Annotated in this window: 37 protein-coding genes and 1 pseudogene; 19 read left to right on the forward strand and 19 right to left on the reverse strand. The window is 73.4% G+C overall.

Going from position 1 to position 44,688, the window contains the following annotated elements:
• Nucleotides 1–441 precede the first annotated feature (441 nt).
• From AB0O19_RS35950 to AB0O19_RS35965, 4 genes are all read left to right on the forward strand, one after another.
• Nucleotides 442–846 (forward strand): RidA family protein, encoded by a 405-nt coding sequence (locus AB0O19_RS35950; RefSeq protein ID WP_363625714.1) that lies wholly within the window; start codon nt 442–444, stop codon nt 844–846.
• 252 nt (nt 847–1,098) lie between these two features.
• Nucleotides 1,099–1,833, forward strand: coding sequence for a ScbR family autoregulator-binding transcription factor (locus AB0O19_RS35955; RefSeq protein WP_363625716.1), 735 nt, complete (start codon nt 1,099–1,101; stop codon nt 1,831–1,833).
• A gap of 436 nt (nt 1,834–2,269) precedes the next feature.
• On the forward strand, nt 2,270–3,136 hold the full coding sequence (locus tag AB0O19_RS35960; RefSeq protein WP_363625718.1) for an AfsR/SARP family transcriptional regulator: 867 nt from the start codon (nt 2,270–2,272) through the stop codon (nt 3,134–3,136).
• A gap of 84 nt (nt 3,137–3,220) precedes the next feature.
• Nucleotides 3,221–3,898, forward strand: a complete 678-nt coding sequence (locus AB0O19_RS35965; RefSeq protein WP_363625720.1) for a ScbR family autoregulator-binding transcription factor — start codon at nt 3,221–3,223, stop codon at nt 3,896–3,898.
• Between the two features lie 62 nt (nt 3,899–3,960).
• On the opposite strand, the gene AB0O19_RS35970 is transcribed toward AB0O19_RS35965, so the two are convergent.
• Nucleotides 3,961–4,743, reverse strand: coding sequence for an MBL fold metallo-hydrolase (locus AB0O19_RS35970; protein WP_363625722.1), 783 nt, complete (start codon nt 4,741–4,743; stop codon nt 3,961–3,963).
• Between the two features lie 90 nt (nt 4,744–4,833).
• On the opposite strand from AB0O19_RS35970, the gene AB0O19_RS35975 reads away from it, so the two are divergent.
• The 3 genes from AB0O19_RS35975 (at nt 4,834) to AB0O19_RS35985 (ending at nt 8,720) form a co-directional block, all read left to right on the forward strand.
• The gene (locus AB0O19_RS35975; RefSeq protein WP_363625724.1) at nt 4,834–5,442 is read left to right on the forward strand and encodes an ABATE domain-containing protein; all 609 of its coding nucleotides are present in this window, start codon (nt 4,834–4,836) and stop codon (nt 5,440–5,442) included.
• 144 nt (nt 5,443–5,586) lie between these two features.
• Nucleotides 5,587–7,653, forward strand: coding sequence for an NAD-dependent DNA ligase LigA (ligA, locus tag AB0O19_RS35980; RefSeq protein WP_363625726.1), 2,067 nt, complete (start codon nt 5,587–5,589; stop codon nt 7,651–7,653).
• A 272-nt stretch (nt 7,654–7,925) separates the two neighbouring features.
• Nucleotides 7,926–8,720 (forward strand): putative protein N(5)-glutamine methyltransferase, encoded by a 795-nt coding sequence (locus AB0O19_RS35985; protein WP_363625774.1) that lies wholly within the window; start codon nt 7,926–7,928, stop codon nt 8,718–8,720.
• A 63-nt stretch (nt 8,721–8,783) separates the two neighbouring features.
• On the opposite strand, the gene AB0O19_RS35990 is transcribed toward AB0O19_RS35985, so the two are convergent.
• The 6 genes from AB0O19_RS35990 to AB0O19_RS36015 all read right to left on the reverse strand — a co-directional run bounded on the left by AB0O19_RS35990 (nt 8,784) and on the right by AB0O19_RS36015 (nt 16,228).
• On the reverse strand, nt 8,784–10,001 hold the full coding sequence (locus AB0O19_RS35990; protein WP_363625728.1) for an MFS transporter: 1,218 nt from the start codon (nt 9,999–10,001) through the stop codon (nt 8,784–8,786).
• A 166-nt stretch (nt 10,002–10,167) separates the two neighbouring features.
• The gene (locus AB0O19_RS35995; RefSeq protein WP_363625730.1) at nt 10,168–11,367 is read right to left on the reverse strand and encodes a cytochrome P450; all 1,200 of its coding nucleotides are present in this window, start codon (nt 11,365–11,367) and stop codon (nt 10,168–10,170) included.
• 30 nt (nt 11,368–11,397) lie between these two features.
• Nucleotides 11,398–12,057, reverse strand: a complete 660-nt coding sequence (locus tag AB0O19_RS36000; RefSeq protein WP_363625732.1) for a DUF5825 family protein — start codon at nt 12,055–12,057, stop codon at nt 11,398–11,400.
• Between the two features lie 85 nt (nt 12,058–12,142).
• Entirely contained in the window at nt 12,143–14,080 is a 1,938-nt protein-coding gene (locus AB0O19_RS36005; RefSeq protein ID WP_363625734.1) for a RiPP maturation radical SAM C-methyltransferase, read from the reverse strand.
• A gap of 79 nt (nt 14,081–14,159) precedes the next feature.
• Nucleotides 14,160–14,321, reverse strand: coding sequence for a hypothetical protein (locus AB0O19_RS36010; RefSeq protein ID WP_363586260.1), 162 nt, complete (start codon nt 14,319–14,321; stop codon nt 14,160–14,162).
• Nucleotides 14,318–16,228 carry a prolyl oligopeptidase family serine peptidase gene (locus tag AB0O19_RS36015; RefSeq protein ID WP_363625736.1) on the reverse strand — a complete coding sequence of 637 codons (1,911 nt, stop codon included), beginning with the start codon at nt 16,226–16,228 and terminating at the stop codon, nt 14,318–14,320. Before AB0O19_RS36015 ends, AB0O19_RS36010 begins: the two co-directional genes overlap by 4 nt.
• A gap of 295 nt (nt 16,229–16,523) precedes the next feature.
• Here AB0O19_RS36015 and AB0O19_RS36020 point away from each other — a divergent pair, with 295 nt between their 5' ends.
• The 3 genes from AB0O19_RS36020 (at nt 16,524) to AB0O19_RS36030 (ending at nt 19,293) form a co-directional block, all read left to right on the forward strand.
• Nucleotides 16,524–16,649, forward strand: a complete 126-nt coding sequence (locus AB0O19_RS36020; RefSeq protein ID WP_363625738.1) for a hypothetical protein — start codon at nt 16,524–16,526, stop codon at nt 16,647–16,649.
• Between the two features lie 3 nt (nt 16,650–16,652).
• Nucleotides 16,653–17,240: a cysteine dioxygenase family protein gene (locus AB0O19_RS36025; protein WP_363625740.1), complete on the forward strand. Its 588-nt coding sequence runs from the start codon at nt 16,653–16,655 to the stop codon at nt 17,238–17,240.
• Between the two features lie 433 nt (nt 17,241–17,673).
• Nucleotides 17,674–19,293 carry a glycosyl hydrolase family 18 protein gene (locus tag AB0O19_RS36030; RefSeq protein WP_363625742.1) on the forward strand — a complete coding sequence of 540 codons (1,620 nt, stop codon included), beginning with the start codon at nt 17,674–17,676 and terminating at the stop codon, nt 19,291–19,293.
• A gap of 122 nt (nt 19,294–19,415) precedes the next feature.
• Here AB0O19_RS36030 and AB0O19_RS36035 read toward each other — a convergent pair whose 3' ends face one another.
• Entirely contained in the window at nt 19,416–20,054 is a 639-nt protein-coding gene (locus AB0O19_RS36035; protein ID WP_363586265.1) for a hypothetical protein, read from the reverse strand.
• Between the two features lie 464 nt (nt 20,055–20,518).
• Between AB0O19_RS36035 and AB0O19_RS36040 the strand changes: the two genes are divergently transcribed.
• The gene (locus AB0O19_RS36040; RefSeq protein ID WP_363625744.1) at nt 20,519–20,908 is read left to right on the forward strand and encodes a hypothetical protein; all 390 of its coding nucleotides are present in this window, start codon (nt 20,519–20,521) and stop codon (nt 20,906–20,908) included.
• A 133-nt stretch (nt 20,909–21,041) separates the two neighbouring features.
• Here the strand turns inward: AB0O19_RS36040 and AB0O19_RS36045 are convergent, their stop codons facing one another.
• The 10 genes and pseudogenes from AB0O19_RS36045 to AB0O19_RS36090 all read right to left on the reverse strand — a co-directional run bounded on the left by AB0O19_RS36045 (nt 21,042) and on the right by AB0O19_RS36090 (nt 34,056).
• On the reverse strand, nt 21,042–22,247 hold the full coding sequence (locus AB0O19_RS36045) for a hypothetical protein (RefSeq protein WP_363625746.1): 1,206 nt from the start codon (nt 22,245–22,247) through the stop codon (nt 21,042–21,044).
• A gap of 123 nt (nt 22,248–22,370) precedes the next feature.
• Nucleotides 22,371–23,735, reverse strand: a complete 1,365-nt coding sequence (locus AB0O19_RS36050) for a sugar porter family MFS transporter (RefSeq protein WP_363625748.1) — start codon at nt 23,733–23,735, stop codon at nt 22,371–22,373.
• 260 nt (nt 23,736–23,995) lie between these two features.
• A complete protein-coding gene (locus AB0O19_RS36055) occupies nt 23,996–25,348 on the reverse strand; it encodes a phosphomannomutase/phosphoglucomutase (RefSeq protein WP_363625750.1) in 1,353 nt (450 codons plus the stop codon).
• Nucleotides 25,349–25,358: 10 nt separating this feature from the next.
• Nucleotides 25,359–26,549, reverse strand: a complete 1,191-nt coding sequence (locus AB0O19_RS36060) for a glycosyltransferase family 4 protein (protein ID WP_363586272.1) — start codon at nt 26,547–26,549, stop codon at nt 25,359–25,361.
• 8 nt (nt 26,550–26,557) lie between these two features.
• Complete coding sequence (locus tag AB0O19_RS36065; RefSeq protein ID WP_363625752.1) at nt 26,558–27,289, reverse strand: nucleotidyltransferase family protein; 732 nt, start codon at nt 27,287–27,289, stop codon at nt 26,558–26,560.
• An 11-nt stretch (nt 27,290–27,300) separates the two neighbouring features.
• Nucleotides 27,301–28,284 carry an NAD-dependent epimerase/dehydratase family protein gene (locus AB0O19_RS36070; protein ID WP_363625754.1) on the reverse strand — a complete coding sequence of 328 codons (984 nt, stop codon included), beginning with the start codon at nt 28,282–28,284 and terminating at the stop codon, nt 27,301–27,303.
• Between the two features lie 283 nt (nt 28,285–28,567).
• Entirely contained in the window at nt 28,568–29,623 is a 1,056-nt protein-coding gene (locus AB0O19_RS36075; protein WP_363625756.1) for a hypothetical protein, read from the reverse strand.
• 356 nt (nt 29,624–29,979) lie between these two features.
• A pseudogene (locus AB0O19_RS36080) lies at nt 29,980–30,118 on the reverse strand (IS256 family transposase); the annotation flags it as partial.
• 8 nt (nt 30,119–30,126) lie between these two features.
• Nucleotides 30,127–31,548: a hypothetical protein gene (locus AB0O19_RS36085; RefSeq protein WP_363625758.1), complete on the reverse strand. Its 1,422-nt coding sequence runs from the start codon at nt 31,546–31,548 to the stop codon at nt 30,127–30,129.
• Nucleotides 31,549–31,800: 252 nt separating this feature from the next.
• Complete coding sequence (locus AB0O19_RS36090; RefSeq protein WP_363625760.1) at nt 31,801–34,056, reverse strand: RICIN domain-containing protein; 2,256 nt, start codon at nt 34,054–34,056, stop codon at nt 31,801–31,803.
• Nucleotides 34,057–34,297: 241 nt separating this feature from the next.
• Here AB0O19_RS36090 and AB0O19_RS36095 point away from each other — a divergent pair, with 241 nt between their 5' ends.
• From AB0O19_RS36095 to AB0O19_RS36130, 8 genes are all read left to right on the forward strand, one after another.
• Complete coding sequence (locus AB0O19_RS36095) at nt 34,298–35,185, forward strand: SIS domain-containing protein (protein ID WP_363586278.1); 888 nt, start codon at nt 34,298–34,300, stop codon at nt 35,183–35,185.
• Nucleotides 35,182–36,174, forward strand: coding sequence for an ROK family protein (locus AB0O19_RS36100; protein WP_363586279.1), 993 nt, complete (start codon nt 35,182–35,184; stop codon nt 36,172–36,174). Before AB0O19_RS36095 ends, AB0O19_RS36100 begins: the two co-directional genes overlap by 4 nt.
• Nucleotides 36,171–37,121, forward strand: coding sequence for a hexose kinase (locus AB0O19_RS36105; protein WP_363625762.1), 951 nt, complete (start codon nt 36,171–36,173; stop codon nt 37,119–37,121). Before AB0O19_RS36100 ends, AB0O19_RS36105 begins: the two co-directional genes overlap by 4 nt.
• Nucleotides 37,122–37,146: 25 nt before the next feature.
• Complete coding sequence (locus AB0O19_RS36110; protein WP_363625764.1) at nt 37,147–38,007, forward strand: class II fructose-bisphosphate aldolase; 861 nt, start codon at nt 37,147–37,149, stop codon at nt 38,005–38,007.
• A gap of 50 nt (nt 38,008–38,057) precedes the next feature.
• Complete coding sequence (locus AB0O19_RS36115; RefSeq protein ID WP_363625766.1) at nt 38,058–39,839, forward strand: beta-galactosidase family protein; 1,782 nt, start codon at nt 38,058–38,060, stop codon at nt 39,837–39,839.
• Between the two features lie 447 nt (nt 39,840–40,286).
• A complete protein-coding gene (locus AB0O19_RS36120) occupies nt 40,287–41,600 on the forward strand; it encodes an extracellular solute-binding protein (protein WP_363625768.1) in 1,314 nt (437 codons plus the stop codon).
• Nucleotides 41,601–41,712: 112 nt separating this feature from the next.
• Entirely contained in the window at nt 41,713–42,669 is a 957-nt protein-coding gene (locus AB0O19_RS36125) for a sugar ABC transporter permease (protein WP_363625770.1), read from the forward strand.
• Entirely contained in the window at nt 42,666–43,586 is a 921-nt protein-coding gene (locus AB0O19_RS36130; protein ID WP_363625772.1) for a carbohydrate ABC transporter permease, read from the forward strand. The genes AB0O19_RS36125 and AB0O19_RS36130 overlap by 4 nt, the downstream gene beginning before the upstream one ends.
• 55 nt (nt 43,587–43,641) lie before the next feature.
• Here AB0O19_RS36130 and AB0O19_RS36135 read toward each other — a convergent pair whose 3' ends face one another.
• Complete coding sequence (locus tag AB0O19_RS36135) at nt 43,642–44,400, reverse strand: DeoR/GlpR family DNA-binding transcription regulator (protein ID WP_363586284.1); 759 nt, start codon at nt 44,398–44,400, stop codon at nt 43,642–43,644.
• Between the last annotated feature and the right edge of the window lie 288 nt (nt 44,401–44,688).

Here is a 44,688-nt window from a genome sequence, read left to right on the forward strand (position 1 = left end):
GGGGCCGGGCGTGGGGGGGGGGCCCCCCCGCGCCGCCCGGGGGCCCCGGGGCGGCGCGGGGGGGGGGGGGGGGGCGGCGGGGGGGGGGGGGGGGGGGGGGGGGGGGGCGGCCCCCCCCCGCGACCGGAGCGAGGGTCGGGACGAGCCCCGCCCCGAGCGCCAGGCCCAGCATCCGGCGCCGGCGGACCCCGGAGGCCTCGTCGCGGTACGGCGGTCGGGATTCCATGGGTGACCTCCTGGTGTCGGCGCGGCGTCGGCGCGTGCGGGTGGCGGCCACCAGGATTCCGGCCGGGCGGGTCGGCCCGCCATCACCCGCAACGGTGAATCGTGGACGCAACGGGCCCGTGGCGGACGGGAAAGCGCTGGTAAATGGTTTGACGGTCGTTCAGGAGAGACCAACGATGGGCGCGAACGTTCGGCCGCGACCCTTCGGAGTGCCCCTTGAACAGTGCAGTCAAGCTGATCCGCAGCTCCCGCCTCACCCCGGCCGTCGACTACGCCTACGCGGCCCTGGTCGACGCCCCGGCCCGTTCGCTCTGGCTCGCCGGCGCCTGCCCGCTCGACACGGAGGGGCGGACGGTCGCCGTCGGCGACTACGCGGGCCAGGCGCACCAGGTGATGCGGAACCTGATAACCGCGCTGGAGGACGCCGGTGCCGGGCTGACCGACGTCGCCCGCACGACGGTGTACGTGGCCTCCGCCGACCAGGCCGACCTGGTCGCGGTGTGGGACGTGTACCGCGCCTACATGGGGGAGCACGACGCCCCCAGCACGCTGCTGGGGGTGTCGGTGCTCGGCTACGACGACCAGCTGGTGGAGGTGGAGGCGGTGGCCGTCCTGCCGTGACGCCTTCCAGCCTCCCGGTGTCCCGATTAGGAAACCGATCGTTCGGTTTTTCCCCGGAGAGGTGAGGTGTGGGGGCGGTGCCGCTTTCGGTCGTCCGGCGAAGGAACGGCGGCCCGTAGGCGAAATGCGGAGGATGCGGGCGGGAGGGGAGAAGCGTTTGAGGCGATTCCCCGACATCATCTTGTCGTCCGTAGGCCACCGGTAGCTAAGATACGGGGTGTTTGGTTTTGTTTTCCGGGAGCTCTGGGTGGGGTGGTTGCGGTGGTTCGGCAGGAGCGGGCGGTCCGGACGCGTCGGCTGATCCTGGAGGCGGCGGCGTCGGTCTTCGACGAGTTCGGCTACGAGGGCGCCACCATCGGCGAGGTGGTCGCGCGGGCCGGTGTGACGCGTGGTGCGGTGTATTTCCATTTCGCCTCCAAGCGGGATCTGGCCCAGGGCGTCGTCGAGGAGCAGTTCGTCCAGGACGGTGTGCCCGAACGGGTCTGCAAACTCCAGGAGTTCGTGGACACCGGGATGGTGGTGGCGTATCTGATGCCACGTGATCCGCTGCTGAGCGCGGGGGCCCGGCTCTCGCTGGGCCAGGACGTCTTCGACGACCTCGGCGGCGGCGCGATCCCCGGCTGGATCAGCCGGCTGGAGGCGCTGCTGGTCGCGGCCGGCGAGCGGGGTGAACTGCTGCCGCACGTCGTCCCGGCCGACACCGCGTGGCTGGTCACGGCGGCGTGGACGGGTGTGCAGATCCAGTCGCAGAAGCTGTCCGGGCGCGCGGACTTGGAGCGGCGGGCCGCCGGGCTGTTCCAGCACCTGATGCCGAGCATCACGGTGCCGGGTGTGCTCGGCTCGCTGCAGATGGGCCCGGACCGCGGTGCCCAGGTGGTCGCCGAGGTGGCGGCCGCCCGCGCGGCGGCGGAGGGCGCCGGGGTGCAGGGCGGGGCGCGGTCGGCCGCCCGGCCGGTCGCGGTCGCGGACGAGGTCGGTGTGGGCTGACGGTCCGGCACCGGCCGGAAATCGCTTCGGCTGGTGCGGAGTTGACCAGGACTCGGTGGCCCCCTGCGCGCGGGGGCGTCCGGGCGGTGGTCGGCCCGATGGTCGGTCCGGTGGTCGGTCCGACGGTCGGCCGACCGGCGGTGCGCGCGGAGTGCGGGCGAATTGGTGGCGGCGCGGGATCCACGGGGGTCCGACGCCGCCTTCGGTTTGCCCGCACTCCGCTGCGCGTGGTGGCCGGTTCGTGGCGCAGGGTGGCCGCCGCGCCCGTCTGTCCGAGGCGGGCCGCCCATCCCAAGAAACAAACAGCACGTTCGGTTTTGTATTGACAAACCGCGCGTCCTGTTTTTGACTGGTGACAGTCGCCCTAGGGGTGTCGACCCGGGTGCCGGCCGCGGCGGATCGGCCTGCGGCGTTCCGTGTGATTGGGGTGGTCATCGTGGAAATTCGGGTGCTCGGGGCGTTGGACGTCCGGGTGTGCGGGGTGTCGGTGGTGCCATCGGCGCCGAAACCGCGGCAGGTGCTGGGGCTGCTGGCCCTGCGGGCCGACCAGGTGGTGTCGGCCGGGGTGCTGGCCGAGGAGCTGTGGTCGGGCCGCCCGCCGCGCAGCGCGCGCACGACGGTGCAGACGTACGTGCTGCAACTGCGCGACATGATCGACCGGGCGCTCGGGCAGGTCGCCCCGGCGGCAGGGGTCTCCTGCGCCAAGGACGTGCTGGTGACCTCACCGGGCGGCTACATGCTGAACAGCGGCGGCGGGTTGACGGACGTCCGGGAGTTCGAGCGCCTGGCCGGCATGGGCTACCGGGCCATGGACGGCGACGACCACCCGCTGGCCGCCCGGATGCTCGGCGAGGCGCTCGGCCTGTGGCGCGGTCCGGCCTTCGCCGACGTCCCGGCGGGCGGCCAACTCGCTGTCGAGGCCAAGCGGTTGGAGGAGACGCGGCTCTGCGCGCTGGACCAGCGGATCGAGGCCGACCTGCGGCTGGGCCGCCACCGCGTCCTGCTCGCCGAACTCACCGTCCTGGTCGACCGCTACCGCACCCACGAGAGCCTGCACGGCCAGTACATGATCGCCCTGCACCGCTCCGGCCGACGAGGCGAGGCCCTGGAGGCCTACCAGCGCCTGCGCAACACCCTGGTACGGGAGTTGGGCATGGAGCCGTCCACCGGACTGCGACGGCTCCAGCGCTCCATCCTGCTCGCCGGCCCGGAGCGGCCCGAGCGCCCCGAGCGCCCGGAGCGCGAGGCGGCCGCGACCGCTTCGCCGGAGGGGTCCGCGGCCCGGTTCACCCGGGTCGGCTGAGGACGCGCGGCAGGCGCCGTCGCTGCCGGGGCGCTGCTCGTGTGTGGTCGGAACGTGCTCGTCGTTGTGAGGGGTGTGGGTCGGGTGGTGCAGGAGAGGTCGGAACGGACACGCGGACGGCTGGTCGAGGCGGGGGCGGTGCTGTTCGACCGCTGCGGCTATGCGGGGGCCACGCTCGGCGAGATCGCCGGCGCCGCGGGAGTGACGAAGGGTGCGCTCTACTTCCACTTCGCGTCCAAGGAGGAGCTGGCGCAGGCGGTGTTCCAGCGGGCCGAGCGCTCGCTGCGGGGCGCCTGCGGCGGTCTGCGGGCCACCTCCTCCCCCCTGCAGACGCTGATCGACGTGGGCTACTGGCTGGTCGACGCCCTGGGGTCGGACGCGGTGGTCCGGGCGGCGTTCCGCCTCGGCCGGGAGGGCGGCTGGCAGTCACGGACCGCCGCGTTCGCTCCCGCCACGCCCGCCCCCGGCGCGCCGGTCGCGGGCGTGCGGGGCTTCCACGGCGTCTGGGCCGGTGTCGTCCGGGAGTTGCTGACCGGCGCCCGGCGTGCCGGCGAGCTGCGCGACCGCTCGGGCGATCCCGGCCCGGAGACCCTGGTGGTGGCGGCGGCCTGCGGGCTGGAGGTCGTCTTCGGCGACGGCTGCCCGGGCGAGGAGCGCGCCCGCCGGGTCGGCGCCCTGTGGGAGTGGCTGCTGCCCTGCCTCGTCCCCCCGGGCTCCTCAAGCGCCTACCGGACCAGGCCGCTGACGTCGCTGCCAGGCTGAGCAGGCGGTTCAGGGGCGGACAGGCGGGGCGCCTGGTGCGGCGCGCCCCGCCCCGGGCCCGGTCACGCCGTGTGGAGGCGCTCCGCCAGGCCGGCGGCTGTGAAGGCGGCCACCAGGTCGTCGCGGTCCTCGGTGAAGTGGGCCCAGCTGTCGTGGTGGACGAGGACGACCCGGCGGGCGTCGAGGATCGCGGCGGCCTCGGCGGCCTGGGCGCTGTCCAGGACGATGGGCGCGCCGTCGAAGAGGGCGGCGAAGCGGGGAGCCCCGGCGAAGAGGATCGCGGTGTCCACGGGGGCGAAGCGTTCGGCGATCTCCCCGACGGCGGGGAGGGAGGCGTTGTCCCCGCTGACGTAGACGGTGGGCAGCCCGTCCCCGGTCAGGACGAAGCCGACGACCTGGCCGGTGGCGGCCTCCACCTCCTCGCGGGCCCCGGGCCCGTGGAGGGCGGGCACGCCGGTCACGGTGAGGGTGCCGCCGCCGGGGCGGTCCAGCGTGACCGACTCCCAGTCGGCCAGTCCCCGGGCCGTGCCGCCGAGGCGCAGGCCGCCGCCGGGGGTGGTGAGGGTGAGCGGGACGTCGGCGAGCAGGGCCCGGCCGGAGTGGTCGAGGTTGTCGGGGTGCTCGTCGTGGGAGAGCAGGACGACGTCGACGCGGCCGGCGTCGGCGGGGCTCCCGGAGGAGGGCGCGGTCTTGGTGAGGAGCGGGCCGCCCGGCCGCTGGTAGTCGCCCGGGCCGTCGAAGGTCGGGTCGGTGAGGAAGCGCAGGCCTCCGTACTCGAAGAGGGCGGTCGGGCCGCCGAAGAGGCGGACGGGGAACTGCTCGGCGGTCGTGTCGGAAGAAGCCATGGTGAAGCACACCTCACGGTTGAGAGTGGTTTATCCGTGAGGAAAGCTAGCCGGTTCTCACGGATGAGTGCAAGCGCTACCATGAGACTCATGACGGACGCCGCGGACACCGCCACTGACGAGACCGCCGTGCCACCCGCGCCGGGCGAGCAGCTGTACCCCTCGCTCGCTCTGGTCAACAGCGCCGTCACGCTGCCCGGCGGACACGTCGTCGACAGCCTCGGCACGCCGGCCGCCGCCGGCCGGTGGCTCCTGGAGCACGGCCTCGCCCCGGCCGACGCGGGCCTTCAGGAGATGTGCACGGCGCAGGTGCGCTCGATGCGCGAACAGGTCAGGACGCTGTTCGCCGCCCGCGTCGCGGAGCTGCCCGCACCCTCCTCGGCCCTGGCCGCCGTCAACGACGCCCTGACCCGCCTGCCCACGGCCCGGCTGCTGCGGTGGGACGACGGCAGCGGCCCCTACCGCGCGGCCCCCCACCCCACCACCGAGATCGTCGACCACGCCCTGGCCGCCCTCGCCGCCGATGCCGCCGACCTGCTCACCGGGCCCGAAGCGGCCCGTCTCACCGCCTGCGGCTCCACCCCGTGCACCCGGTACCTCCTCCGGCACGGCCGGCGCCACTGGTGCTCCACCCGCTGCGGCGACCGCGCCCGCGCGGCCCGCGCCTACGCCCGGCGCACCCGGCCCCAGCCCGACTGACCGGGCCGGCGCCCTCGCCCGGCGCCCTCGCCGACGGCCCTGGTCGACACCCCTGGCCGGTGCGGGCCGCACCCCCCCGGGCCCGGTCCGTGCGAGCCGCGTTCGAACGGGCCGAATGTCAGTGCGGCTCGCCATGATGGCGGTATGAAGGACGCAGCCACCCTGGCCCCTCCCGCTGCCCTGGCCTCCCCTCAGGCCTACGCCGACGCCGTCGCCGCCGCCGTACGGGCCGCCGCCGCGTACTACGCCGACGGCTCCGCCCCGCTCGGCGACGACGAGTACGACGCCCTGGTGCGGGCGATCGAGGCCTACGAGCACGAGCACCCGGACGAGGCGCTGCCCGAGTCGCCCACCGGCAAGGTGGCCGGCGGCGCGGCGGTCGGCGACGTCCCGCACAGCGCGCCGATGCTCTCCCTCGACAACGTCTTCTCGGCCGAGGAGCTGGAGTCCTGGGCGGCCGGCCTGGAGCGCCGGCTCGGCCGGCCGGTCGCCGGCTGGTGCGTCGAACCGAAACTGGACGGCCTCGCCGTCGCCGCCCGCTACCGGGCCGGCCGGCTCACCCAGGTGCTGACCAGGGGCGACGGTCTGGCGGGGGAGGACATCACCGCCGCCGCCGACGCCGTGCTCGGCCTGCCCGCCCGGCTCGCCGAACCGGTCGACGTCGAGCTGCGCGGCGAGGTGCTGCTCACTCACGAGCAGTTCGAGCAGGCCAACGCCGTCCGCACCGCGCACGGCGCCACCCCGTTCGCCCACCCGCGCAGCGGCGCGGCCGGCACCCTGCGCGCCAAGGACCGCGCCTACCGCGTCGAACTCACCTTCTTCGCCTACGACGCCCTCGGCCTGCCCGGCCTCGACCACGCCGCCCTGCTCGCCCGGCTGGCCGTCCTCGGCGCCAACACCGCCGCCAGCACCGACGCCGCGCCGCGCCGCTGCGCGACCCTCGCCGAGGCACAGCAGCGGATCGACGAGATCGCGGGCCTGCGCGCCGCGCTGCCCTTCGGGATCGACGGCGTGGTGGTGAAGGCGGACGCGGTGGCCGACCAGGAGGCGGCCGGGTCCGGCTCCCGCGCGCCGCGCTGGGCGGTGGCCCGCAAGCTGGCGGCGCAGCACAAGGTCACCCGGCTGCTCGGCGTCGAGTGGAACGTCGGTCGCACCGGGATCATCGCGCCCCGGGCCGTCCTCGAACCGGTGGTGATCGACGGCGTCACCGTCACCTACGCGACCCTGCACAACCCGGCCGACATCGGGCGCCGCGGGCTGATGATCGGCGACCAGGTGTTCGTCTACCGGGCCGGCGACGTGATCCCGCGGGTCGAGGCGCCCCTGGCCGACCAGCGCACCGGCGCCGAGCAGCCGATCGCCTTCCCCGAGGTCTGCCCGCGCTGCGGCGACGCCATCGACACCTCCGAGCAGCGTTGGCGCTGCGTGCGCGGCCGGGCCTGCCAGACGGTCGCCTCGGTGATCTACGCGGCCGGGCGCGACCAGCTCGACATCGAGGGCCTCGGCGGCACCCGCGCCGTCCAGCTGGTCGAGGCCGGGCTGGTCGGCGACCTCGCCGACCTGTTCACCCTCACCCGGGAGCAGCTGCTCACCCTGGAGCGGATGGGCGACACCAGCGCCGACAACCTGCTCGCCGCGATCGAGACCGCCCGCAGCCGCCCGCTGAACCGGGTGTTCTGCGCCCTCGGCATCCGCGGCACCGGCCGGACGATGTCCCGCCGACTCGCCGCGCACTTCGGCAGCATGGCCGCGATCCGCGCCGCCGACGCCGCGGCGCTGGCCGGCGTGGACGGCATCGGCGTCGAGAAGGCCGCCGTGATCGTCGCCGAACTCGCCGATGTGGCACCGCTGTTGGAGCGGCTCTTGGCGCAGGGCGTCGGCACGGCGGTGACCGAGCCGACGGCTCCCGCCGACCGGGCCGCGGACGGCGGCGCGGCGTCCGCGGGCGACACCGCGGCGGGCCCGCTGGCCGGCCAGAGCGTGGTCGTCACCGGCAGCATGACCGGAGCCCTCGCCGAGCTCTCCCGCAACGCGATGAACGAGCTGATCGAACGCGCCGGCGGCAAGGCCTCCTCGTCGGTGTCCAAGCGCACCACCCTCCTCGTCGCGGGCGAGAAGGCCGGCTCCAAGCGTGCCAAGGCGGAGGAGCTCGGAGTGCCCGTCATGACCCCGGAGGAGTTCGCCGCCCTGGTCGCCGAGCAGCTCGGCTAGGCCAGCCGGGCGGACAGCCGGACAGCCGGACAGGACCTGGGCCCGGAAGACCAGTTGATCGCCCGCGCCAAGGGTGCGGTAGGGTGGCCGACGCCGTGTACGACCGCGACTCAAGGAGGTGAGCCCCATTACCGGTATGTCCGAGCGGGTGCTCCCGGAGCGCGGCCGTGCGGGCGCGTCGCGCGCGTAGCGCGGACGCGTCGGCGCGGTGCCGGCCCTTGCGGGAGCCCTGACGGAGTCGTTCGTCCTGCTCCCGATTCCCCCAAGGGGTCATCTTGTCGGTTTTTGCCTCCGCAGCTCTCCGTTCCTCGGTCGTCGCCCGGCTGCGTGCCGCCGGTTGCGTGTTCGCCGAGGACGAGGCGCGGGTCCTGCTCGCCGCCGCCGCGACACCGGCAGACCTGGCCGTGATGGTCCGGGCCCGGGCCGAGGGCCGGCCGCTGGAACACGTCGTCGGCTGGGCCGAGTTCGCCGGGCTGCGGATCGCCGTCGACCCGGGCGTGTTCGTGCCGCGCCGCCGCAGCGAGTTCCTGGCCGCCACGGCCACCGAGCTCACCGGCCCGGGCGCCGTGGTCGTCGACCTCTGCTGCGGCAGCGGCGCCCTCGGCGCCGCCGTGGCGGCCGCCGCCGCGCACCCGGTCGAGCTCTACGCGGCGGACGTCGACCCGGTCGCCGTCCGCTGCGCCCGCCGCAACCTCACCGGGCCCGGGGCCCCGGTCTTCGAGGGCGACCTGTTCGTCGCGCTGCCCGCCGCCCTGCGCGGCCGGATCGACGTCCTGCTCGCCAACGTCCCGTACGTCCCCAGCGCCGACATCGCGCTGCTGCCGACGGAGGCCCGGCTGCACGAGGCCCGGCCGGCGCTGGACGGCGGCGCCGACGGTCTGGACGTGCTGCGCCGGGTGGCCGCCGAGGCGCCGCACTGGCTGGCCCCGGGCGGGTCGCTGCTGTTCGAGACCAGCGAACGGCAGACCCCGACGGCCCTGGCCGTCGCCCGCGCGGCCGGCCTCGACGCCGTCGACGCCTGGTGCGAGGACCTGGACGCGACGGTCGTCACCGCGACCCTGCGCTGACGGGGCCGCAGCCCGCCTCCCGCCTCCCGGTGGCAGGGGCGGGCCCGGCGGCCGGCTGGGCGCTCACAGCTCGCGGATCTCACGCCTGGTCAGCGCGTACCCGAACGCGCCCGTCAAACAGAGCCCGGTCGTCGCGAACACCCCCCGGCTCCCGAAGGCGTCCACCGCCGCGCCGGCCGCGATCACCGAGATCGGGAAGACTCCCAGCGCGCAGAAGGTGACGGCCGCCATGACCCGGGCCAGCAAGGCGGGCGGGGTGCTCTTCTGCACGCCGGTGACGATCAGGACGTTGGTCACCGTGCTGGCGCCGCCGGCCAGGCAGAGCAGCAGCACGGCGCCGACAAGGCCGGTGAACGGCACCAGCCCGATCGCCGCACCCATCACCAGACCGGAGAGCATCGCCGTGCGGCCCCGCGAGCGCACCTCGGTGAGGCCGGCCGCGAACAGGCCGCCGACCAGCGCACCGCCGGTGAACGCGGCCAGCAGCAGGCCCAGCCCGACGGCACCGGCGCCGAAGCCGTGGGTGGCCAGGGTCGGCAGGGCGACACGGGTGGCGCCGCCCACCGTCAGGTTCGCGATCACCGTCACCGTCAGCACCGCGCGCAGCAACGGCGACTCCCGCAGCAGGCCACGGAAGTTCTTCGGTACGGAGGCACGTTCGGAGATCGGGCTGGCGGGTGCGACGAGGTTGCCGCGACCGATCAGCAACAGCGTGGCCGCCGACACGGCGAAGGTGGCCGCGTCCAGGCCCAGTGCGGCGGCCGGGCTGAGCCAGGCGACCAGCGGGCCGGCCAGCGCCGGACCGAGCAGACCGGCTCCGAAGGTGACCGTACTGTTCAGTGCGTTGCCCGCGTGCAGGTCCTCGGAGGGCAGCAGGGTCGGGGTGATCGCCCAGGCGGCCGGCAGGAACACCCCTGCTCCGAGGCCGACCAGCAGCGCGAGCCCGCCGATCAGCCAGAAGTTCGCCGCCCCGCCGGCGGCGATCGCGCACAGCCCGGCGGTGGCGAGCAGCCGGCCGAGGTCGGCGGCCAGCATCACCCGGCGGGCGCCGAACCGGTCGGCGAGCATCCCGCCGAGCGGGGTGGCGGCCAGCCGTCCCGCGCCGTAGGCGGCGACCACCAGACTCAGCTGGCGGGCGCCTCCGGCGAGGGAGTAGACCAGCAGCGGCAGGGCGACCACCTGGAACGCGTTGCCGAACTCCGAGGTGCCCTGCCCGATCACCAGCAGCCGGAAGCCCCGCGCACGCAGGGGTGCGACGCTGATCCGGGGGCGGAACCGCAACAGCCCCGCCGCGCCGCCTGCTCGCGCGCCGCCCGTCCCCGCGCCGCCCGTCCCCGTACTGCCCGTCCCCGTACTGCCCGTCCCCGTGCTGCCTGTCCCCGTGCCGCCCGTCCCTGTGCTGCCTGTCCCCGCGCTGTCCGTCCCCGTATCGCTTGCTCCCGCGCCGCTAGCCATCGAGCGAGACCGGCAGCGACTCCAGGCCGCGCAGCATGATCGTGTTGCGCCAGGGCAGGGTCTCCTCCGCGGCGGCCAGCTCGATCCGCGTGAAGCGCTCCAGCAGGCCGGTCAGCGCGACCTCGCTCTCCAGCTTGCCGAGGAAGGAGCCGAGGCACCGGTGCAGGCCCTGCCCGAAGGCCAGGTGGCCCGGATCGCCCCGGTCCAGGATCAGCCGGTCGGGATCGGTGAATCGGGCCGGGTCCCGGTTGGCCGCGCCGAGCGAGAGCAGCACCAGCTCGTCCGCCGGGATCTCCACGTCGCCGACCATCACGTCGGCGTTCGTGAACCGCAGCGTGGCCATGCTCACCGGAGACTCGTAGCGGAGGAACTCGTCGATCGCGACCGGCATCGCCGCCGGGTTGGCGCGCAACCAGGCGAGCTGGTCGGGGTGGTGGAGCAGCGCCAGGGTGGCGGTGCCGAGCAGGTTGACGGTGGTCTCGTGGCCGCCGATCAGCAGCAGGAAGACCATCGAGAACACCTCCCGCTCGGTGAGTTCACCGGCGTCACAGGCCTGGACCAGGTCGGTCAGGATGTCCGCGCTCGGCGACGCCCGCCGGGCCGTCATCAACTCGCGCAGGTAGTCGTTCAGTTCGGCGGTGGCCTGGTCGAAGGTCATGTCGCCGCCCTGGGTCAGGATCGCCGTCGACCAGGTGCGGAAGGCCTGCATGTCCTCCGGTGGGAAGCCCAGCAGCTCACAGATGATCATGATCGGCAGCGGGAAGGCGAAGTCCGTCACCAGGTCGGCGGTCTCCCGCCCGCGCAGCCCGTCCAGCAGGCCGCCGGCGATGCGCTCGACCAGCGGTCGCATCAGATCGACCCGCCGGCGGGTGAAGACGCCCTGGATCAGCCGGCGCAGCCGGGTGTGGTCCGGCGGGTCGCTGTTGAGCATGTGGACCACCTCCGAACCGAGCGTCAGGCCGGAGCCCCGCCCGCTCGCGATGGCCTGGCTGCGGCGGACGTCCTGCCCGAAGCGCGGGTCCATCAGCGCGGCCCGGACGTCCTGGTGGCGCGTCACCAGATAGACGGGCAGGCCCTCGCCGAACTCCACGACGGAGACCGCGCCGGCCTCGCGGATCCGGGCGAGCGTGGGGTAGGGGTCGCGGATGAAGGCGGACATCCGCGCGGCGGCGTCGTCGACCGCGGTGGTCATGGATCACTCCTCGGGCTCGAACTCCGGCAACTACACGGTCAGCGACGGGAAGGGCCAGCGGCGCACCCGCATGGGCAGGAACCAGGCGCGGCCGGCCTGTTCGGCGATCAGGCCGGCCGCGGCGAAGTCCCGGTGGACGGCGTCCGGCAGCCGGCCGACCTCGACGCCGTCGGCCAGCGCCTCGACCTGCGCCAGGTGGCCCGGCTCGTCGATGGTGAACAGCTCCAGCGTCCCGAACCGGCGGTCGCGCACCTCGACGAAGCCGGGGCCGCGCCGGAAGACGCACTTGCTCGGGTAGTACGTGGCGCGCCAGTCGGCGACGACGTCCTCGGGGCCGCCGGTCAACTGCTCGGGCGGGTACAGGTGGTGGAACCGGCGCTGTGCCGCGCAGCCGTCCGTGCAGTCGGCCTGCCAGAGCACGGCCAGCCCCTGCCCGGTCGCCTCGCGCAGCAGCATCAGCGCCCGCGCGGAGGCCGCCGGCGCGTCCGCGCAGAGCCGCACCGGCTCGGTGAGCCGCAGGCAGCGGACCCCGGCGCGGTGCAGTTCGGTGACCTCCGCCTCCGCCGGGCCGGACAGGGTGCGGTGGCCGAGCGCGAAGCCCGGCAACTCCCGGGCGTCGGGGTCGTAGTCGAGCCAGAGCTCGACCTCCGGGCCGGCCGCGCGCCAGGAGGCGGCATCGGTCCTTCCCACAACAGCCTTTCCCGCAACAGTCCTTCCCACAACGGTCCTTTCCGCAACGGTCCTTCCGGGGTCGGCCCTTCCGGTATCGGTCCGTTCAGCCGATCGTGACGGCATCGAGCACCTCCTCGGCGTGGGGGCGGGCGGCGGCGGGGCCGTGCCGGTGCTGCATCCGCATCAGCACCTGGTTGTCGGACTCGACGGCGACCTGGAGGAAACCGTCCCCGTCGTGGAACAGCAGGCCCAGCGCGGTGAAGCGCTCCAGCACCGGCTCGACCGCCGCCGCGCCGCCGGGCAGCTTGGCGGCCAGCGCGGTGGTCGAGCGGGGCTGGTTCAGCAGCCGGAAGGCGGCGAGCTCCACCGGATCGGTCAGCTCGACCACCCGCCAGTCGTACCCGGGGCGGGTGTTGACGAGCGCGATCCGCCCGCCCGCGTCCCGGTAGCTGAGCCGGCTGTCGGGGAACCGCGCGATCCAGGTGCCCACCGCCGTGCTCAACCGTTCCGCCAGGTCGCCGCCGATCCCGCGCGGCGGTGCGCTGAACACGTAGGCCAGTTCGGCCAGTTCGCTCTCCGGCAGGCGGTAGGTCGCGCCGTACTGGAAGGCCGGTCGGGTGATCGCGAAGCCCAGCTCGGGGCGGTCGAAGTACGGGCTGAACCGCTCGATCGCGATCCGGCCCGCTCCGGTCGGCGGGTCCAGGTGGTGCAGTACGGGCAGTTGGCGGATCACCGACTCGTAGTCGGCCGGCTGCTCGCCCGGGAAGCCGTAGAGGTAGTTCCAGCTCACCGACACTCCGGCGCTCTGCGCGTCCCGCAGCGCGCGGACGTTCTGGCAGCCCGTCACCCCCTTGTCCATGATCCGCAGGACCCGGGTGCTCAGGCTCTCGATGCCGGGCTGCACCTGGGCCGCGCCCGAGTCGCCGAGGAGTTGGAACTGGTGGCGGCGCAGGTTGGCCTTGATCTCGAAGTGCAGCCGCAGATCCACCGGGAGCTCGGCGAGCGACTTCAGGACGGTGTCGAAGTAGCCCATGTCCAGGATGTTGTCGACCACGTAGACGTCCAGCAGCTGGTGGCGTTCGGCGAGCGCGAGCACCTCGGCGAGGAAGTCGGCCGGCGGCTTGGAGCGGAACTCCATCGAGGAGCCGTTGAGCCCGCAGAAGGTGCAGTGGTGCTTCTCGCCCCACCAGCAGCCCCGGGAGCCTTCGACGACCAGCTTGGGATCGACCCAGCCGGCCGCGACGGAGGCGTCGAGCCGCTCGTAGAAGCCGTCGTAGCGGGGCGCCAGGATCGCCGCGGGCGGCAGCGGGCGCCTCGTCATCTCGTTGGCCGTCGACTTCCCGGAGCCGTCCCGCCAGCACAGCCCGGGGACGGCGGAGAGGTCGCCGCCTTCCAGGAGTGCCGGGAAGGCGGCCTCGCCCTCACCGCGCACCACGTAGTCCAGGAAGGGGAAGTTGCGGTGCAGCGCGGCGCCCTGCGGACCGTCGCAGTTCGCGCCGCCGAACACCGTGCGCACCTGCGGGCACCGCTGCTTGAGCAGCCTCGCGGCGGCGAGGCTCGCCGTGTTCTGCTGGAAGGTGGTGGTGAAGCCGACCAGGTCCGGTGGGTCGGCGGCGAGTTCGTCGACCAGTCGGGCGATGAACGCGGGGGCGATCGCGCGGGTGGCCCGGGTCAGCGCGATCTCCTGCTCGCTCGCACCGCTGGTGGCCAGGTACTCGAAGTAGGCCGCGAACTCGCCGTCGCTGTCGTCGACTTCGCCGTCGATGCGGGCGTCGATGCCGGGGGCCGGGCCGTCGTCGCCGTACAGTGCACCGGCGAACGCCCAGTCGCCCGCGCCCTGGAAGTAGGACTTCTCGGAGAAGTACTGGTAGTCGTCCACGCCGAAACCCGCGGTCTCGGCGGCCCAGTCCACGAAGTCCAGGTTGGCGTACCGCACTTCGACCTGGTGGTCGGCGCGTGCGGCGGCGGTGTGCATGATCCCGAGCGCCAGCGACGGCACGTCGATCGCGCCCCAGGGCATGTGCAGCAGGACGATACGCATGGTGGCCACTTCTGTTGATCGCCGGCGGTCGATGAGGTGTCGCTCCGGGGCACCGCAGGCGCCCCGGAGCGACGGAGAATCACTTGCCCTTGGTCTCCGGCTTCGGCTTCGGCTGCCCCTTGAGGGCAGGCGCGACCACCGCGGCCTTGGTGATGTCGAGTGCGAAGGCCTGGACCACCACGGCGCCCCGGTCACGCTCCGGGGTGCTGATCGGGTCGTTCTGAATGCTGCGTCGCTTCATGGATGTTCACCTCCTTCCACCAGTTCGGCGGGTACCCCGGGGCGGTCGCCCCGGGGTGGCAGGGGGAGCGGTGTCGGCCAGGCGTGCTCGGCGAACCGGACCATCGTGGCCAGCACCGATCGGTGGTCGGCGGTCCGGCGGCTGTAGTGGCCGCCGTCCACCCAGAGCAGCTCGTGCGGCACCGCCAGCCGGCGCAGGTCCGCGGCGTACCGGGCGACCTGGTCGGGTGGGCACCGCTCGTCGGTCCGCGAGGCGACCAGCAGGACGGGCGAGCGGACCTGGTGCACGTACGACCGCGGGTCGGCCGCGCGGTAGCGCTCGGGAACCTCGTCCGGGGTCCCGCCGAAGAGCTGCCGATCGAGCGCGCGCAGTGCGGGGGTGGTGGTGCGGTAGGCGGCGGGGTAGTCCGCGATCGGCTGGGCGGCCATGCCGAGTGACCACAACTCCGGCTGCGCGCCCATCGCCAGCAGGGTCAGGTAGCCGCCCCACGAGAATCCGCACAGGCCGGTGCGCTCCGCGAGCGCCGTACCGTCGGCGACCAGCTCCGCGCGGACGGCGGCCAGGTCCTCGATCTGCGCCAGCCCGACCCGGTGGCCGTACTCGTGCTGCCAGCGGGCGCCGTAGCCGGTGGAGCCGCGGTAGTTGGTGCGCACCACCGCGTAGCCACGGCCGACCAGGGCGTTCACCCGCGGGTCGTAGGAGTCGCGGTCGTGGGTGGCGGGGCCGCCGTGGACCAGGAAGAGGGTCGGCCACGGGCCCTCGCCGACCGGGGTGCTGACGAAGCTGTGGATCCGTCCGTACGGCCGGGGCGTCCAGCGCCGGCTGCGGGAGGTGTCGCCCCGGTCCGGGTCGAGGCCCTGTCCGGGGTGGTGCGCAGCCTCCGTGCCGGGGCGCAGTACCAGCGGGCGGGGCGGTGTCGACTCCCGGCTCCAGACGCAGTGCAAGGTGCCGTCCGGAGCGCAGGACAGGTCGTGGATCGTGCCGCCCGGCGTGCTGATCTCCCGGACGGGCGGGGCCTGTTCGGCCGGTCTTTGCTGTGCGGCCCCCTGCGGCGTCACCCGCTGCCGCGTCGCCCCCTGCCCCTCCGGTGGGTCGAGGTCGGTGAGGAGCAGCCGGCTCCGCCCGGCCCGCTCGTGCTGGATCAGCACCTCGCGCGGCCCCCGGTACCAGCCGGCCGATATCTGCGAGTCGAACGACAGCCCCGGGTACCGGCGCAGTCCGGTGCCGGCCCGCCAGGTCGCGACGGTGTACCGCTCGTCCTCCTCGACCACCAGCAGCAGCTCCGGTTCGAGTCCCGCGAGCGGGTTGAACTCGATCGGCCAGAGCCGTAGTCGGCGGTTTCCGGCGATCCGCAGCGGACCGTCCGCCTGCGCGTCCGCCTGCGCGCCAGCCGGGGCGCCTGTCGGCCACAGGACCACTGAGTCGTCCCCGTCGGGCCGCCCGCCGAGGGCGAGGAGCCGACCGTCCGGCGACAGGTCGGCCAGGCTCAGGTACCCTGGCGCCGAACCGATCAGCCGGGCCTCGCCCGCGGGCGGTCCGACGTAGCAGTGCGAGGCGCCGTCGACACCGACGACCACCGCGGCGAGCGAGCCCGTCCGGTCGAAGGCGACGCCGTACGCCCGCCCGCGCGGCACGTCGTGCAGCGCCTCGCCGCCCGCGCCGCCGGCGAACGGCTCGCGCCACCACCGGCCCTCCCCGGCGTTGTCGGCGTCGAACCACCAGATGGCGTCGCCGTCCGGCTCGATCTCGCTCAGATGGACGCCCCCCGGCCGGTCGGTGACCACCCGGCGCCGGCCCGTCCCCAGGTCCCAGGCCACCGCCTGCCAGCGCTCGTCGACGAGCCGCGTCTCGACCGCGCGGTCGGCCGCCAGCGCGGCGAAGCCGGGGGACTGGAACGCCTGCGTCACGGACCCGGCCCTTTCGGCTCGATGGTGGGAACAGACTGCGCTGAACGTCCCGAGGCCGGTGCACTGATGTGAAGATCCAGTGAACTGGCGTGAAGAAAAGGCCACTTGTGGAGGATCGCCGCCACTCTAGGGGGGTGCCGTGGTTGCGAACAGACCTTTCGCACAGTTGGCCGAAATGCAGCTGAGGTGAATGCGGGCCGGCGCCGACGCCGCCGACCGCGCGTTGATCACTTGTCTGCCATGGATTCCTACGGTCGGGCCTTCGGCAAGTTCCGCACCGCTCAGAAGGATTCCCATGATCGACCAAGCCGCGTCGTCGCGCGGTGCCACAACCATCGGCCTGTTCGTCGCCCTGGTGGCGGTGACCCGCGTCATCGCCGCACCGGTGCCGCTGCGCGCGCTCACCGGGGTGGGGCGGTAGACCGTGGAACCGCGCTCCAACCTCGACGAGTTCCTCTCCGACCTCGCGCGCTACGCCGCCGCGGACGTGCTGACCGCGCAGCTCACCGCGGACACCCTGCGCAAGTACCTGCGGTCCGGGCTGATCGTGCCCGACGACCTGTGCGCCGGTGACACCGACGGCTACTCGCAGCGGTTGCTGCACGCCGGACGGACGCACTCCGTGGTGGCCCTGACCTGGCTGCCCGGGCAGTCCACCCCGATCCACGACCATGTCGCCTGGTGCGTGTCAGGTGTGGTGGAGGGCGTCGAGGTGGACGAGGCGTTCCGGCTGTGGCGGCCCTCCAGGACCGGCCGCCGGGTGCTGGTGCCGTCCGGCCGGACCACCTGCTCTCCCGGCCGGGTGCAGCTCCTGGTGCCGCCCGACGAGGACATCCACCGGGTGTCGAACGGTGGCACCGGTCGCGCGGTCTCCCTGCACGTCTACGGCGCCGACATCGCGCTGAACGGGGGCAGCTCGATCAACCGGGTCTTCGGGAACGAGGTCGTGGACCTCCCGCCGGACGGCGCCCGCCTGGTGAGCTGGCGGAGCCCGGAGAGCCTGGCCCGGTGACCGCCCCGTAGCGAACCGGCGGGCCGTCCGATCCGGACGGCCCGCCGGCCGCGCCCGGGCCCCGGCCCGGTCGACCGGGCCGGGCCGTACGGCCTGACGTCGGCTTCTGTTGCGGCCGACCGGGCCGTACCTCGCGAATGGTCCAGACCTATTGACGAGCTGCGCCGCCCCTCCTACGATCCGGTCCGGCACAGCCCCACATGTCCCCACCTCACCCACAGCCGGGCGTCGCGCCCCCACGCGTCGGTCATGTCCATGGCGTTCGGCGGGAAGGGAGCGCAGCATGTTCCGTCGAAGGTCGCGTACTCCACGTCCGTCGGGCGATGTCCGCCCCTGTCCGGACCCCGGCCGCCCCGAAGGCGACCGGGCCGGGAGCGAGCCGCTCCGGACCCCTCGCCCGCAGCCGCGGGCGGGCGTGGAACGCGCAGCGCAGGTGAACCGGACCAGCCGTGCCCAGCACGGGCCGAGCGTCCTGCGGCGCTCCCTCGCCGGGGTGAGCGCCGTCGCCGTCATCGGTGCCGGCATCGCCGCGGCCGGCTCCGTCACGGCCGGGGCCGCCACCCCCAACCTGGTGGCCAACCCCGGCTTCGAGAGCGGACTCTCCGGCTGGACCTGCTCCGGCGGCTCCGGCGCGGTCGTCAGCAGTCCGGTCCACTCCGGCGCCGCCGCGCTCAAGGCCACGCCGACCGGCCCGGACAGCGCCCAGTGCAGCCAGACCGTCAGCGTGCAGCCCAACTCCCAGTACACGCTGAGCGCCTACGTCCAGGGCAGCTACGTCTACCTGGGCGCCACCGGCACCGGCGCCGGCAGCGACCCGTCCACCTGGACGCCGAGCAGCGCGGCGTACAGCCAGCTCAGCGTCGGCTTCACCACGGGGCCGAACACCACCTCGGTGACCGTCTACCTGCACGGCTGGTACGGGCAGCCCGCGTACTACGCGGACGACGTGTCGCTCACCGGCCCCGGCGGCAGCAGCCCCACGCCGCCCACCACGCCGCCGCCCACCACGCCGCCTCCGACGACTCCGCCTCCGACGACTCCGCCGCCCACGACTCCTCCGCCCACCACCCCGCCGCCGACCACCCCGGCGCCGGGTGACACGTGCCCCACGAAGCCCAAGCCGTCGGGCAAGGTCCTCCAGGGGTACTGGGAGAACTGGGACGGCGCCGCGAACGGCGTCCACCCCGGCATGGGCTGGGTCCCCATCACGGACAGTCGGATCGCCGCACACGGCTACAACGTCATCAACGCCGCCTTCCCGGTGATCCTCTCGGACGGCACCGTCCAGTGGCAGGACGGCATGGACACCAACGTCAAGGTCTCGACCCCCGCCGAGATGTGCCAGGCCAAGGCGGCCGGGGCGACGATCCTGATGTCGATCGGCGGTGCCGCCGCGGGCATCGACCTGAGCTCCAGCACCGTCGCCGACCGGTTCGTGGCGACCGTCGTCCCGATCCTCAAGAAGTACAACTTCGACGGGATCGACATCGACATCGAGACCGGCCTGTCCGGAAGCGGCAGCATCGGCACGCTGTCCGCCTCCCAGGCCAACCTGATGCGCATCATCGACGGCGTGCTGGCGCAGATGCCCGCGGGCTTCGGCCTGACGATGGCCCCCGAAACCGCGTACGTGACCGGCGGGAGCGTCACCTACGGCTCGATCTGGGGCGCCTACCTGCCGATCGTCAAGAAGTACGCCGACAACGGGCAACTGTGGTGGCTGAACATGCAGTACTACAACGGCAGCATGTACGGCTGCTCCGGCGACTCCTACCAGGCCGGCACCGTGCAGGGCTTCACCGCGCAGACCACCTGCCTGAACAACGGCCTGACCATCCAGGGCACCACCGTCAAGGTGCCCTACGACAAGCAGGTGCCCGGCCTGCCGGCCCAGCCCGGCGCGGGCGGCGGCTACATGGACCCGGGCCTGGTCGGCCAGTCGTGGAACGCGTTCGGCGGTTCACTGAAGGGGCTCATGACGTGGTCGCTCAACTGGGACGGCTCGAAGGGCTGGAGCTTCGGCGACAACGTGAAGTCCCTCCAAGGCCGTTGATCACCCGCTGACGTCCTGCTGACGCCCTGCTGACGTCCCGTCGGCTTCCCGTGCACCGGTGCACGGGAAGCTGACGGGACGTCGGGCGTTGCCCGGTCGGGGTGTGCCCGGTAGCGCCGGGCTCAGTAGCGCTGGGCCTTCACCACGACCGGGACCAGGGCCAGGTCGGCGGGCTGGCGGCTGAAGGCGATCGGACTGGCCTTCCCGCCCGGGGCCAGGTTCTCGGCGCCGACGATCGCCGAGTCGACGGCGTGGCCCGACGCATCGGTGAAGTCCACCTGGACCGCGTAGGACGCGGCCTCGCGGGTGCTGTTGACGATGGTCACGACGGCGGCGTGGAGGCCGCCGGTGGTGGATCGCGGCACGCCGGTCAGGGTGATGTCGGAGGTGGCGTTGCCGGGGCCCTCCACGGTCTTGAGCACCTCGGTCGCCTTCGCCCGGTTCTGCGCGGCCTGCGCGTCCGCCGATGCCTCGAACGCCGAGGCGGCGGCCGCCGCCGAGGCCGAGCGCGCGGACGCCGCGGCCGAGGCCGACTCCAGCGCGGAGGCGAAGGCGGAGGGCGGCTCCCCGGAGAAGCTCGACGGGTTGGGCGCCTCCGACAGCGTCGCCCCCGCCGCGTTCGTCGGCGTCGCGGGCCCGGACGAGCTCCCGGATGAGCACGACGCCACGAGGAGGACGGCCGTTCCTGCCGCTGCGGCCAGGGCGCCCACTCTTCGCGGCAGCCGGGGGCCGCCGCCCTGGCTGGTGTACAGCGTACGCATCACGCACAACCCTCCGGTCATCCCGTCATCCGCTCGGCCGTCGGTGGGCACGTGCAAGCCCGCAGCCGCCCGGTTCGTGCTCTCCATGCTTTGTTCTGCACGCCCGGACCACGAGCGGTGCTGGGCCGTCCGGACGGCACGGAGCGATTCCAGCGGTCGGCGGCGGCCGGGCGACCCGCCGGGCCCGCGCCTGTCGGCACCAGCAGCAGCCGCCCGGGGGAGGCCGGCGCGAGGGCCGGGCGCAGCCGCAGCGCGAGCGGACCGCCGAGCACCGTCCCGGCGCCGGGGAAGCCGAGGAAGGGGACCGGAAGGCCGTAGGCGTTCGGGCCGAGCCGGTCCGCCCGGATGTGGTCCGGTCGGGTTGAGCGGGGAATCGGCCGGTCCCGGGGAGGGTGCGGAGCAGCGGACTTCGAAGCGCCGCCGGGAAACGGCGGAGAAGTCAGGAGAACGCGGACGAGGGCGAAATGGCGGACTGCACCGGGCAGTACGCGCAGATCGTCGAAAGGGGATACCGGACCCTGCTCTACACCGGGAACTTCGACGCCGCCTGCGGGTACCGGAGCACCGAGGAGATCCTGGACGACCTCATGACACGAGAGGGCGAGCAGGCGGAGTGGCGCAACGCTCCCCGGCTGGTCTGGACGCAGGCCCAGGGGAACCCGAAGGGATTCGTCCGCCGCCACGGCAACCTGACGCAGGTCAGCGTGCCCGACTCCGGACACCAGGTGCCGGCGTACCAGCCGGAGATCTGCCGGGAGCTGCTCTACAACTGGCTCTTCGAACGCCCCTTCCCCGGTTACGACCCGCAGCAGGCGCGCAAGCAGAGCGGCGACGGCGGCCTGCGCAGAGGCTGACCGCACCGTCGGGGTCGCCCCTGCCCCCCGCTCCCCGCTGCTCGGGGGGCGGGGAGCGGGGGGCGGGGGCGGCGGAGTCGGCCGCACGACTCGGGCGGTCGCCCGCCGTCCCCGGCGGGGCGGTGAGGTGCGGTCAGAGGAGCCGGTCGCGGTGGCGGGCGGCGGTTTCGCGGACGAGACGGGCGAAGTTCTCGCGGCTGTGGTGCCGGTGCTGTTCGGCCCGTTCGTCGTCCAGGTCCGCGTCGTCCGGGCCCGCATCGTCCGGGCCTGCGTCGGCCAAGCCTGCGTCGTCGGTGCCGAGGTGCTCTTCGTCGAGGTCGTCGTACTCGGTGTGGAGGACCCAGCAGCCGTGGATGCCGGCGAGGAGGTCTTCGAGGAGGTCGCGGGCGGGGCGCCTGGGGTCGAGGGGGGTGAGGCGCAGGCCGGTGTCCTCCGGGTCGGTCTCCTCGTCGTCGGTGTAGTCCTCGGTGTAGTCGTCGAGGGCCCCGTCGAGGTCTTCGAGTTGTTCGCGCAGGCCGGCGGGGTCGGGGAGGAGGCCGTCGGCGATGTGGAGGGCGTGGCGGACGAGGCCGGTGACGGCGTCGTGGGGGGTGTGGCCGGCGTCGAGGAGTTCGAGGACGAGGGTGGGGGTCTGGTGCGGGAGGTCCTCGATGCTGTCGGCTTCGAGCAGGACGGCGGTGGCGTCGTGGCCGGAGGCGCCGGCGGCGACCTCGGCCGCGGCGGCGAGCCAGTGCGCGGCCGCGACGGCGGCGGCGGTCGGGTCGACGTCGGAGAAGAGGGCGAGGGAGCCGAAGGGGTTCTGCTCCAGCAGGTGGTCGGCGGCGGCGACCTGGACGGGGGAGGCGTCCTCGCGGCTGAGCAGGACGGCCTGCTGGGCGCGGCCGGTGAGGTTGCCGAGTTCGGCGCTCTCGACGGCGGTGAGTTCGGTGACGGTCTCGGCGAGGACGGCCTTCGTCAACTCGGCTTCGTCGAGGGCGTGCAGGGCGCGGCCGGCCTGGTGGGCGGATTCCAGCAGCGGGCTGTAGGAGACGGTGAGCAGGCCGCCGTGGGGCAGGTTCGGCGCGGCCACGGCTTCGGCGACCTCGCTGAAGGTGTCGCGTTCCTGCTCGCGGCGCCAGCCTTCGGTGTCGGGTTCGAGGGAGCCGGCGGCGCTGGCGGGGTGGGTGTAGGTGCGCCAGGCCGCCTCCGACAGGCGGGTCAGCGCGCCGGCCAGGCGCAGGAGCGTGGCGCCGGCCGCGTCGGCCGGGAGGGCGGTGATCCGGGTGGCGAGGTCGCCTTCGCCGGTTCCCCAGGTGGCGATGAGCTCGTGCCGGTTCGGGTCGACGCTGTAGCGGGTCATGATGCCTACCTTCGGGGACGCGCGGCTGATTGCTCGGCTGACGGCAATTCTGGCGCATCGTCAGGTGGCGGCGGGTGAAGCCCAGCCCGGGCGCGAGTGCAGGAGCCTCGCGCCCGGTCCCGTTCACAGCAGCAGACGGCCGCGGGTCTCGGGCATCCAGCGGGCCAGGGCCAGGGCGGACGCCGCGCTGATCGCCGCGTACACACCGAACGCCCCGCCGAGCGACAACTCCTGCACGAGGGGGAGGAACGTGGTCGCCACGACGAAGTCCGTTGCCCAGTGGGCCGCGGTGGCCAGACTCATCAGGACGCCGCGGGCACCCGCCGGGTAGATCTCGGCGATGTAGACCCAGAAGACGGCAGCAGGGCCCACCGCTCCCGCCATGATGAAGACGCACAGCAGCGCTGCGGTCGGCGCCCCCGTGTGCCCGAGCGGCTGCGCCACCGCGATGCCGACGGCCGCGACCGCCATGACCAGCAGCCCTCCGATCATCGTCTTCCGGCGGCCGACCCGGTCGAGCAGGGCGATGGTGACGACGGTGGCGGCCACGTTGCACAGTCCGACCAGGACAGCTCCCCGGATGCCTCCGGCAGCGGTCATGCCGCTTCCGCCCAGGATGGTCGGCACGTAGTAGATCGCGGTGTTCAGACCGGTCAGATGGACCAGGACGGCGATCGCCAGTCCCAGCGCGACCCAGCGGGGACCGGCCAGCGCGCAGGCCTGCCGGAGGCTCGCAGCGGGGGCGGCGGTGGGCCGTGTGACGGTTGCGGTCGCGGGGCCGGCGGTGGGCCGTGCGGCGGTCGCCGTCGTGGGGCGGCCACCGGGGCGGGCGGCTGCGCCGCCCGGGTCGGGCGGGGACAGGCGCCGGGCGGCGCTCGCCGCCCGGGCGGTGTCTCCCCTGGAGTGCAGCCAGTCCGGCGACTCGGGCACCAGGCACATGCCGACCAGCAGCACGCACGCGGGCAGGAGCCCGAGAGCGAGCATCCAGCGCCAGGCCCCCGCGGGTTCCAGGAGATAGGCCACCACGTAGGACAGCAGGAGCCCGATCGTGATCATGAGTTGGTTCAGTGTGACGAGCGCGCCGCGTCGGGCGGGCGGAGAGATCTCGGAGATGTACAGCGGGACCGCGAACGAGACGGCCCCCAGGGCGAGTCCGACGAGGAAGCGCCCGGTGAGGAGCGCGGTGGAGCCCGAGGCCGCCGCCGACGCCGCCGTTCCGAGGGCGTACACGGCCGCGGCGGCGCCGATGACCGGTCGGCGCCCGAACCTGTCCGCCAGCCGCCCGCTGGTGAGGGCGGTGAGCGCCGCGCCGAGGAGGGCGGCCGACACGACCGCCCCCTGCTGCCACGACGACAGGGCGAAGGTGGTGGCGACCAGCCGCAGGACTCCGGCGATCACCCCGATTCCGTAGCCGAACAGCAGCCCTCCGACGGAGGCGACGCCCACGGTCAACAGCCGTGCGGTGCCCGGGGGGACGGGCGCCGTCATGGCGAGACCCCTGCGCCGCCGTCGACATGGTCATAGGACGGGGCCAAGCCCATGGGATGCCCTTCTTCGAAGTGCCGTAGGCAGGGGTGGGGCGAGGTCGGGTCAGGCCGCCGGGAATCCGCCGTCCACGCCGATGGCCGCCCCGCCCCCGGGCACCGAGCCGAGGTGATCACCCGCTTCGCAATCCGGGAGCAGACTACCGGCGTCACCGGCCGACCGGCCGCAACCTGAGCACGCCCCGACGCACCGTCAGAAACGTCTTATGGTCGGATCAACGCGAGGACCTCGTCCCGGAGGTGCTCCATGGTCTCCTGGTCGTGCGCCTCCACGTTGACCCGAAGGACCGGTTCGGTGTTCGAGGGGCGCAGGTTGAACCGGGTTCCGCCCGGCAGGCCGACCGTCAGACCGTCGAGCCGGTCCGTGGTCACCCCGGCCCGGTGCCGGTAGCGCTCCTCCACCTCCCGGATCGTGGCCGCGACGTCGGCGACGACGCAGTTGAGTTCACCGGACAGCGCGAAGCGGCTGTGCGCGGCGATCACGGCGGACAGCGGCCGGTCCTGTCCGCCGAGGGCGGCCAACACGTGGAGCGCGGCGAGCATGCCGCTGTCGGCACGCCAGAAGTCCCTGAAGAAGTAGTGCCCGGAGTGCTCTCCGCCGAACACGGCGTTGTGCTGCGCCATGAGCGCCTTGACGTGGGAGTGCCCCACGCGGGACCGGAAGGGGCGTCCGCCGTGGCGGCGGATGCTCCGCACCGTGGCCTCCGCGGTGATCAGGTTGTACACGATGGCCGAGCCGGGGTGCCGTGCCAGCTCCCGGCCCGCGATCAGGCTGATGACGGCGGACGGCGAGACCGGCTGACCGCCTTCGTCGACGAAGAAGCAACGGTCGGCGTCACCGTCGAAGGCGAGTCCGATGTCGGCCCCCTGCCTGCGGACCTCGGCCTGGAGGTCGACGAGGTTCCTGGGGTCGATGGGGTTGGCCTCGTGGTGGGGGAACGTGCCGTCGAGTTCGAAGTAGAGCGGGACGAGGTCGACGGGCAGGCCCGCGAAGACCTCCGGGGCGGTCAGGCCGGCCATGCCGTTGCCCGCGTCGGCGACGACCCTGAGGGGCCGGATCCCGGTGAGGTCGACGAGCTGCCGCAGGTGTGCCGCGTACTCCTTGAGGAGTGGTCTTTCCGTACGGGTGCCGCGGGACGCGGCGGGTGCGGCGCGTTCCCCCGCGACGAGCCAATCGCGGATCCGGCCGAGGCCCGTGTTCTCCCCCAGGGGGGCCGCGCCGCTCAGGCACAGCTTGATGCCGTTGTCCTTCGCGGGGTTGTGGCTGGCGGTGATCATGGCGCCGGGAAGTCCGAGCGATCCACTGGCGTAGTAGAGGTAGTCGGTGGAGCCGAGCCCGGCGTCGACGACGTCGGCACCGGCCCGGCGGGCGCCGTCGCTGAACGCCCGCACCAGCATGGCCGAGGAAGGGCGCATGTCTCTGGCCACCACCACCTGCGGGGCGTTGGTGAAGCGGATGAACAGGCCGCCGATGCGTTCCGCGACCTCGCCGTCGAGTTCGGCGGGGACTTCCCCGCGGATGTCGTAGGCCTTGACCAGTCGCGCGTAGTCGGACACGGTCACCCCTTCACGAGGTCGGGGCCGCGGACGCCGACTGCCGGCGACGCGCCATGGCCACCCGGTAGCCGTCCAGGGTGTCCGCGACCATCCTGCGGCTGCTGAACTCCCGTTCCGCCGTGGTGTACGCGTTGGCCGCGAGCTCGGCGGCCAACGCCTCGTCGGTGAGCACCCGCAGTATCCCTTCGGCCAGTGCGGGCGGGTCGGCCGCCGGCACGAGCAGGCCGTCGACGCCGTCGGTGATGACGTCGCTGATGCCGATGACGCGGGTGCCGACGACGGGCTTGCCGGCGCGCATCGCCTCGACCACGCTGAACGGAAGTCCCTCCGCCAGGGAGGGCTGGACCACCAGATCCGCCGCAGCGTAGACGGCGGGCATCGTCTCGGCCCCGAAGTCCTGGCGGAGGGTGACCAGTTCTGCCACACCGCCGCGTTCGAGCCGGTCCCACACGCTCTTCTCGTACGCGTAGTCCGAGACCCTCCCCGACAGGAGCACCCGCACCTCGGGCAGCTCCGCCGCGACCAGGGGCAGTGCCGCGGCCAGGTCGAGCTGGGCCTTGCGGGCGGACATCCGGCCCGGGAGGACGACCAGCCGCTGGTCGGGGGCGACGCCGAGTTCGGCGCGCAGCGCGGAGCGCAGGTTCCGGGCCACGTCGTCCGGCGGGGCGTCGGGAACGCCGTTGTGGACGAGCCTGATGCGGTCGGCCGGGGCGCCGAAGCGGGCGGCGCGCTCGGCGAAGAAGCGGCTGGGGACGAAGTGCATGTCGACGGGGAGGGTCTGGTACGACAGGCGGCACCGGCCACGGCCGAACCGCTCCAGGTCGGGGTTCTGCTCGTGCAGCGAGCACACCAGTGCGGCGTCCGTTTCGAGCGCCACGATGCTCGCGAGGATCAGCGTCTCATGGCTGTTGGCGTGGACGACGTCGAAGCTCTCGCCCTGGAGCACGGCCCCGAGTTCGTCGAGGACGGAGTACTGCATCTGCCGCCATCTCACCTTGTCCCGCGCGTCCACGCGGTCCGCGAAGTCGCGCAGCCGCACGACCCTCCCCGCGTCCTCCTCGCGGTCCCCGGGCAGGTGGTCCAGCCACGACCCGTCGGTCGCGATGACGACGTCGTGGCCGTCGGCCACCAGCCCTTCGCACAACAGCCGCGCATAGGTCTCGGCCCCGCCGTGCAGGGGTTCGTAACTGGAGGTCAGCATCAGGACTTTCATCGGTCCGCCCTTTCGGTGAGCCAGGGAATGAGCCCACGGCCGGCGTCCTCGCCGGCCTCGCGCAGCGAATCGGGAGTGCCCACGTCCCGCCAGTAGCCGGTGAGCCGGTGCGCCCCCACGCGTTCGCCGGCGGCCATCAGCGCGGGGGCGAGTTCCCTGGCGTAGTCGTAGACGACGTCCTCGGGGATGTGCGCGATGACGCGGGGGTCCAGGCAGTAGACCCCGGCGCTGATCCAGTGCGTCTCGTCGTCGGGGACGTCGGGCTTCTCCCGGGCGCCGCGGATCCGACCACCGGGGTCGATGTCCAGCACGCCGTAGCGGCGGGCCTGCCGGATCCGCGTACAGGCGAACGTCAGGGCGTACCCTCCGCGCGTGTGCGCGTCGACGAGCCGTTGGAGCGGCTCGCCCATGATGACGTCGCAGGAGGTGACGAGCACGGCGTCGAAGGTGGCCAGTTCCTCGTGGAACAGCCGCAGCGCCCCGGCGGGCCCGGTGAGGCGGGGCTCGGTCCGGGCGTGGACGGGCACCTTCACCGTGGTGCCGTCGAGGAAGCGAAGGACCTGCTCGGCCTGGTAGTGCAGATTGAGGTAGACGTCCGTGACGTCGGTCTCGGCACACCGGTCCAGCAGGTGTCCCAGCAGCGGCTTGCCCGCCAGGGGCAGGAGCGGCTTGGGCGTCCGGGCGGTGAGTGCTCCCATCCGGCTGCCGCGCCCGGCTGCCAGGATCATCCCCGCCAGCCTCATCCGGTCTGCCCCGCCTCGGCGGAGTCCGTCTTCCGGAGGGGGCGTGCGGTCAGCCAGGACACGACGGAGTCGACCCCGTCCTCCAGCGTCGTCCCGGCGGTCCAGCCCAGCTGGGCCTGGGCGCGGGAGGGGTCCAGGCACCCCCTGCGCACTTCTCCCGCCAGCGGCGGCCCGAAGCGGGGCGGCAGCGAACGGCCGGTCCGCTTCTCGACCGCCTGATGGATGTCCAGGACCGAACTCTCCTGGCCCTTACCGATGTTGATCAGACCGTGCCCCTGGTCCATGGCCCGCACGAACGCATCGGCCACGTCGCTCACATGCACGTAGTCGCGGGTCTGCAGGCCGTCCCCGTTGATGACGCAGGTCTGCCCGGAGAGCATGCGCTGCGCGAAGATGGAGACGACTCCCGCCTCACCGAACGGGGTCTGGCGGGGGCCGAAGACGTTGCCGAGGGCGAGCGCGACGTAGTCCAGGCCGTAGGTCTCGTGGTAGAGGCGCAGGTAGTCGACGGCGACGGACTTGGTCAGCCCGTAGAAGGAACTGGGCACCCGGCCCGCGGACTCCTTGATGGGCACCCCGTCCTCACCGGCGGGCCCGTAGATCGTCCCGCCGCTGGAGGCGAACACGACCTTGCGGCTCCGGCTGCGCCGCGCCGCTTCGAGCATCCGGACCAGGCCGATGACGTTGACCTGGGCGTCCAGCAGGGGATCCCGCATCGACACCTTCACGCTGAACTGTGCGGCCAGCAGCAGCAGCACCTCGGGCGCGAAGTCCTCCACCGCGGCCGCGGTGGACTCGTCGACCACGTCGGCCGTGAGAACGCTCAACTCGGGCCAACGGGCCTCGCTCTCGGCGAGATTGGCCCGATCGCCGGTGGAGAAGTCGTCCACCACCAGGACGCGGTGTCCCTGGGCACACAACCGGTCGACGATGTGCGAGCCGATGAACCCGCCGCCACCCGTGACGACAACCTTGCTCATGCCTTGGTCTCCTCTCGTGGTTCGCCAATGTGGTTCACATCCGGATCCGCCGGATCACGCCGCCGGATCACGCCGGCGGATCCGCGTGGCCGCGCCGCAGCCGGACGTCGTCCTGGAGGATGCGCGGGCCGTCGGCTGCCGGGGACACGACCGGGATCGCCGCGGTGGCGGCGGCCGTGTCCCCGGCCCGCACGACACGGTCGGGGAAGTGGCCGGGGCGCGACGCCCGAGTGGCCGTGAGTTCCTCTCCCGATGTCTTCCTGACTTTCGGCCCTCCAGGCCCTTACGCGGCGCCCTTCTTGATGCGGTATCCGATCGCCGTCACGGGGTTGTCGACGAACATGCGGTGAACCGCCGTGTCATCGAATCCGATGGAGAGAATGTTCTGCCGCTGCTGCTCATAACCGCTCGACCCCGCTGCCACGGCCCCGTCGTCACGCAGCCACAGGGGATTGTGGTCACTCCGGGAAAGCGGTTCCTGAGCCATCGTGGCGACCTCGGTGTGGTCGGTCAGCGCGATGAGGCGGTCCACGCCCAGGTATTCGACGGTGCGCCGACAGATTTCGAGGTCGACGTGGTACCCGTCGAAGTTGATGCACGGGTACAGGAGGGACTCGCGTGCGGAGCGCAGCATTTCGGCCGGAACAGGGCCGAGCAGTTCCCGGAGGTCGGTCTCGTTCCAGTCGGGATCGAGCACCCGCCGCAGTTCGACTTCGCGGTGGACCCGCTCCTGCGGCGTGCGCCAGGAATGCGTGAAGTTCCGCGGGGTGTCGTTGTACAGATGGTCGGTCAGGACCAGGTACGGGGAGGAGTCGTAGCGGCTGTGCAGGAATTCGAGCACTTCCCGCAGCCGGACGGCGCTGCGCTCGGGCGCCTCCCGGTGGAAGTGCCCCACGGCGATCCGGAGCCCCTGCTCGTAGAAGCTGGTGAGCAGGTCGGCGAAGGTGGGGCCGGCGTCGATGCGCTCGTCCAGGGCCATGGCGTCGGGCGCCATCACGATGTAGCGCAGCCCGAGCGGGCCGAGGGACGCGATGACGTCCCACTCCTTCGCCGACGGGAACCACCGTCCGGCCCGCGGTATCCCTCCCTGCGGTCCCAGCAGCGGGCCCTCGATCGCGAAACCGGCGATGTTGGGAACCGCGTTCGTCTGTTCGAGCCGGTGGTACTCCTGGAGGACCTCCACCAGGCGGGGGAGATTCTCCCGCCGCAGGTAGACGGTCGGCAGAATTCCGTACTCACGGGATTCCGCAGCCTTCTGGACCTCGGGGAGGTCCTCGGGCGAGATGGTCGAGAAATCGAAGTCATCGATTCCGTGGAAGTGGTAGAGAAGGGCCTTCACTTTTACCCTCGTTCCGTCTCGGACTATTCCTTGGACGGTTGGATTGGGTGCCGTCTCCACAGCTACGGCTGTCGACTTCCTGAGGCTTTTCTCATTGTCACGATCGACCTCACGAGTCGTCGCCGGGAGCAGCACGTCCTGCTGCAAACTCCGTGGACTGGCCTGCGGATAACACGGCAGCGCCAAAAGAACGGAGACTGTACGTACAAGCATCCGTCGCCCGAGGGATGTTGAAAACCAAATCCTCGACAGTGTCCTGAAGTCACTGCGGCCTGGCGCACCTTGGTGCCTTGACAGTGGCCTTACAATTCGGGGTAAGTATGTGGTGATTATGTGCTGGCGACGCCGGGCGGCACGGTTTTCGCCCGGGGGCTGTTACGGGTGTTGCCGCTGTTCCGCCCCGCCGGATCGTGCTTCTCGTGGCCGGGATGACCGGTGATCTCGCCCTTCACCGGCGGATTCCGGAACCCGCCTGGTCAGCACCCGCAACAGCCCGTCCGCCGTCAGTGCGCGAGGAGCCGGCGGAGGAAGACGTCCGGGACGTGGTTGGTGTCGCCGGGGAGGAGGGTGCCGTCCTCGGAGGTGAACAGCACGGCGCTGCCGGAGGCGTCGGTGTACGGGTTGTCCGAGGTGCCGGTGCTCGTGGTGCCGTCCTCGGCCGCGCCGGCGAGTTCGACGGCTCCGGTGACGAGGTCGCGGCGGAACACGTTCTGCTGCCCGCCGTCGACTCCGGGGACGAGGTTGCCGGCGTCGGAGACCAAGTAGACCCAGCGGTCGTCGTAGGACATGGTGCCGCGGCCGGCGGAGCCGACCGTGGTGGTGCCGGGCAGCGGGGTGGTCACCCTGGTCACGGTGCCGGTGCGCAGGTCGCGGGTGTAGAGCTCCTGGTGGCGGCCGAGGATCGGCCCGCCGGGCGCTTCGAGGGTGTAGACGGCGTACCGCCCGTCGGGGCTGAGGGTGGCGTCCAGGCCGGTGTTGGCGAGCAGGCCGGCGGGGTCGGTGCTCGCGCCGCTGATCACCCCGGTGTGCTGGTCGAACACGTAGAAGGGGTAGGAGGCGTGCCCGAGGATCGCGGGGGAGTCCCCGTGGTCCGCGTGGTCCGCGTGGTCCTCGGGAGCGGTGGGGGCTGCGGGGGCTGCGGGGCTCTGGGTGGGAGCCGGGAGCAGGTTGTACGCGCGGGACTTGAAGCCGATGACGCGGCCGTCGGCGCTGATCGAGGGCAGGTAGGAGTCGCCGTTGCCCGGTTTGCCGTTCACCCCGAGGGTGACCAGGCGGGTGGTGCCCTCCCGGCGGTCGGTGACGTAGATGTTCTCCTTGGTGACCGTGCCGACCGGCGCGAGGTCCGTCCGGGAGGAGGAGAAGGCCACGAAGCGGCCGTCCCAACTGGCCACCGCGTCACGGGAGATGCGGCCGTCCTGGCCGGTGGCCGCCGGGTCGCCGGCGGTGATCAGCTCGGTGACGCCGTCCCGGAGGTCGCGGAGGTAGACCTCCCCGCCGCTGTTGGCCCGGTGGCCGGGGACCACGTTGGTGGCCTTGGTGTTGAACGCGACGAAGCGGCCGTCGCCGCTGATCGACGCCTGGGTGGTGGGGGCGTCGAGCTGGGCGCCGTCCGCGCCGACGCTGACGCGTTGGGTGCGGCCGGTGTGCAGGTCCCGGACGAAGACGTCCGTCGCCCCGTTGGTGTCGCCGGGCACCAGGTTGGTCGCGTCCGAGGAGAACAGCGCGTAGCGGCCGTCGGCGCTCAGCCCCAGGGCGGCGGACGCGCCGTCCGGCTGGGCGCCGTCGAGGCCGACGCTCACCCGGACGATCCCGCCCGTGCGCGGATGCGCTTCGGCGGCGGCTGGTGCGGCGAGGCCGGCCAGTACGGCGGCGAGCAGGGCGCAGCCGCCGCGCAGCAGCCCGCGCCGGGGTCGTGTGGTGGTCATGATATGGGGTCCTCCCCTTGGTGGGTGACGACGGCGCGGGCGGTGCCACCCTGGTGGGTGGCACCGCCCGCGCAACTGGTTGGGGAGAGCCAAACGCCCAGCGGCCCGGAGGTCAACGGGCCCGCCTCCGCACTGGCCGATTCTCGCCAACTAACCGAGGGGGAAGGGATATTGGATACCGCCGGGCGGTAGCGGAAGGTGCGGGGCCGGCGTGCCCGGCTCCGGCCCCCGACCGGGGTTACGGGCGGGTGGTCAGTTGACGGTCCAGACCTGGAGGGGCGATCCGGTGTCGGGCTGCTGGGTGGTCCGGGCGCCGTCGGCGGTGGACGCGGTGGTGAGCAGCAGGCCGCTCTTCTGGGAGGTGATCCGGTAGCCGCCGGCGGCCGGGGTGAGCTGCCAGCGCTGGTTGCCGCCGCCGGTGCAGGCCCACTGGATGACCTTGGCGCCGGCGGAGGTGGAGCCGCCGTCGACGTCCATGCACAGGTGCGACTCGCCGTTGGCGATCTGGTAGCTGCCGTCCGCCTGCCGGGTGAACACCCAGGTCTGGTTCGGGCCGCCGTTGGGGGCCCAGGTGACCAGTTGGGTGCCCTGGGCGGTGGAGTGGCCGGGGTCGTCGAGGGCCTTGCCGGCGGCGGTCAGGGTGTGGGTGCCGTCCAGCGGGGGGTTGGGCGCGGTGCCGGTGGCGGTCAGGGTGAGGGTCTGCTCGCCGGGGCCGCGGGTGCCGCCGACGGGGTTGCCGGTGGTGTCGGCCCAGCTGCGGGTGGGGGTGGTCTCGGTGGACCGGCTGTTGGTGGAGGAGAGGCCGAGGACGAGTCCGCTGTAGCGGTTGACCAGCTTGAACGTGCCGGTGGCGGTTCCGTCGGCGGACTTCCCGGGGATGACGAACCACTGCTGGCCGACGGTGGGCCCGCCCGGGCCGGCGGCGGTGGCGGTGGGGCGGGCGCCCCAGGCGCGACCGGCGGTGGCGGTGGAGTCGACGCCGAGCAGGCGGCCGGTGGCGGCGTTGACGATCCGGTAGGAGCCGTCGCCGTTGGTGGTGAAGCTCCAGGCCTCCAGGTCGGAGCCGGTGCCGGCGGCCAGCGAGGTGGTGGCCGGGCCGCCGGCGACCTGGGCGAGAAGCCGGCCGTCGGCGTTGCCGATCCGGTAGGTCCTGCCGGGGTCGACGGGGGGAGCGGCGGGCGCGGAGCCGTTGATCGTCACGTCCACGTACTCGCCGGACGCGCCGTTGGAGCAGCCGAAGGCGCAGTACGAGCGGAAGGTCCTGCCGACGACGGTGCTGTTGGTGCGGTTGGCGCTGTCGAGGAACCAGCGGTACCAGGACGCGGTGTGGTAGCCGCCGGTGTCGCCGATCGGCACCCACTTCTGGCTGGCGAGGTCGGCGGTGGCGTAGTACTGCTGGGGCGCCGAGCCGCTCTGGTCGACGGCCTGCGGCTCGGCGATGTACAGCCCGAGGTAGGCGTTGTAGGTGATGTCCATGACGAACAGCGGTGAGGTGGGGGGCATCGTGCCGGCTGCGACCTGCTGGGCCACGGTGCCGGTGTTCGCCGGGTCGTACTCGTCGGCGACCGGGGTGTAGCCGGTGGGGTGCGCGGAGTCGGCGGGCACCAGGTTGCTCTCCTGGCCGCCGGTGCCGGGCTGCGACCACGCGCCGTCGTACCACTTCTGCCACGAGTCGGGTGCCATCTTGGCGGCGATCGGGGCCCGGGCCACGTGTTCGTGGAAGGCCTTCCAGCTGCCGCCCTTGTCGACGATCCGCGAGCCGTAGAAGACGTAGAAGTAGCCCGAGGCCGTGTCGACGAAGAGGCGTTGGTCGCCGTCCCCGTAGTCGAAGGTCTGGTTCGGGAAGGCCGCGGTGTCGCCCCGCTGGGTGCTGTAGGGCGAGGTGATGGCGTGGTCCTTGATGGTCCACGTCCGGCCCTGGTCGCTGGAGACGGCGTAGTCGATGGCGTCGAAGTGGAGGCCGTCGCCGAAGGGTTGCGGGGTGAACTCGTTGTGCACCAGCCCGTACCAGTCGCCGGTGTCCGGGTCGACCCAGATGCCGGAGAGGTCGCAGTAGTTCTTCTGGGCATAGCCCGACCCGGCGGGCGCGGAGGTCGAGGTCAGGCCGGTGGGGCTGTTGTTGCAGCGCCAGGTGGTGTCGTTGTTGCGGTCCTGGGGGTTGGCGGGGTTGACGGCGTTGCTGAGCGCGCTCGACCGGGTGGCGGAGTCGAAGTCCGTGCCGGTGAAGAAGTCCCAGTAGCGCGGGTCGTTCGCGCCGTAGAGCGCGGCGGACTGCTGGAAGTAGAAGGTGCCGTCCTTGTCGGTGTACGGGACGGCGGGGGTGTCGGTGGGGTGGGCGTAGCCGACCGGCTTGCCGACGCTCACGGTGTACGGGGCGGTTGACGGGGCGCCGGCCGGGGCGGCTGACGGTTCGGGGGCGGCCGACGCGGACGGGGCGAGGCCCGCGCTCAGCGCCAGGAGCGCGGGGGCGAGGACGGCGGCGAGTGCTCTGCGGGGTGGGGCGGACACGAGGTCTCCTTCGGTGCTGCACCGTCGGGGCGGGGTGGGCGGTGCTTCTCGGGCCCGCCGGTCGTCGTTGGGGGCGCGACCGCCGAGGCCGGCGATGGCATGCAGTATCCGGCTCTCTTGCGCGCAACTGTCAACACCTCTGAGCAACAAATTGCGCAGACGGGTTCCATGGAGTGCTTGAAGATGCTTGAATCTGGCCAGAAAGAAGCAGGTATCAGCAACTATCTAGTGGAGGTGGCCGATGGCGACCCATGTCGAGGCCGAGATCGCCAGCCAGCCGGACTGCTGGCGCCGCGCTGCGGAAGTCGCCGCGGCGGAGTGCACGGCGCTGCCGGAGGCCGGTGAACGGGTCGCGGTGATCGGCTGCGGGACCTCGCTGTTCATGGGCCAGGCGTACGCCGCCATGCGGGAGTCGAGCGGACAGGGCGTCACGGACGCCTTCGCCGCCTCCGAGTTCCCGGGCGTCCGCTCGTACGACCGCGTGATCGCGCTGACCCGCTCCGGCACCACGACCGAGGTCCTGGCCCTGCTGGAGCGGGTGCGCGGAAAGGTCCGCACCGCGGCCGTCACCGCCGACCCGCGGACGCCGGTGATGACCGCGGCCGACGACATCGCCGTGCTGGACTTCGCCGACGAGCGGTCCGTGGTGCAGACCAGGTTCGCCACCACGGCGCTCACCCTGCTGCGGGCCCACCTGGGCCTGCACACCGAGGCGGTGGAGGCCGACGGCCGGGCGGCCCTGGCGGAGCCGCTGCCCGAAGGCCTGGTGGACTGCACCCAGTTCACCTTCCTCGGCACCGGCTGGACGGTCGGGCTGGCGAACGAGGCCGGCCTCAAACTGCGCGAGGCCGCGCTCGCCTGGAGCGAGGCGTACCCGGCGATGGAGTACCGGCACGGCCCGATCAGCATCGCCGCGCCGTCCACCGCCACCTGGATGCTGGGCGCCGCACCGGCGGGCCTGGCCGAGCAGGTCCGGGGCACCGGCGCCCGCTGGATCGAGGGCCGGCTCGACCCGCTCGCGGAACTGGTGCGCGTCCACCGGCTGGCCGCCGCGCTGGCCGCCGCGAAGGGCCTGGACCCGGACCAGCCGCGCAACCTGACCCGGTCCGTGGTGCTCGCCGACTCATGACCGATCAGCCTCGGCTCACGACCGGCCGGCGTCAGCCCGTGCCCGACCGGCGTCTGGTCGTCGCCGTGGACGTCGGCGGCACCGGCATCAAGGCCGCCCTGCTGGACCGGGAGGCGGCCGTCCGGCACCAGGTGCGGCGCGCCACCGGGCGCGAACGGGGACCGGAGGCCGTCGTGGCCACCGTCGTCGACCTGGTCGCGGACGTGCGGCGGGAGGCCGGGCGGCAGGGCGCGGAGGTCGACGCCGTCGGCCTGGCCGTTCCCGGCATCGTCGACGAGGCCACGGGGACGGGCGTGTACTCCGCCACGATCGGCTGGCGGGACGTCCCGTTCCGGGAACTCGTCGCCGAGCGCACCGGCCTGCCCGTGGCCGTCACCCACGACGTGCGCGCCGGCGGCGTGGCCGAGGCCCGGCTCGGAGCCGGGCGCGGCGAGGAGCGCTTCCTGTTCGTCCCGGTCGGCACGAGCATCGCCGCCGCCGTCATGACCGGCGGCCGCGCCCTGCCCGGCGCGCACCACCGGGCCGGAGAGATCGGCCACCTCGTGGTGCGCCCGGGCGGGGAACCGTGCGCCTGCGGGGCCCGGGGCTGCGCCGAGACCTACGCCTCGGCGGCCGCCGTGGCGCGGCGCTACACCGAGGCCACCGGCCGGCCGGCCCCCGCACCGGAGGTGGCGCGGCTGGCCGCCGAGGGGGACCGGGCGGCCGGCGCCGTCTGGCAGGAGGCGGTCGACGCCCTGGCCGACGCCCTGCTGACGGCCGTCCTGGTGCTGGACCCGCCGCTGGTCGTCCTGGGCGGGGGCCTCGCCGAGTCCGGCGACCTGCTGCTCGCCCCGCTGGCCGCCGCGCTGGCCGCCCGCGCCCGGATCCAGGTCGCGCCGCGCCTGGTGCCCGCCGCGCTCGGGGACCGGGCCGGCTGCCTGGGCGCCGGACTGCGCGCCCTGGACGCGGCGGCCGGCCGCGCGGCCCCGGAAGGGAGCCCGGCGCCGTGATCGTCACCGTGACCCCGAACCCCGCCCTGGACATCACCTACGGCGTGCCGGCGCTGCGCCCGCACACCAGCCACCGGGTGGCCTCCGTCCACGAACAGGCCGGCGGCAAGGGCGTGAACGTGGCCCGGGTCCTGCACGGCCTCGGCCGGCCCACCACCGCCGTCCTGCCGCTCGGCGGGCCCACCGGCGCGGTGCTGCGGGCCGACCTCGACCGGGCCGGCATCGCCTGCCTGGGCGTCCCGCTCGCCGCCGGCACGTCGACCCGGCGCACCGTCGCCGTGGTCGACGCCGTCGACGCCACCGTGCTGAACGAGCCCGGACCGGAGCTCTCCGCCGAGGACTGGACGGCCCTGCGCGCCGCCGTCCGCAGCCTGCTCCCCACCGCCCGGGCCCTGGTGCTGTCCGGGAGCCTGCCGCCGGGCCTGCCGGGCGGCGCCTACGCGGACCTGGTCCGCCTCGCCCACGCGCAGGGCGTGCCGGTCGTCCTGGACGCCGACGGCGCCGCGCTCACCGAAGCACTGGCGGCCGGGCCCACGGCCGTCAAGCCGAACGCGGTCGAACTGCGCCGCGCCACCGGCATCGCCGACCCGCTCCGCGCGGCACACGCCCTCGTCGACGCCGGCGCCCGGGCGGTGGTCGCCTCGCTCGGCCCCGACGGGCTCCTCGCCGTCACCCCGGACGGCAGCTGGTGGGCCCGCCTGCCCCCGGAGGCCGACGTGCGGGGGAACCCGACCGGCGCGGGGGACGCGGCGGTCGCGGCGCTGGCCGCGGCCCTCGCCGACCGCACGCCGTGGCCGGCGGCGCTGGCCCACGCGGTGGCCCTGTCGGCCGCCGCCGTCCAGGCCCCGTACGCCGGCCGGTTCGACCCGCAGGCCTACCGCGGCCACCTCCCGCTGGTCCGGGTCACCCCGGCCGCGCCCTCCGCCGGCTCGGCCCCTTCCGACTGAACAGCCCCACCCGACAGGAGAGTTCATGCCCCTGGCAGCCACCGGCGGCCTCGTCGCCCGGGCCGCGGCCCGGCACGGCGCCGTCGCCGCCTTCAACGTCATCACCCTGGAGCACGTCGAGGCCGTCGTCTCCGCCGCCGAGACCGCCGGCACCGCGGTGATCCTCCAGGTGAGCGAGAACGCGGTGCGGTTCCACGGCGGGCGGCTGGCCCCGCTCGCCGCGGCCGCCGTGCGCTGCGCCGAGCCGAGCACCGTCCCGGTGGCGCTGCACCTGGACCACGTGAAGACCGGCGTCCTGCTCCGCCAGGCCGCCGAATGCGGGTTCAGCTCGGTGATGTACGACGCCGCGCACCTGCCCTACGCGGAGAACGTCGCCGCCACCCGCGAGGCCGCCGTCTGGGCGCACGGCGCCGGGCTCTGGCTGGAGGCCGAACTCGGCGAGGTCGGCGGCAAGGACGGCCGGGGGCCGCTGGACGCCCACGCACCGGGAGCCCGCACCGACCCCGAAGAGGCGCGGCGCTTCGTCGAGGAGACCGGCGTGGACGCCCTCGCCGTCGCCGTCGGCAGCTCCCACGCGATGACCTCCCGCGACGCCCGGCTCGACCACGACCTGCTCGCCGCCCTGCACGCGGCCCTCGACGTCCCGCTCGTCCTGCACGGCTCCTCCGGGGTTCCCGACGACGAACTGCGCCGCGCCGTCCACGGCGGCATAGCCAAGGTCAACATCGGCACCGCCCTGAGCATCGCCATGACGACCGCCGTCCGGTCCCACCTGGCGGCGGACGAGCGGGGCGTCGACCCCCGCGCGTACCTGGCCGCGGGCCGCGGGGCGATCACCGAGGCCGTCGGCCGGCTCCTGCCCGTCGTCGCGGGGACCGCCGGATGACCGCGCCCCGGCCGACACCGTCCCCCGAACCACCCCCTAGAGGACCACTCATGCTCCAGATCGACCGGACCGGGTTCACGCTCGACGGGCGCCCCCTGCGCCTGCTCTCCGGCGCCCTGCACTACTTCCGCAGCCTGCCCGGGCAGTGGCCGCGCCACCTGCGGATGCTGCGGGCGATGGGGCTCAACACCGTAGAGACGTACGTCCCCTGGAACCTGCACGAGCCCCGCCCCGGCGCGTACGACTTCACCGGCATCGCCGACCTGGAGGCCTTCCTGCGGGCCGCCGCGGACGCCGGACTGCACGCGATCGTCCGCCCGAGTCCCTACATCTGCGCCGAGTGGGAGAACGGCGGCCTGCCCTGGTGGCTCCTGGCCGAACCGGGCGCGGCGGGCCGCGGCCTGCCGCTGCGCACCAGCGACCCGCGCTTCCTGGCCCACGTCGACCGCTGGTACGACACGCTGATCCCGATCCTGGCGGCGCACCAGACCACGCGCGGCGGAAACGTCCTGATGGTCCAGATCGAGAACGAGTACGGCTCCTACGGCACCGACCGGGCCTACCTCGCCCACCTCGCCAACGGCCTGCGCGCCCGCGGCATCGACGTCCCGCTCTGCACCTCCGACGGGCCGGAGGACTTCTTCCTCACCGGCGGCGCCCTGCCCGGCCACCTCGCCACCGTCAACTTCGGCAGCCGCGCCACCGAGGCCTTCGCCGAGCTGCGCCGACACCGCCCCCAGGACCCGCCGATGTGCATGGAGTTCTGGAACGGCTGGTTCGACCACTGGGGGGAGCCGCACACCACCCGCCCGGCCGAGGACGCCGCCGCGGCCCTGCGCGAGATCCTGGCGGCCGGGGCCTCCGTCAACCTCTACATGGCCCACGGCGGCACCAACTTCGGCACCTGGGCCGGCGCCAACACCGCCGATCCGCGCACCGGCCGGGGCTACCAGCCGACCGTGACCTCCTACGACTACGACGCCCCGCTGGACGAACGAGGCGCCCCCACGGCCAAGTTCCGTGCCTTCCGCGAGGTCCTGGCGGCGTACGCGGACGGCCCGGTGCCGGAGCCCGAGGAGCTCCCGGCCACGCTGCCGGCGTGCCGGGTGGAGCTCGACCGGTCCCTGCCGCTGGCGGACGTGGTGGACCACCTGTCCACCGGCGAGGTCCGCTCCGCCGTCCCGCTCTCCTTCGAGGAACTCGGCCTCCCGCACGGCCTCGTCCGCTACCGGACCACCATCCCCGGCCCGCGCGCGCAATACCCGCTCACCGTCGAGGGGCTCGCCGACCGGGCCCACGTCCGCGTCGACGGCACCCACCTCGCCACCCTGGAACGCGACGTCGAGCACGAGCCCCTGCTCGTCCCGGTGCCCGGCGGGGGTGCCCGGCTGGAGCTGCTGGTCGAGTCGATGGGCCGGGTCAACTACGGAGCCGGGATCGGCGACCGCAAGGGGATCGCCGGGGCCCTGCACACCCAGCAGTACCTGCACGGGTGGACGGCCGACCCGATGCCGCTGGCCGACGGGACGCCGGACCGGCTCCCCTGGGACGCGGCCGGCGCCCCGGCCGCCGGCCCCGGCGCGGCCTTCCACCGCGGCGCCTTCGAGGTCGCGGAGCCCGCCGACGGCTACCTGGCGCTGCCGGGCTGGGGCAAGGGCTACGTCTGGGTCAACGGCTTCCTGCTGGGCCGCTACTGGGACCGCGGACCGCAGTGCACGCTCTACCTGCCCTGGCCGGTTCTGCGCAGCGGGACGAACGAGATCACCGTCCTCGAACTCGACCGGTCCGGCGAACCCGCCGTGCACCTGGTGGCCCGGCCCGACCTGGGCTGACACCCCGTGCATCCGGCCCGTCGCCCGGCTCTCCGCCCGGGTCTCCGCGCGACGGGCCGTGTCGAAACCGAGACCGCTTCGTGCTCCGAAGCTCTAGGAACCTGCTCGATATTGAGCAATACTCATCCGAACTGCGCACCATAGAGCAGGGGGTGGTCCGATGGGCACGCGACCACCGACGTCCGGACCGGGCCAGGGCCAGGACCAGGACCAGGACCAGGATCCGGCCCCGGCCCTGGATCCGGCCCCGGAGCCGGCTCGGTGAGGAGGCCGCCGACGCGCGGCGGCACTCCCGGCCGGCCCCAGAACCTCCGGAACCCGGACACCCCTGCCGACCCCCACCGCACCTCCACCCCCACCGCACCGCACCCGCTCGCGCCAGCCGCCGTCCACCCGACGCCGCGCCGCGATGGCCGAGGGCCAGTACACGTAAAGGACGAGATCCTCATGGCGAAGACACGAATCCGCACCCGCCTGCTGGCCGCCGCCGCGACGCTGCCGCTGCTCGCCGGCATCGCGGCCTGCGGATCGGGCGGTGACGGCGCCTCGGGCGGCGGAGGCTCCGCCGAGGTCACGTTCTGGGGCTGGGCGCCGGGCTACGAGGAGGCGGTGGCCCAGTACAACGCGGCCCACCCGGACGCCAAGGTCAAGTTCGAGAAGATCGTGTCGGGCAGCAAGGGCGGCTACGCCAAGATCTTCGCGGCCGTCAAGGCCGGCAACGCCCCCTGCCTGGCCCAGGTCGGCTACGAGTCGCTGCCCAGCTTCGTCGTGGAGGGCGCCGTCCAGGACGTCAGCGGCGAGGCCGGGCAGTACCAGTCGCAGTACGGGGACGGCGCCTGGAACGCGGTGAAGGTCGGCGGCCAGGTGTACGGCATCCCGGTCGACGTGGGCCCGATGGCGCTCTACTACCGTACCGACCTGTACGCCCAGTACGGTCTGAAGCCGCAGGCGACCTGGGAGGAGTTCGCCGCCGACGCCGCCAAGGTGCACGCCGCCAACCCCAACGGCTACCTGAGCGTGTTCAACCCGGACGACCCGTGGTGGTTCGCCGGCATGTCCGCCCAGGCCGGCGGCAGTTGGTTCGGCACCGACAGCAAGGGCTGGAAGGTCTCGCTCGCGAGCGACCCGGCCACCGCCAAGGTCGCGAAGTACTGGCAGGGCCTGATCGACCAGGGCCAGGTCAAGTCCGAGCAGGGCTTCAGCCCCGACCTCTACAAGGACCTCCAGGACGGCACGCTCGCCGCCTACCCCGGCCCGGTCTGGTTCTCCTCCATCCTCGAACAGAACGCGGCGCAGGCGTCCGGCAAGTGGGCGGTCGCACCGATGCCGCAGTGGCAGGGCGGCGCCAAGTCGGTCGGCAACGACGGCGGTTCGTCCACCGCGGTGGTCAAGGGCTGCAAGAACACCGCCGCTGCGCTGCGCTTCGCCAACTGGATGAGCACGGACGCCGCCGCCGTCGGCACCCTCGTGGACAAGGCCGGCATCTACCCCGCCTCCACCAGCGGCACGTCGGTGCCGGCACTGGCGAAGCCGAGCGCCTACTTCGGCAACCAGCCGATCTTCGACGTCTTCAAGCAGGCGACGGCGCAGGCCCCCAAATGGAGCTGGGGCCCGACCATGACCCAGACCTCCAGCGACCTCACCGACGCCTTCGGCGCGGCCGTCGCCGCCCACGGCGACCTGACGGCGGCGCTGGGCACGGTGCAGAACAAGACCGTCGACGCGATGAAGTCCAAGGGGCTGACGGTCACCGCCGGCTGACCGGCTCGCCGGCGGACCCCGCGCGGTCCGCCGGCCCGGGCGCGTCCGACCCGTCCGACCCGTCCGACACGCCCGAGGGACCGACCACCGCCCGCACGAGAGAGAACCCCAGATGAGCGCAGCAACCCCGGCGGCGCCGGGCCGCACCGCCCCGAAGGCCGCCACGGTACGACGGACGCCGTCCCGCAACCGCGCGGCCCTCGGCTTCCTGGCCCCCTTCGGCCTGCTGTTCACCGTCCTGTTCCTGCTGCCCATCGGGTACGCGCTCTGGCAGAGCCTGTACCGCGTGGAGCGCTCCGGCCTCGGCTTCGGCCCGGCCAGAACGGTCTTCGCGGGGCTCGACAACTACACCGCGGCCCTGGGCGACGGCTCGTTCCTCGCGGGCGTCGGCCGGGTGCTGCTCTTCGGCGTGGTCCAGGTCCCGGTGATGCTCGGACTGGCCCTCGGCCTCGCCCTGCTGATCGACGCCAAGGGCACCCGGCTGCGGAAGTTCTTCCGGCTCGCCTACTTCCTCCCGTACGCGATCCCGGGCGTCGTGGCCACCATCCTCTGGGCGTTCCTCTACCTGCCCGGCACCAGCCCGCTCGTCGCCGGACTGAGGGACATCGGCATCGACGCCGACTTCCTCTCGTCCGGCACCGTCCTGTGGTCGATGGCCAACATCGTCACCTGGACCTGGACCGGCTACAACATGCTGGTCATCCTCTCCGCCCTGCAAGCCATCCCCAGCGAGCTCTACGAGGCCGCCGACCTCGACGGCGCCGGCCCCTGGCGGACCGCCTGGCACATCAAGATCCCGCTGGTGGCCCCCGCCCTGGTGCTGACCGGGATCTTCTCCATCATCGGCACCCTCCAGCTCTTCACCGAGCCGATGGTCCTGCATTCGCTGGCCTCGACCGTCTCCGCCGACTACACGCCCAACATGGCGGCGTACAACGCGGCGTTCGGCACCAACGACTACGGCAAGGCCGCGGCCATCGCCGTCCTGCTGGCACTGGCCACCTGCGTCCTGTCCTTCACCTTCCTGCGCCTCTCGGTGCGCATCACCGGAAACCGGGTGACCGCATGAGCACCGCCGACCTCCGCCGCCGCCCCGAGACCGCCGGCCCGGCGCGCCGCCGCCCCGCCGGGCCCGCCCGACCGGGCGCCCCCGGCCGCCGTCCGCGCCCCAACGTCCTCGGCACGGCCGTCCTGTTCGTGCTCTCCGCCTACTTCCTGCTGCCCGCCTGGTGGCTGCTGGTGGCCTCCACCAAGAGCAGCAGCGACCTGTTCGGCAGCGGCGGCTTCTGGTTCTCCACCCTCCACCTCGGCGACAACCTGCACGAGCTGGCCACCGCCAATAACGGGCTCTACTTCCGCTGGCTCCTCAACACCGTGCTGTACGCGGGCGTCGGCGCCGCGGCCGCCACCCTGCTCGCGGCGATGGCCGGCTACGCGCTCACCAAGTACCGGTTCCGGGGCCGCGAGGCGGTGTTCAACACGATCCTCGCCGCGGTGCTCGTCCCCGCGCCGCTCCTCGCCCTGCCGGTCTACCTGCTGCTGTCCAAGGCCCATCTGGTCAACACCGTCTGGGCGGTCCTGCTGCCCAGCATGGTCAGCCCGTTCGGCGTCTACCTCAGCCGGATCTACGCCGCCGCGTCCGTCCCGGACGAGATCCTGGAGGCCGCCCGGATGGACGGCGCAGGGGAGTTCCGGATCTTCTTCACGGTGGTCCTGCGGATCTTCTCGCCGGCGCTGGTGACCATCTTCCTGTTCCAGTTCACCACCATCTGGAACAACTTCTTCCTGCCGCTGGTCACGCTCTCCGACCAGAAGCTCTGGCCGGTCAACCTCGGCCTCTACTACTGGAACGGCCTGCGGGACCACACCCCGTACAACCTGGTCGTCACGGGCTCGTTGGTCTCGGTCGTCCCGCTGGTCGTGGCCTTCCTGCTGTTGCAGCGGTTCTGGCGCACCGACCTGACGGCGGGCGGCGTCAAGGCCTGAACCGGGCCCCGGGGCGTGGTCGGTGGATCAGGCCGCCCCCGGGGCCCGTCGGCGGTCAGGCCCGCCGGACCCGGACGCCGCAGCCGGTGACGGCCCGCTGCTGCGCCTCCGTCAGGCCGTCGTCCGTCACCAGGTCGTGGACGTCGGAGAGCGGGCAGATCCGGGCGAAGGTGACCTTGCCGACCTTGGTGCTGTCGGCCAGCACGACCGAGCGCGCGCTGCTGCGCAGGAACGCCCGGTCGGTCTGGGCCTCCATCTCGTCGTGCGTGGTGCAGCCCTCCTGCGCCGTCAGGCCGTCGACCCCGATGAAGGAGATGTCCAGGTGGTACTGCGAGAGCATCCGGTCGGCGGCCGGACCGACCAGTTCGTAGCTGGCCGTACGGGCGATGCCGCCGATCACCACGAGGCGCACCTCGGGGCGGACGATCAGGTCGGCGGCGATGTTCACCGCGTTGGTCACGACGGTGATGCCGGTGCGCTCGGCGAGCACCCGGGCGAGCTCGCTGGTGGTGGTGCCGCCGCTGAGGCCCACCACCGCCCCCTCCGGCACGAGTTCGGCCGCGGCCAGGGCGATCCGGCGCTTCTCCTCCCGCTGCTTCTCGCCGCGGTGGCGCAGCGGCAGTTCGAGGTTGACCGAGCCGGTCACCGCGCCGCCCCGGGTGCGGTGCAGCAGCCCCTGCTCGTGGAGCTCCTGGAGATCGCGGCGCACGGTCGCGGTCGAGACGTCCAGGAGTTCGGCGAGCGCGTGCACATCGGCGCTCCCCGCTTCGGTGACGTGCGAGAGGATCCGGGTGGCGCGATCAGCTTTGAGCATGACGCGATTCTAGCCCGGTCCGGAGCCAAACCCCTGGGTGGCGCCGGGTCGGACTGATCTCGGCGAGCAGGTCGCAGGTCTGGTCGTCCGCTCGAATCTGACTATCATGGCGATGAAACAAGCAACTTCACTCAGTTCTACGGCTGCCCGGAGCAGCGCCGGAGGTGACCGCGTGACAGCGGACCGCATGTCCCTGGCCGGCGCCCGGCTGGTCCTGCCCGGCGGCGTCGTCGAGGGCGGCCGCCTGGCCGTCGGGGGCGACCGGATCGCCGGCCTCGGAGGCGAGAG

Source organism: Kitasatospora sp. NPDC091276, assembly GCF_040684355.1.
GTDB lineage: Bacteria > Actinomycetota > Actinomycetes > Streptomycetales > Streptomycetaceae > Kitasatospora.

Excerpts from the sequence above, each read along its gene's own strand:
- AB0O19_RS35970 (WP_363625722.1), bottom strand. The coding sequence starts at position 4,743 with ATGGCTTCTTCCGACACGACCGCCGAGCAGTTCCCCGTCCGCCTCTTC.
- AB0O19_RS35975 (WP_363625724.1), top strand. The coding sequence starts at position 4,834 with ATGACGGACGCCGCGGACACCGCCACTGACGAGACCGCCGTGCCACCC.
- ligA (WP_363625726.1), top strand. The coding sequence starts at position 5,587 with ATGAAGGACGCAGCCACCCTGGCCCCTCCCGCTGCCCTGGCCTCCCCT.
- AB0O19_RS35995 (WP_363625730.1), bottom strand. The coding sequence starts at position 11,367 with ATGACCACCGCGGTCGACGACGCCGCCGCGCGGATGTCCGCCTTCATC.
- AB0O19_RS36005 (WP_363625734.1), bottom strand. The coding sequence starts at position 14,080 with ATGCGTATCGTCCTGCTGCACATGCCCTGGGGCGCGATCGACGTGCCG.
- AB0O19_RS36010 (WP_363586260.1), bottom strand. The coding sequence starts at position 14,321 with ATGAAGCGACGCAGCATTCAGAACGACCCGATCAGCACCCCGGAGCGT.
- AB0O19_RS36020 (WP_363625738.1), top strand. The coding sequence starts at position 16,524 with ATGATCGACCAAGCCGCGTCGTCGCGCGGTGCCACAACCATCGGCCTG.
- AB0O19_RS36035 (WP_363586265.1), bottom strand. The coding sequence starts at position 20,054 with ATGCGTACGCTGTACACCAGCCAGGGCGGCGGCCCCCGGCTGCCGCGA.
- AB0O19_RS36040 (WP_363625744.1), top strand. The coding sequence starts at position 20,519 with ATGGCGGACTGCACCGGGCAGTACGCGCAGATCGTCGAAAGGGGATAC.
- AB0O19_RS36045 (WP_363625746.1), bottom strand. The coding sequence starts at position 22,247 with ATGACCCGCTACAGCGTCGACCCGAACCGGCACGAGCTCATCGCCACC.
- AB0O19_RS36050 (WP_363625748.1), bottom strand. The coding sequence starts at position 23,735 with ATGACGGCGCCCGTCCCCCCGGGCACCGCACGGCTGTTGACCGTGGGC.
- AB0O19_RS36060 (WP_363586272.1), bottom strand. The coding sequence starts at position 26,549 with ATGCTGACCTCCAGTTACGAACCCCTGCACGGCGGGGCCGAGACCTAT.
- AB0O19_RS36065 (WP_363625752.1), bottom strand. The coding sequence starts at position 27,289 with ATGATCCTGGCAGCCGGGCGCGGCAGCCGGATGGGAGCACTCACCGCC.
- AB0O19_RS36070 (WP_363625754.1), bottom strand. The coding sequence starts at position 28,284 with ATGAGCAAGGTTGTCGTCACGGGTGGCGGCGGGTTCATCGGCTCGCAC.
- AB0O19_RS36085 (WP_363625758.1), bottom strand. The coding sequence starts at position 31,548 with ATGACCACCACACGACCCCGGCGCGGGCTGCTGCGCGGCGGCTGCGCC.
- AB0O19_RS36095 (WP_363586278.1), top strand. The coding sequence starts at position 34,298 with ATGGCGACCCATGTCGAGGCCGAGATCGCCAGCCAGCCGGACTGCTGG.
- AB0O19_RS36100 (WP_363586279.1), top strand. The coding sequence starts at position 35,182 with ATGACCGATCAGCCTCGGCTCACGACCGGCCGGCGTCAGCCCGTGCCC.
- AB0O19_RS36110 (WP_363625764.1), top strand. The coding sequence starts at position 37,147 with ATGCCCCTGGCAGCCACCGGCGGCCTCGTCGCCCGGGCCGCGGCCCGG.
- AB0O19_RS36115 (WP_363625766.1), top strand. The coding sequence starts at position 38,058 with ATGCTCCAGATCGACCGGACCGGGTTCACGCTCGACGGGCGCCCCCTG.
- AB0O19_RS36120 (WP_363625768.1), top strand. The coding sequence starts at position 40,287 with ATGGCGAAGACACGAATCCGCACCCGCCTGCTGGCCGCCGCCGCGACG.
- AB0O19_RS36125 (WP_363625770.1), top strand. The coding sequence starts at position 41,713 with ATGAGCGCAGCAACCCCGGCGGCGCCGGGCCGCACCGCCCCGAAGGCC.
- AB0O19_RS36130 (WP_363625772.1), top strand. The coding sequence starts at position 42,666 with ATGAGCACCGCCGACCTCCGCCGCCGCCCCGAGACCGCCGGCCCGGCG.
- AB0O19_RS36135 (WP_363586284.1), bottom strand. The coding sequence starts at position 44,400 with ATGCTCAAAGCTGATCGCGCCACCCGGATCCTCTCGCACGTCACCGAA.